The 57,671-nt window shown below is 64.5% G+C and carries 47 protein-coding genes, 2 tRNA genes and 1 pseudogene (1 of these 50 running past the window's edge); 10 read left to right on the top strand and 40 right to left on the bottom strand.

Going from position 1 to position 57,671, the window contains the following annotated elements:
- Positions 1–103 precede the first annotated feature (103 nt).
- Entirely contained in the window at positions 104–382 is a 279-nt protein-coding gene (locus AUJ55_03255) for a hypothetical protein (GenBank protein OIO59446.1), read from the bottom strand.
- A 91-nt stretch (positions 383–473) separates the two neighbouring features.
- Between AUJ55_03255 and AUJ55_03260 the strand changes: the two genes are divergently transcribed.
- Positions 474–791 carry a hypothetical protein gene (locus AUJ55_03260; protein ID OIO59447.1) on the top strand — a complete coding sequence of 106 codons (318 nt, stop codon included), beginning with the start codon at positions 474–476 and terminating at the stop codon, positions 789–791.
- Between the two features lie 320 nt (positions 792–1,111).
- Here the strand turns inward: AUJ55_03260 and AUJ55_03265 are convergent, their stop codons facing one another.
- Together AUJ55_03265 and AUJ55_03270 are read right to left on the bottom strand one after the other, a co-directional pair.
- The gene (locus AUJ55_03265; GenBank protein OIO59448.1) at positions 1,112–2,167 is read right to left on the bottom strand and encodes a hypothetical protein; all 1,056 of its coding nucleotides are present in this window, start codon (positions 2,165–2,167) and stop codon (positions 1,112–1,114) included.
- Between the two features lie 314 nt (positions 2,168–2,481).
- Positions 2,482–3,264 carry a hypothetical protein gene (locus AUJ55_03270; protein ID OIO59449.1) on the bottom strand — a complete coding sequence of 261 codons (783 nt, stop codon included), beginning with the start codon at positions 3,262–3,264 and terminating at the stop codon, positions 2,482–2,484.
- Between the two features lie 145 nt (positions 3,265–3,409).
- Between AUJ55_03270 and AUJ55_03275 the strand changes: the two genes are divergently transcribed.
- The gene (locus AUJ55_03275; GenBank protein OIO59450.1) at positions 3,410–3,667 is read left to right on the top strand and encodes a hypothetical protein; all 258 of its coding nucleotides are present in this window, start codon (positions 3,410–3,412) and stop codon (positions 3,665–3,667) included.
- A 17-nt stretch (positions 3,668–3,684) separates the two neighbouring features.
- Here AUJ55_03275 and AUJ55_03280 read toward each other — a convergent pair whose 3' ends face one another.
- The 25 genes and pseudogenes from AUJ55_03280 to AUJ55_03400 all read right to left on the bottom strand — a co-directional run bounded on the left by AUJ55_03280 (position 3,685) and on the right by AUJ55_03400 (position 37,092).
- Positions 3,685–4,818 (bottom strand): hypothetical protein, encoded by a 1,134-nt coding sequence (locus AUJ55_03280; protein ID OIO59451.1) that lies wholly within the window; start codon positions 4,816–4,818, stop codon positions 3,685–3,687.
- Positions 4,819–5,314: 496 nt separating this feature from the next.
- The gene (locus AUJ55_03285) at positions 5,315–6,472 is read right to left on the bottom strand and encodes a hypothetical protein (protein OIO59452.1); all 1,158 of its coding nucleotides are present in this window, start codon (positions 6,470–6,472) and stop codon (positions 5,315–5,317) included.
- Between the two features lie 46 nt (positions 6,473–6,518).
- Complete coding sequence (locus AUJ55_03290) at positions 6,519–7,592, bottom strand: hypothetical protein (GenBank protein OIO59453.1); 1,074 nt, start codon at positions 7,590–7,592, stop codon at positions 6,519–6,521.
- A 72-nt stretch (positions 7,593–7,664) separates the two neighbouring features.
- Complete coding sequence (locus AUJ55_03295) at positions 7,665–8,828, bottom strand: hypothetical protein (GenBank protein ID OIO59454.1); 1,164 nt, start codon at positions 8,826–8,828, stop codon at positions 7,665–7,667.
- A 5-nt stretch (positions 8,829–8,833) separates the two neighbouring features.
- A complete protein-coding gene (locus AUJ55_03300; protein OIO59455.1) occupies positions 8,834–12,757 on the bottom strand; it encodes a hypothetical protein in 3,924 nt (1,307 codons plus the stop codon).
- The gene (locus tag AUJ55_03305) at positions 12,754–13,608 is read right to left on the bottom strand and encodes a hypothetical protein (protein OIO59456.1); all 855 of its coding nucleotides are present in this window, start codon (positions 13,606–13,608) and stop codon (positions 12,754–12,756) included. Before AUJ55_03305 ends, AUJ55_03300 begins: the two co-directional genes overlap by 4 nt.
- Positions 13,601–14,956 (bottom strand): hypothetical protein, encoded by a 1,356-nt coding sequence (locus AUJ55_03310; GenBank protein OIO59457.1) that lies wholly within the window; start codon positions 14,954–14,956, stop codon positions 13,601–13,603. The genes AUJ55_03305 and AUJ55_03310 overlap by 8 nt, the downstream gene beginning before the upstream one ends.
- Positions 14,953–15,429, bottom strand: coding sequence for a hypothetical protein (locus AUJ55_03315; GenBank protein OIO59458.1), 477 nt, complete (start codon positions 15,427–15,429; stop codon positions 14,953–14,955). Before AUJ55_03315 ends, AUJ55_03310 begins: the two co-directional genes overlap by 4 nt.
- A 239-nt stretch (positions 15,430–15,668) precedes the next feature.
- Complete coding sequence (locus AUJ55_03320; protein OIO59459.1) at positions 15,669–16,049, bottom strand: hypothetical protein; 381 nt, start codon at positions 16,047–16,049, stop codon at positions 15,669–15,671.
- A gap of 3 nt (positions 16,050–16,052) precedes the next feature.
- A pseudogene (locus tag AUJ55_03325) lies at positions 16,053–16,609 on the bottom strand (hypothetical protein).
- Complete coding sequence (locus AUJ55_03330; protein ID OIO59460.1) at positions 16,606–17,685, bottom strand: hypothetical protein; 1,080 nt, start codon at positions 17,683–17,685, stop codon at positions 16,606–16,608. Before AUJ55_03330 ends, AUJ55_03325 begins: the two are co-directional and overlap by 4 nt.
- The gene (locus AUJ55_03335; protein ID OIO59461.1) at positions 17,685–20,303 is read right to left on the bottom strand and encodes a hypothetical protein; all 2,619 of its coding nucleotides are present in this window, start codon (positions 20,301–20,303) and stop codon (positions 17,685–17,687) included. The genes AUJ55_03330 and AUJ55_03335 overlap by 1 nt, the downstream gene beginning before the upstream one ends.
- Before the next feature lie 7 nt (positions 20,304–20,310).
- Positions 20,311–22,956, bottom strand: a complete 2,646-nt coding sequence (locus tag AUJ55_03340) for a hypothetical protein (GenBank protein ID OIO59462.1) — start codon at positions 22,954–22,956, stop codon at positions 20,311–20,313.
- On the bottom strand, positions 22,953–24,056 hold the full coding sequence (locus AUJ55_03345) for a hypothetical protein (GenBank protein ID OIO59463.1): 1,104 nt from the start codon (positions 24,054–24,056) through the stop codon (positions 22,953–22,955). Before AUJ55_03345 ends, AUJ55_03340 begins: the two co-directional genes overlap by 4 nt.
- The gene (locus AUJ55_03350; GenBank protein OIO59464.1) at positions 24,011–25,795 is read right to left on the bottom strand and encodes a hypothetical protein; all 1,785 of its coding nucleotides are present in this window, start codon (positions 25,793–25,795) and stop codon (positions 24,011–24,013) included. Before AUJ55_03350 ends, AUJ55_03345 begins: the two co-directional genes overlap by 46 nt.
- Before the next feature lie 43 nt (positions 25,796–25,838).
- A complete protein-coding gene (locus AUJ55_03355) occupies positions 25,839–26,219 on the bottom strand; it encodes a hypothetical protein (protein OIO59465.1) in 381 nt (126 codons plus the stop codon).
- Between the two features lie 17 nt (positions 26,220–26,236).
- On the bottom strand, positions 26,237–26,818 hold the full coding sequence (locus AUJ55_03360; protein OIO59466.1) for a hypothetical protein: 582 nt from the start codon (positions 26,816–26,818) through the stop codon (positions 26,237–26,239).
- Between the two features lie 61 nt (positions 26,819–26,879).
- On the bottom strand, positions 26,880–28,952 hold the full coding sequence (locus AUJ55_03365) for a type VI secretion system-associated protein (protein OIO59467.1): 2,073 nt from the start codon (positions 28,950–28,952) through the stop codon (positions 26,880–26,882).
- Positions 28,953–29,065: 113 nt separating this feature from the next.
- Positions 29,066–29,314, bottom strand: a complete 249-nt coding sequence (locus AUJ55_03370) for a hypothetical protein (GenBank protein ID OIO59468.1) — start codon at positions 29,312–29,314, stop codon at positions 29,066–29,068.
- Between the two features lie 652 nt (positions 29,315–29,966).
- Positions 29,967–31,109 carry a hypothetical protein gene (locus AUJ55_03375; GenBank protein OIO59469.1) on the bottom strand — a complete coding sequence of 381 codons (1,143 nt, stop codon included), beginning with the start codon at positions 31,107–31,109 and terminating at the stop codon, positions 29,967–29,969.
- A gap of 80 nt (positions 31,110–31,189) precedes the next feature.
- Complete coding sequence (locus tag AUJ55_03380) at positions 31,190–32,182, bottom strand: hypothetical protein (GenBank protein ID OIO59518.1); 993 nt, start codon at positions 32,180–32,182, stop codon at positions 31,190–31,192.
- A gap of 477 nt (positions 32,183–32,659) precedes the next feature.
- Complete coding sequence (locus AUJ55_03385) at positions 32,660–33,895, bottom strand: hypothetical protein (protein OIO59519.1); 1,236 nt, start codon at positions 33,893–33,895, stop codon at positions 32,660–32,662.
- Positions 33,896–33,956: 61 nt separating this feature from the next.
- On the bottom strand, positions 33,957–34,931 hold the full coding sequence (locus tag AUJ55_03390; GenBank protein ID OIO59520.1) for a dihydroorotate dehydrogenase B catalytic subunit: 975 nt from the start codon (positions 34,929–34,931) through the stop codon (positions 33,957–33,959).
- Positions 34,932–34,942: 11 nt separating this feature from the next.
- A complete protein-coding gene (locus AUJ55_03395) occupies positions 34,943–35,788 on the bottom strand; it encodes a hypothetical protein (GenBank protein OIO59470.1) in 846 nt (281 codons plus the stop codon).
- Complete coding sequence (locus AUJ55_03400) at positions 35,785–37,092, bottom strand: hypothetical protein (protein OIO59471.1); 1,308 nt, start codon at positions 37,090–37,092, stop codon at positions 35,785–35,787. Before AUJ55_03400 ends, AUJ55_03395 begins: the two co-directional genes overlap by 4 nt.
- A 301-nt stretch (positions 37,093–37,393) precedes the next feature.
- Between AUJ55_03400 and AUJ55_03405 the strand changes: the two genes are divergently transcribed.
- From AUJ55_03405 to AUJ55_03415, 3 genes are all read left to right on the top strand, one after another.
- Positions 37,394–38,368 (top strand): hypothetical protein, encoded by a 975-nt coding sequence (locus AUJ55_03405; GenBank protein ID OIO59472.1) that lies wholly within the window; start codon positions 37,394–37,396, stop codon positions 38,366–38,368.
- 37 nt (positions 38,369–38,405) lie between these two features.
- Positions 38,406–38,482: transfer RNA gene (locus AUJ55_03410), tRNA-Pro, on the top strand.
- Between the two features lie 37 nt (positions 38,483–38,519).
- Positions 38,520–38,595 (top strand) — tRNA-Lys (locus AUJ55_03415).
- A 139-nt stretch (positions 38,596–38,734) separates the two neighbouring features.
- Here AUJ55_03415 and AUJ55_03420 read toward each other — a convergent pair.
- The 5 genes from AUJ55_03420 to AUJ55_03440 all read right to left on the bottom strand — a co-directional run bounded on the left by AUJ55_03420 (position 38,735) and on the right by AUJ55_03440 (position 43,467).
- Positions 38,735–39,019: a transcriptional regulator gene (locus tag AUJ55_03420; protein ID OIO59473.1), complete on the bottom strand. Its 285-nt coding sequence runs from the start codon at positions 39,017–39,019 to the stop codon at positions 38,735–38,737.
- A gap of 441 nt (positions 39,020–39,460) precedes the next feature.
- Entirely contained in the window at positions 39,461–40,870 is a 1,410-nt protein-coding gene (locus AUJ55_03425; protein OIO59474.1) for a hypothetical protein, read from the bottom strand.
- Positions 40,867–41,700 (bottom strand): hypothetical protein, encoded by an 834-nt coding sequence (locus AUJ55_03430; protein ID OIO59475.1) that lies wholly within the window; start codon positions 41,698–41,700, stop codon positions 40,867–40,869. Before AUJ55_03430 ends, AUJ55_03425 begins: the two co-directional genes overlap by 4 nt.
- 244 nt (positions 41,701–41,944) lie before the next feature.
- A complete protein-coding gene (locus tag AUJ55_03435) occupies positions 41,945–43,207 on the bottom strand; it encodes a hypothetical protein (GenBank protein ID OIO59476.1) in 1,263 nt (420 codons plus the stop codon).
- A complete protein-coding gene (locus AUJ55_03440) occupies positions 43,204–43,467 on the bottom strand; it encodes a transcriptional regulator (protein OIO59477.1) in 264 nt (87 codons plus the stop codon). Before AUJ55_03440 ends, AUJ55_03435 begins: the two co-directional genes overlap by 4 nt.
- A gap of 237 nt (positions 43,468–43,704) precedes the next feature.
- Between AUJ55_03440 and AUJ55_03445 the strand changes: the two genes are divergently transcribed.
- A complete protein-coding gene (locus AUJ55_03445; GenBank protein ID OIO59478.1) occupies positions 43,705–44,514 on the top strand; it encodes a UDP-2,3-diacylglucosamine hydrolase in 810 nt (269 codons plus the stop codon).
- A gap of 628 nt (positions 44,515–45,142) precedes the next feature.
- Here AUJ55_03445 and AUJ55_03450 read toward each other — a convergent pair.
- From AUJ55_03450 to AUJ55_03470, 5 genes are all read right to left on the bottom strand, one after another.
- Positions 45,143–46,336, bottom strand: a complete 1,194-nt coding sequence (locus AUJ55_03450) for a glycosyl transferase family 1 (protein ID OIO59479.1) — start codon at positions 46,334–46,336, stop codon at positions 45,143–45,145.
- Between the two features lie 101 nt (positions 46,337–46,437).
- Complete coding sequence (locus tag AUJ55_03455) at positions 46,438–46,671, bottom strand: hypothetical protein (GenBank protein ID OIO59480.1); 234 nt, start codon at positions 46,669–46,671, stop codon at positions 46,438–46,440.
- Entirely contained in the window at positions 46,665–47,237 is a 573-nt protein-coding gene (locus tag AUJ55_03460; GenBank protein OIO59481.1) for a hypothetical protein, read from the bottom strand. Before AUJ55_03460 ends, AUJ55_03455 begins: the two co-directional genes overlap by 7 nt.
- Positions 47,206–48,666, bottom strand: a complete 1,461-nt coding sequence (locus AUJ55_03465) for a hypothetical protein (protein OIO59521.1) — start codon at positions 48,664–48,666, stop codon at positions 47,206–47,208. Before AUJ55_03465 ends, AUJ55_03460 begins: the two co-directional genes overlap by 32 nt.
- Before the next feature lie 359 nt (positions 48,667–49,025).
- Positions 49,026–50,903, bottom strand: coding sequence for a molecular chaperone HtpG (locus tag AUJ55_03470; protein OIO59482.1), 1,878 nt, complete (start codon positions 50,901–50,903; stop codon positions 49,026–49,028).
- A 148-nt stretch (positions 50,904–51,051) separates the two neighbouring features.
- Between AUJ55_03470 and AUJ55_03475 the strand changes: the two genes are divergently transcribed.
- Positions 51,052–51,561, top strand: a complete 510-nt coding sequence (locus AUJ55_03475; GenBank protein ID OIO59522.1) for a hypothetical protein — start codon at positions 51,052–51,054, stop codon at positions 51,559–51,561.
- 92 nt (positions 51,562–51,653) lie between these two features.
- On the opposite strand, the gene AUJ55_03480 is transcribed toward AUJ55_03475, so the two are convergent.
- Together AUJ55_03480 and AUJ55_03485 are read right to left on the bottom strand one after the other, a co-directional pair.
- Complete coding sequence (locus AUJ55_03480; GenBank protein ID OIO59523.1) at positions 51,654–52,133, bottom strand: hypothetical protein; 480 nt, start codon at positions 52,131–52,133, stop codon at positions 51,654–51,656.
- On the bottom strand, positions 52,130–54,670 hold the full coding sequence (locus AUJ55_03485) for an alpha-glucan phosphorylase (GenBank protein ID OIO59483.1): 2,541 nt from the start codon (positions 54,668–54,670) through the stop codon (positions 52,130–52,132). Before AUJ55_03485 ends, AUJ55_03480 begins: the two co-directional genes overlap by 4 nt.
- 297 nt (positions 54,671–54,967) lie before the next feature.
- On the opposite strand from AUJ55_03485, the gene AUJ55_03490 reads away from it, so the two are divergent.
- From AUJ55_03490 to AUJ55_03500, 3 genes are all read left to right on the top strand, one after another.
- Positions 54,968–55,594, top strand: coding sequence for a hypothetical protein (locus AUJ55_03490; GenBank protein ID OIO59484.1), 627 nt, complete (start codon positions 54,968–54,970; stop codon positions 55,592–55,594).
- Positions 55,595–55,868: 274 nt separating this feature from the next.
- Positions 55,869–57,047 carry an acetylornithine transaminase gene (locus tag AUJ55_03495; protein ID OIO59485.1) on the top strand — a complete coding sequence of 393 codons (1,179 nt, stop codon included), beginning with the start codon at positions 55,869–55,871 and terminating at the stop codon, positions 57,045–57,047.
- A 309-nt stretch (positions 57,048–57,356) separates the two neighbouring features.
- Positions 57,357–57,671, top strand: the 5' portion of a protein-coding gene (locus AUJ55_03500; GenBank protein OIO59486.1) for a hypothetical protein. The gene runs 12 nt beyond the window's last position; only the first 315 of its 327 coding nucleotides appear in the window; its start codon is at positions 57,357–57,359; the stop codon falls past the right edge of the window.

The following is a 57,671-nucleotide window of genomic DNA, read 5'->3' on the forward strand; positions in this document are numbered from 1 at the left end:
CGATTACCCGCCGGCGCACGACTGCATGGATGCAGGAGGTAGAGCAATGCAGGAGCAATTGCCGAGTAGGACGATCTCAAGTCCGACAGACTCCTAGGGCGCCCTATCCGAACCGCCCCTTGAACCGGTTTTTTTGGTTCCACCCCACCGCGCCGTAGTTGTCGACGAAGCAGACCTTGACCTGAGCCTGCCCGATGGAGCCGAAGTAGAGCCAGACGTTGGCCTGTTGTTTGTCGGGGGTGATGAACCATAGGGTGTCGCCCGAGGCGAGCCCCCAACTACCGACCCGACGTACGCACAGGTCGGCCTGGCCAGGCTGGTTGACCAAGGCGATGCATATATGGGCTTCGCCCTGAAGGTAGGTTTGGTAGACACGGGCCATGATGCTCGATTCGTAGGTAGGGATGCCTTCGGTTTTGTAGGAGCGCCGCCCCGGCGCGATGATGTGTGTCGTCGATCTTCCAGGAGCCCCTATGTCCGACCGGCCCCCCGTCAAGCGGCTCGGCCTCCCGACCCGGGACGGCAAAACGCTGAAAATCGTGCAAACCCAAGAGGGGCAACCGCCGATCCTGACCGAGGCCACCCCCCCCGAGTCCTGTGCCGAAGCGCGTCGTCTCAAGGCGACTAGCGCTCAGGGGGTGACACCTTCGCCCCGCGCACAGCCCCTGGCCACCATCAACACCCCTTTGGAGACCCGAACCCGGACCATCCTCTATTACGAGCTCTCCGCCGAGGAACAAGCGACCCTGAATGGCGGCGTTACCCCTTCTCAAAACAAGGGACGCAAATAGGGGGAGCCTCGTCACCCCCCTTCCCGGCTTTCTGCTCCCCCATAAGCGGCCTCATTCAAGGCGCCACGGCGAACCCGGAATCCACCTGCCGACGAGCACCTAAGGAAGCGCTGATTGAATAGCGCTTTCGAGCGACCCAGGGCCGGATCGCCAAAATCGGGAACGTAAGTAGGAGGCGACCCCGTCGCCGAAGCTCTTCCGACGTTGCAAGCCAAGCAAAAACCACGTCGCCTCAGGGCGCCTACTTTTGGTTTTTGCGAAGCGTCGCTGAAAAAGGCAGGATGCCTTTAATCGGCGTTTCCCTAAAAAAACCACACCCCCTATTTCTTACCGCCGCCCCCACCCCCCAGCGACATCGACATCTTCATGCCGCCGCTCCCCCCCTTGGAAAGACTGAGATTGAGCCCGCCGTGTCCGAGCGAGAGCGACATGTTCGTCCCGCCGCCCCCTTGCGATTGGCCCCCCGAACCGTGCTGCGCCAGCGACACACCGAATTTGGCCAGCCCCATGGCCAGCCCCAGCTTGGAGCCCCCCTTCCCCCCTTGATGCATGGAGAGGCTCGATCCTGACCTGCCGCCTCCCTGGTCACCGCCCACCCCCAATGACAGCTTCACCCCCCGACCGCCTCCGAGATCGAGCTGGAAGCCCAGGCCGTTTTTGCCACGCCCCTGCCCTTGGCCGCCGCTGTGCGCTCTGTCGCCATGCGACTGCTGAAAGACAGAGAACTTGAGGTTGCTCCGGCCCATGCCCTCGGTCGAAAAGTGCATGGCGCTGAGTTTGCGGTCCCCCTGAGTGCTTTGTGTCGTCGTCAGACGGAAACCGCTGCTGCCTCCTGGGCCGTGGTGCATTTCGCTCAGTTCGGAGCTGGAGCTGGAGTTGCCGAACGTGTCTTGGAAGGCCTGAAAGCGTTCGACCCGTTTAGAAAAACCATCCGGGCCGCTGTGCAGCTTGCTGGACTCGTGGCTGAAGCGGCTCGTCCCGCTGGCGTGGTCTTGAAAGCCCTGAGAGCGATCGACCTGTTTGGAAAAACCATCCGGGCCGCTGTGCAGATCGCCGGTCTCGTGACTGAAGCCTCTCGTCCCGCTGGCGTGGTCTTGAAAGCCCCGAAACCGCTCCCCCTTGACCTGAACCCCCCCGTCGGGGGTGCTCGTGTGGTCGATCTTCGCCCACTGCGAAAACTGGGGGCCCTTGCCCTTGGGTATGCCGCCCCGGTTGCCCTCGGTGCCCCCGAAGGCATCCAGCCGTGCCAGATCGCCCGATTTACCCAGCGGCACCAGCGCCCGGCTGTCGTTGCCCGAGCGGCGGCTGTGCGACAGCCGGGGGGCGCCGAAGGAGTCGGGGTCGGGTTGGTGTTGGCGGCGGGATTCGTCGTTCATGGCGGGGAGAGCACGGCATGGACCCTACGGCAATCGCCGCTGGATTATGAGTGCAGTCTCCCGGTCGAAGAGGCACGGAGACGCAAAGGTTGGATGGCCGCTAGGAGTCTGTCGGACTTGAGATCGTCCTACTGCGCCGGCGGGTAATCGGTCCAGATTTCCCCGGTTTTTCGTCACATAGCCACCACTATGATCCTTAAAACCGTGAAAATTTGACCTCGATTCCCCACTCGGCTCGCTACGGACGCTCAAGCCCGACAGACTCCTAGCAGGTGCATGGACTCCCTTCCAAGGAGCGTGTTGGCCGATGCGCATCATTTGCGGAACGTTTTGGCTCCGCCACTCAGGGCGAAGGGGGCCAATCTTTTGGTCAGCGGTGAGGCAAATACCTCCCGGAACGAGTGATTCCCAATGTGTTCGAGCGATTGGTGGACGTAAGCGCGACGTTTGGGACTTTTTCCCTGTGAAGCGAACAATCCGCGTGCATGTTCGGACAGCATCACGGTTGTCATTTTGTACGCCCAATTCCGGCCCGCCTGCCCCACCCCGGATGCTTTGAAAAAGCCGAGTCCCGACTTGAGGTCGCCCCTGACGATTTCCTGCATCCCCGTGGCCACCATGCGACGGCGCTGGGCGAGCCTCTGTTGATCCTTGGGATCCAGGCCGTCTCCAATGCGTCGATCCAGACCCCGTGCAAGAGCGGCATAATCGTATACCGCCGATTTTTTCTTCTTCCGACTGTTGTAAACAGCAGCGATGTCGTTGCCGATGTGCAACGAATGGACCCCCGTTTGATTGGGCTCGTAGATCACCTGCCGATTAAGCGTCTGTGCCAGTTTTCTTTTTTCCTTCAGAGAGGGCATCGATCGTGCCTGTTGCGATCCCGAAACGATGCCGGTCAGTTCGGCATTCATGTTGCCAAAGTCGAGAGACTTGAACTTGGAAACCCCCTCCAAGGTACGACTCCCGGGAATGCCCACTCCACCCTTCATATTGAGGTAGGGCTGTTTGTTGCCGAGATCGAATGAGGCTTGGGCTTCGGTTGTAGAGATCGTCTTTTGACTGCGGGTCCGCGATGAAATGGCTTCGATGTCCATCAGATTATTTCCTTGTCGTCAACTTATCAGCGGCAGGAGCGCCTCGGTATGTTTTCACACCACGTCACCAAAGTTTTTTTAGGATTGTTGAAAGAGACGTTTCCCTCTTTTTATAGGGGACAAGCGTGTTGAGATCACCCTCGTAATGATGGTTTTTTTGCTTGTTGTATTTTTTGATCTGATGACCGCGATCCAGGGCGACAACAAATTGTTTTTCGTGTCCAAAATGGACGTCGTGCGTAGGTCCGCCCACATACGTATGCGTCTGATCCTCCCATGTTCGGGTGGGGTGTTGGACGGTATTGATCGGAACATGCTTCTTCCTGTTCAAGGCGGCACCAAACATGGCGGCATAATCCATGGATTTGGCCACAAGATGTTTTGCCGCGGCCGTAGGTTTTAAAATCTGGGGTAGGAAACTCATGACACGATCCTTGATTCATGGTTATACCGGTCGATAAAAACAACCGGCAACTGAAGTACAACTTTTGAACCCATAACCGTTAAAAAATTGTTTAATTCATTTGCGGTTGGTTGTCCCTCCAGGTTCCGTGCCGAACCGTAAAATACCTCGTTGTCATGCGGCGCCTGCGCCCGCACCTCTAACCGTTCGAATCCCGGTTTTTCCAGCATTCGTTGTGAAGCGTGGTTGTGCTCGAAGACCTTGGCGTAGCAGGCGTGCAGCCCGGTGGTTTGCCTCGCCATGTCGAGCAACAGCTCCGTCGCTTGGGTGGCCAGGCCATAACCTCGGAAGTCGGCGCCGAGCCAGTAGAAAACAAACCCCACCCCCCCGTGCTGAATCAGGTTGACCGAGCCGATAAAACCCCAGTCTTCGTGCAGCACCGCAAACGCAAGCTGGTCGCCCAGCGCCTCGTTTTCGGCGATCCAACGGTGCCAGTGGTCGTCGCCCTCGAAGGTCGGCAGGCAGCACAGCTCGGCGATGTCGGGATCGAAGTACTGCCAGGCAAAATCGGGCAGATGGTGGTGGCCCAGCGGCTCCAACCGCAGCGGCCCCGAGGTTTGCTCCAGCACCGGGGCGAAGGGGTGATCGAGAAGGCGCTCTTGCCAAGCGGCCAGGGCTTCACGCAGTGCCCCAGCCGGAGCGAACCCCGGCTCGTTCCAATCGAGACGGCGGCAGAGGATTGATGCCTCTTCGGTTTGCCCCAAATGCCACAACGCCCCGCAACACCCCAACCGTTCGGCGGGATGCAGGGGGCGCAGCGCTTCGAGCCCCTCGGCCGCCGCCAGCAGCAGCGGCCAGTCGCTCCAGCACTGGGCCAGATCGAACAGTTGCTCCCGCTCCCGCCCGTTCATGGCCCAGCCGTACCGCTGCCACCCCTCGCGCAGACCGAGCAACCAGTCGATGCGGTCGCCTCCGGCCAACTCGTCGGCGCGGGCCAGGATTTCGGGCAGATGGTGTTTGATGGCAGCCCCCGACCATTGCTGCTCCGCCAACGCTGCTGCCAACCCCTCCAGGTTCGAGGGCGGGGACGCAAGGGGAAGGGGGCTGGACGATCCGGTTTGTTTGGCATGCATGGTGGTCAGATCCTTCATCGATTTCACCGTTCGACAGCTTGGAGAGGCTCAATGCTTCATCGCTGCTCGCGGAAATTGCTGGGAAGCTCTAGGAGTCTGTCGGACTTGAGATCGTCCTACTGCGCCGGCGGGTAATCGGTCCAAATTTCCCCGGTTTTTCGTCACATAGCGACCACTATGATCCTCAAAACCGTGAAAATTTGACCTCGATTCCCCACTCGGCTCGCTACGGACGCTCAAGCCCGACAGACTCCTAGAAGCCTGTTGGACTATCGGTCCACCACCCCGCCCTCCCCGAAGCGTTATCCCCGCGCAGGCGACGTGGTAGGAGCGCCGCCCTCGGCGCGATTACGTCCCGCCCCCCCCGCAGCGTCCCCATCCCCCCCGCGACCACTGGATCCCCGCCTGCGCGGGGATAACGCTTCGGGGGGGCTTCAGGTCAGGCCTGGACCAACGCAGGAGCCACTGCGCGTAGGAGGTCACCCCGGGGCCGAACCTCAAGTCCGACAGACTCCTAGAGCGTGCTGCGCATGTGGGTCATGAACTCAAGAGATTTCTGGGTGCTCGTGTGCAGATGTTCCTGGGAGCTGCCATGCAGGGTCAGATCCACGCCGGCGGCAATCTCCGGGAAACTATGGGTCTGGGTTGCCGGTTCTGGCGGCGACGAAATTTTTTGGAAGTTTTGTTGGGTGAAATGCTGCGATATCAGGCTGCGAACCCCGGACATCGGCGCTCCCAGGCGCATCCAATTGAAGGTCAATTCTTTGATCGCTTGATGGTGTTGGACCGGATCCATGCTGGGAGCGTCGCCAAGTTTGGCCTGGGTGAAACGGTAGGAGCGCACCACATCCGAGGCCGAACCCGAGGTGCCCATCATGATGGGGAGGCCAGCCTCGTCGCGCATTTGCGTCCCCAGATCTTGGGAGAGGTCGATCCCGTAGCGACTGGTGGTCGCGTGTGAGGGTTTTCCGGTGAGGGGATCGATCGGTCGAGTGGCCTCCATGCGGGGGTTGTCGTGCCCATATTTCGGCGTTTTACCAAGCACATGGTGGCCGACGATCGTGGCTTCGATGCCAAGCCGGGATTGTTCCAAGGTCATCGGTCCCGATTTCCCGTGAACCATCATGTCCACCAACGACGCATAGGAACTTCCGGTGCCCTGGGCGCGGGTTGTGGTCAACTTTGTGACCTGCTCCTCAAGCGTCGTCTGTGCGGTTTGCGCATGCTCCTGACGCAGTGTCTGAGCGTAGTCGGCCATAACGCGGCGTTCTCCATGCACCATGTGGCTGCTCATTTGGAACACGTCGCTGTCCACTCGCCCCAGCTTTTTCCGGGTGTTTTGCAGGATGGCGGTTTCTGTGTCCTGCCATCGTGCGTGGGCGTCGGCGCGGCGAACCAGGGTCTCCTGCGTTCCATGTTGGAGGTTCATGTGGGTCTCGGTCAGGTAACTCTTGACGGAGGGGCTCATTGTGGAAGTCGGCACAATGGCCTTCTCGCCGACCCAATGGCCGCTCACCGGTTTGAGCGTAGGCGGCTGAGAAATGGACGGCTTGGGTTTGGTCCATTGCCTATAACCCAAATACGCCAAGCCGCCGAGGGTTGCCAGACCGGTTATGGCGGTCTTCGGGTGGCTTTTGGCGAAGTTCATCAGGGGAGACAAAAAGCTGCTCATCGTTGCCCTCCAAGACGGCGTGAATGGCACATGTAGACGGCGTAACTCATAACCTGCTCTTGAGCACCGGGTACGCCTGCGGGTTGCCCAGAACCTGTCCCAGTCCATGGGTATTGCGCCCCAGGTTTTCTGGAGCGATGACCGTGAGAGACTCGGTGACCTGTTTGGTGGTGATGGTTTTACCGAAGAGTGTCAAATCGGGAACCGAACGTGTGTGCTGGCGCTGTTGTTGGGTGAGCTCCAACGCCGGTGCGTAGAGGCCGGTTTGGCGGAATTTCACCGCAATCTCGTTGTGAAAATCTGCGTGAGGGGGGGGATTTCCCTGGATGAAGCTCTGGTATTCCTGCGCCTGTCGCCCGAGAGACATTTTGTCCATGTTGGGATCTCCGGATCCCATCGAGGGCTTGCCGTAGCGTTTGGTCTTGCCGCGCAAGGTCATAATGCCGGAGCTCAAGTCCCTGTTGTCGAATAGCACCGGGCGGGTGACCTGCGCACGCATCTGCGAACCCAGTTCGCGCAACGGTTGGGTGGCGTCGCGCTGTTTGGTGCGGCTGTTGAAGGCCTCGAAGCGAACGTAAAACTCCTCGGGCAGCAGTGCGGTGACCATGCCCGGGCCGCTCCCCGACCACAGCGGCACCGGTTGCGACGGATCGGTACTCAGCAAAGTAGCCGGAGCTGCGGCCAAGGGGTCGTGGCTCTGTCCGTTTTTAAAACGTGTCTTTTCTTGCCTGAAGGTCACGGGATCGCGGGTGGTCGCCAGACTCTGAAAACCGCTCGTGTATTGTTTGTTGACATCGTGGCTATTGGTCGCGCCGGGATCCTGTGGCCAGGACCGGTACACCAGCCGACCCTCCTTATGAGCCTTAGACAGGCTGTCCTGAGCGTAAAAATCATTGATGTCCTTCATCAATTGATGCCCGTAGCGCTGCACCGCAGAGTCGCCCAGGTGATGCACATGATCCCGAATCTGGGCGTAGTGCTCCTGAAGGTTTCGCGGCTTTTTTGGCGGTGGACCAAGGTGGAGGGTGCCCGACTTGGTTACCGTGAACGCGGGTTGTTGGGATGCCTTGATCGGCGGCCAAAAAACGTGGTCGGAGCTACCTGAGTTGTCTCTGTCCATTCGTCTGCTCCTCGATATTGATTCAACGGAAACTCCGGGGTCGGGTCTTGGACGCAACGGTTGTCAATACCGTTACCGCGTCTCACTCCCCCCCATCACCTCAAACAAATCGACCTTCCCCTGCCGTTTCACAAACAGCTCCCCATACAGCTCCCGCGCATCCATCTCTCCCCAGGCCACCGCTTGCAGCACCATGTAGGGGGCGGGACTGTGGGGTTCCAGGCTCATCAGGTGGTGGGCGGCGTCGCGCAGTAGGGCGTAGGTCTCCTCCCGGTTGGGCAGGGTGTATTCCTGCTGCGCCCCCTGGGGGTGGGCCCCGGCATGGACCCCCTCATGGGGGTCGGACTCCGCCTCGAAACGGGCCGCCGCGTGCAGCGGTTCCGCGTCGTCGGGGTTTTCGGCCATGGGACCGACCTCGATCTCTTGCGGGTAGGCGCCGCGACGGTTGAGTTCGGCGCCGATCATGCCGTCCACCCCCGCCAGCAGGGTGGCGATCGCCCCCAGGCTCGGGGCCTGATCGCCGCAGAGGCGGTCGAGCAACCCATCGAGGTCGCCCAGCGCCGTCTGCGCCTCGCGCACCGCTTGCAACGTCGCCAAATGGAAGGGGATCGGGGTGATCCCCAGCGCGGTGGTGAATTGCTTGGTGGTCGCCCCCTCGATCTGCTTTTCGACCTTGGCGCCATGCACCGACAGCATTTGCTCGTTGCGCCCGGCTTGTTCCCAATCGGCCCACCCCCACGCCCGCTCCTCCCGCCCCGAGTCGGTCAGGGGGACCAAGCGCAGGGGGGGGAGCAGTTTGTCGTTGAGCCAGCGGAAGATGTTGACGCGGTGCTCCAGGTCGCCGGTGTCGTCGGGGTGCAGCGCCTCCCAGTAGCGCAGGCACAGTCCCCGCATCAGGGTCAAAGCGGCGGCCAACCCCAAAAAACCGGCCCGGTGGATCCCCGCCTCGGCCATCCAGGCGGCCAGTTGCAAATCCTTGCTGCGCCGGGCGATGGCATCCCGGGTCAGCACGGCGACCTTCTCCCAGTCGGCCTTTTTCAGATCCCGCTCCCACGGCCCCTGGGGCAGGGTGGGGTCGTCGGCGCGGCGTGCCTCTTGGATCTCGCGGAAGAGGGGGGAGCCGCGCAGATCCTCGCCGGAGGGGCGCTCCTCCTCGACCGGACGCAGCAGGTCGTCGAGCGACAGCCCGAGGATCTTGGCCAGGTAGGGGGGTGATTGCAGAAGATCGGTATTCATGGCGGTCACCAGGCGAGCGGGGCGCGGATGGGAAAATCGGGCAGGGTCAGGGGGGCAGGTTGGCCGCTGGTTGGATCGGTCCCCAGCAGTTGCAAGGCCAGGAACATCCGTCCCACCTTGGCCCCGTTGTCCCCCTCGGGAAGCTCGACCGGCACCTCAAAGACCAACGCCAGGGTGGTCGGATCGAGCGGATCCACCGGGGGACGGCTGGTTGGGCGGTGCTCGGCGATCAGCCGCAACAACGCCCAGGGACCGTCGACGAAGAAGGTGGCATGGGGGCCGTCGACGCTCAGGCTCGGTTGCGCCGGGTCCTTTTTGGGCAGGATCGAGGAGCGGTCGGCCCAATTAAAATCGAGGGAAACCGGCTGGCCGAATCCCCAGTTCAGATTCCGGACGTCGTTCGGGAAGGTGGCGCTCTCTTGGCCGCTGTGCAGGCGCCAATCGAGCAGCTGGTCGCTGACGTGCCAGGCGGGGGTGCCGTCCTCAAAGGCCCGGAAGGTCGGATGCAGACCGACGCTTTGACTGCCGGGGGTTGCGGCCAGGTTGGCGGCGAAAAAGGCGGCTGCCTTGTCGAGTCGATGCAAGAAGCGTTCGGCCTGCCGCCAGCGCTCGCCCTGCGTCGTCTTAACCTCGTCGAGCAGCCCCTGGCGTTGCTGGGCGTAGTCGAGGAAGAACTGCCGGGTCGCAAGGAGGGGGGCGGGGCGGCTCGGGTCGTCGCCGAAGGGGAAGCGGCCCGCCAGGCTTTGGTTGAAGGCGTGGGCCAGCGCCTGATAGCCGGCGTCGAGCACCGCCTCTTTGCGCGCCTTGCACAGGCTGGCCGTCTGCCGCTCCAGGGTGGCGCGGTGCAGCGAGAACAGGTCGTTGCCGAAGGGGGGGGAGGTATGGTTCTTCAGGTCGGCGGCGCATCCCCCCAGGGTCATCGGTTGCAGTTGTTTGGCGATCCAATCGTCGAGGTGGGCGACCTGGCCGCTGGGCTCTTTGAATTGCACGAAACGGTTGAGCTCGGTGATGGTGTTGCCCCAGTAGGCGGCGGTCTCCCGGTTGCCGAGGTGGGTGTCGTCGATCTGCTGGCTGTTGAGCAAAAAGTTGACGAAGGGGGCGGCGTACCCCCCCAGCACCTGGGCCCGCTGCAACTGCCGGTCGAGCAGCTCCTGGACTTGGGGGGGGCTGCCCAGGTTGGCCAGCAGGGTCTCGGGGGGATCGGCGGTCCCGACCGGATGAAATGGCACCCGGTAGAGGTGGCTGGCGCGGGCCAATGCTTCGATGTTGGCCAGGGTGTCCCCGGCAAAGTCGCGTGCACATTGGGTCAGTTGCGCCGCCTGGGTTTCGAGGCCGTGTTGACCCAGCATGGCGATCAACATGACCAGATCCCCCTTGATCCGACCGAAATCGCCCCCCTGCTGGCGCACCGCCCCCTCCAGCGCCGCCAGGGGGGAGACCGCCACCTCGGTTTGCCAGGCCAGGTCGGCCCCGATTTGCGCCTGGGTGAGCAGTTCGTTGGTCACCCCGGCCAGCCTGCGTTTGGCCAGACGCTCCCCCAGGGTCGGGGGGGCGTCGGGATCGGCAGCGGCGACGGCGAAGGCGTCGTATTCCCGCAGCGCCGCCATCGCCGCCCGCAGCTTGCCCTCGTCCCACCCTTGCAGGGGGACGCGGCAGACCATCTGGTCGGCGGTGTTGCGCTGCATGAAGTTCAGCCCACTTGCCGCCACCAGTTGATCGCGCTCCCGCGCCGCCCCCTCGGCCAGTCGCCATTGCCCGTCGCGCAGGGAGAACAGGGGGGCGTTGGCGGGGCCGGGGATGGCGGCCAGCCGGGTCATGGCCGGTTGAAAACAACGGTCGTTGCCGAACAGGGCGGCCACGTCGTCGAGGGTGGCGGCGGGGTAATCGAACCCCTTGAGGCTCTTGAGCGCCGGTGCCATCCCCTGGGCGATGTCGAGACAGGGGTTGTGTTGGGCGTCGGATCCCAGCCAGCTCGACTCGATCCACCCCATCCAGGCCGAAAAATCGGCGAGGGTGGCCGGATTGTCCCCCTTGGCGTGCCTCATCTGCGTGAGGTCTTCAGCCCCCCGGTCGAGCTGAGCAAAGAGCCCCTGCTGGCTTTGTACCCCCCATGTCAAAAGAGATTGGCTCGCCGTGTCGTGCATCCCCTGGGGGGTCTGAACCGGGGTTTTGTCCTCGACTTCCATCAGCGCCTTGCGGAACAGCCCGTCCGGGTTGTTCACCGAGCTAGGCAGCGGCTCGTCGTAGAGGTAGAGGGACAGCGCTTTGTACATCTCCAGCAGCGGGGCGGGGTCGCTGGCGCTGTAGTCGTAGGCGACGGTCCAGTAGAGCTTGTTGAACCGTTCGAACTCGGTCAGGGCGGTGGCCCGGTTCAGGATCAGTTGCTGCCACCCCTGCGCCACCACGGGGGCGGAAAGCTTCGGATCGGGGGGGGTGGCATCGAGCAGTAGGTTGCGGGCGCGTGCTTCGAGCTGGCAGCGCAGCTCGGGGAAGATCACCTGCCGCAGCGCCTCGTAGGACAGACGGCTAGAGACGGTGTCCTCGTGGCGGCGGTCGAACCAGGAGACCGGGATCGTCGGGTAGCTCATGTGGGCATCGATCTGGGCGATCCGATCCTGCAAGGCGTAGCTCGTCTCGCGTCCGACACAGGCGCCGTGGCTGTGCGGGGCGCCGATTTTGTGGTCCTTGACCATGTCGAGCGCCCCCAGGGTCCGGTCGACCTGACCGACCAGGCGGTTGGCGTCGAAGGCCAGCCAGGTGCAAAGCAGGGCGAACAGGGCGACCGTTCCCAACTGAATACGCCGGATCGCGGTGTGGCGCGACAGGATCCCCTGCCGGGTGGCTCGGGCCAGGTTGGTTTCGGCAAAAACCTTGTTTTCGAGCAGCTCGGGGACGAAAGCGACGTCGCTGCGGGGATCACCCTCCAGCACCCCCGAGCCAGCCACGGCGCCGGTGAAATACAGGCCGCGCATGAAGAAGTTGCTGTGGAAGGCGCTGCCCCGGAAGAGCCCTTCGAGCACCTGACGCAGCGGCGCCCGCAGTGCGGCCATCCGCGACGGAAAGAGGAAGAAGCGGTCGACCTCGACCGGGTCGCCCCCCTCCCGGCCCGCCGCCTGCAACTGCAACCGTTTCAGCCCCTGTCCGACCTGGACGCAGGCCTCGTCGACCCAATCGGGCAGGAAGGTGGCGTCGAGGGAATAGGGGTTGGACCAGCCAAACATCTGCTTGAGGTGGGCCGGATCCATCCGCGACCAGAAGGGACCAAACCCCTCGACGGCGTCGCACTGGGTGACCACCACATAAACCGGAAAGGTGAATTCGAAGCGGCGTTGCAACTCCAGCAATTGACCGTATTGCCGTTCGGCCCAGCGGCGCAGCTCGGCGGGGCTGCCCCCCAGCAGCAGGGGGGCCGGCAGGGCCAGGATCACCCCGTCCAGGGGCCGCTCGGGGCGGCGGTCGAACAGCCCCGCCACCACCCGGTTCCAGGCCAGGCGGGTTTCGGGATCCTGGCTGTCGGGGGCGACCTCCAGCTCCAGGTCGATCAGCAGCCCCTGCTCGTAATAGACGAATTGAGTCCCCGGCAGGGCCAGGGCCGCTTCCTGGGGCGAGAGGGTTTCCCGGCGGCTGGCCCCCCCCGAGGCGGCCAGGGAGCTGCGGCCCGAGCCGGTCGGCCCGAGCAGCACGATCCAGGGGGCGCGGTAGCGCCATTCCCGACGTTGGGCCAGGGTGCGCACCCCCGCCATCAGGCGGGCGAGTTGGCGGGCCAGCCCCTGCAACCACCGCAACAGCAAGGGGGGCTGGGCGGTCGCCCCCCCCGCTGCCCGCTTGGGCGCCTTGGGTTTGAGCAGCCAGCCAATCGCCAAGGCGATCAGCAGCACCCCCGCCGTGAGGCTGGCGACCCCAAAAAGCGAGATGGACGCGAAGTTCATCCCGCCCTCCCCGTGGTGGTCGGAGCGGAGACCTGCCCCAGGGTATTGAAGGGGTTGATGGCGACGAACCAGACCGCCGTCGAGATGGCGACGTAGAGGCTGGCAGCGACCACGGCCCCGAACAGCCAGGGGCGCAGCGGGGCCAGACGCTGCCCGGTCGATTCGCTCAAGGTGTAACGGTAGGCCTGTTCAAAGGGGGGCAGGCTGCCTCGGGCGGTGGCATCGGCGCCGATGAAACGCAGCAGGCGGCGCCGGTAGTCGGCCAGCCCGGTTTTGCCTCGGCTGCCCCGGTATTTGCCTTGAAAACCGAGGTGCAGCGCCATCAGGAAGACGGCGGCCAGCTCCTCGTTCAGGGGGTTGTGGGAGCGGTCGGCCAGCAGGGTGTCGAGCCGGGCAAAGAGGTTTTCCCCCGACTCGTCGCTGTTGAACATGGCCCTCTCGATCAGGTAGTGGGGCCAGTGCAGCGCCCCTTTCCATTCCAAATCGAGGATGAACAGCTCGTCGACCTGGGCCGCCATGACGTAGACGGCGCCGCGATAGGCGGCGATCCGCTCGGCGCTCGACTGCGCCTCGACCTGTTGTTGCTGGCGGCGCAGCAGTCGGATCAGCCGGTCGCTGACCATCGCCGCCAGGTCGTTGCCGTTCTGCACCAGGGTCAACGGTTGCTCCCCCTCTTGCCCCTCTTGCGGCGTCTGCGCCTGCCCATCGGGCGCACCCCTCCCACCCGTCTCCCGACTCAGGAAAAGGGGGAGTTGTCCCGCCGCCTGGGCCTGTTTGATCCGGGCGACCTCTGCGTAGAGGTCGCCGTACCAGGCCAGCAAGGGGCGGTCGCCGGTGAAGGGATCAGCCACGGGGCGCCTCGTTCTGGGTGCGGTAGAGCAGGATCGCGGCAGGGCTGCCGACCCCCGGTCCCTCTATGGTCAAGGTCGAGCCGTCGGTGAACATCCGCACCAGTTTTTCTTTGCCCCCCTCCTCCAGGGTGACGGTGCGGTCGGTGATCGCCAGCAGCAGACCGCTGGCCTGTAGGGCGATCTCCCCCACCTTGGCGGGATCGGGTTTGTCGAGCAGGGCGCCGCGCAGACGGCGGCGGCGCAGCTCGGGCAGCAGGATCTTGTCGCCGATGCGAGTTTGGCTGGCCCAGCGGGCGATCTCCTCCTGGCTTTGCCCCTTTTGCGGGCGCAGCTCGATGACCAGGTCGCCCCCCATCCCCTCGGGGAGCTTGCGCTGAAAGGTCCCCCCCTCGATCCGCTCGAAGGGGAAGATCTCGAAGGTGGTTTTCTGCCGCTCCAGGATCGACCCGACGTGGGCGATCAAGGCGCTGAAGCCGGGGATGCAGTGGTTGTGGTCGTAGGGCAGCGGCTTGGGGGGGATGGGTCGGGTGTCGAGGGCGGCCAGATGCCCCGCCGCCTGAGCCAGCGCCAGATACAGGTCGAAAGGGTGGGCGGCCGGGGTCTCGACCCAGACCTCAAGGGGGGGAAGGGCTGCGGCCAGGGGGGTAAGCAGGGTGCGCCCCCCTTGGGCGCCGCCGCCGTCGCCTCCGGCCAGCTCCTTGAGTTTGTCGCGCAGCGCCACCGTCATGGTCTGCAACCGGCTCGGCAGCCCCTCCTCCCCCAAAAAGGGGCAGGCGTCGGCCCGCAACATGGGGGGATGAAAGGGGGTGAGCTCCAGCTGTTTTTTCTCGTTGCGGCGCACCTCGACCAGGGGAATCGAGACATATTTGGCCGAGGGTTTGCCGTCGAACAGCGCCAGCACCGGGCGCAGGCGGCTCAGGGCGATGGTCGACTGGCCGGTGTTTTCATCCCGCGCCTGGGTGCCGACCGGGATATACCGCCCCGCCTCCCGCCCCTCGCCGGGTTGAGGGACCGCCAGGTAGATGCGGGCGGTGGGCTGTTCATCCCAGGGGTGATCCTTCAGGTCGCAGACCAGGGTTTGTCGTTCGTCGGCGGCGGGGAAGCGGACAGCCAGCCCGTCGGGCATGACGGCGTGCAGCAGATCGACGCGCACCTGCCCCTTGTCGAGCACTCCGGTGTCGATGCCCAGACGCAGCACCCCCCAGAAATAGGGGTGGTTGCGGGCGCTCAGGTGGAGCTGCTGCCGCTGCCAGTACAGGTCGCTCTGTTGCAGGTGCTGGGGGCCGAGCAGCATCCCCTCACTCCACTGCACCGCATCGGATGGGGCGATGTCCCAGGGGGTCGTCATGGTGGGCTCTCCTTCGGGGGAGGCGGAATTTCAAAAGCTTGGGCGCTGACGCGGCTTAGGTTGATCTGGGCGTGCAGCAGCGGGGTCAGGTCGAGGGCAGCCCGACCTTGGGGATCGCGCAGGTTGGGGTAGGCGATCACCTTGTAGGCGCACTGCGACCCCTCGGGCAGCGGCACCGGGTTGATCCAGTCGCCGGGGGGGACTTGCAACGAAACCACCTTGAGGGCGCCGGGATGGCGTCCCATCAGGGTTGGTTTGTTGGCGAACCAGTCCCCGGCGTTGTCGGGCATCGCGGTGATGGCGGCGTCGTCGAAGACGAAGACGATGTCGACCCAGGTGGCCATGCGTTCGTTGGCATCGGGGGCCGCCACCACCCGCAGCCCCATCAGGGCGGTCGGGGGGGGAGAACACCCCGCCAGAACAAGCAGGAGTAGGGTGGATAAGCGCAGCGCATCCACCAGCAGGCGCCCCACGCGGCCCCCAACACCCCACTTCGGCGCGGACGGCCCCGGCGCACCCATCAACCCTTGGCAGAGGGGGTGGCTTTGTGCCCCCGCCGGTAAATCCCCCCCGACCCCCCTTTGGGAAGGGGGGCAGGCGAAGGGGGTTGCTTGTGGGGCGGCGGTGTTGTGTAGGGTGGATAAGCACAGCGCATCCACCAGCAGGCGCTCGTGGACGGGGCTGAACCGCAGCGAATCACTCCACCCTCCCCTCATCGCAGCACCATGGCGCTGAACTGTCCGGGAATCAGGCTCATGCCGACCCCGTCGCTCAGGTCTTGCAGGCAGGGGTCGCAGGTGCTGCGGGTCGGACCGGGTCCGATCATCAGGCAGGTACTGCCGAAAATGCTGACGTCGGGGCCGGTGTTGATCCCCGAGGCGACCCCGAGACCCATCTGATCGCCCAACCCCACCGTCCCCACATCGAGCATGTTCCCCCCCAGCCCCGGACCGATAATGACCTGGAAATTGGTCGGGATATGGGTGATCGAAAAGGCGAAGTTCACCGTGACGATGGGGATGCCGATGTAGGTCACCACCGGTTCCAACGGTTCGATTTGAGTGGTCAGGGTGTTGTTGATCGGTCCCGGCATCGCTTACCCCATGTGGATCTGGTCGGCGTCGACCCTGATGTGCTTGTCGGCGGTGATGACCCCGTGGCGGCTGTGCAGGCGCAGCAGGGTCGCCGCCTCCAGGGCGAACGATCCAAATTTGCTCAGCTTGTCGGCCGCCCGCTCCACCACGGTTTCGAGCACCGTGGTGAAGAGATTGCGGGCCGCCAGATTCAGGGTGCCGGTGGCGGCGGTCAGCTCGGCGTCGCGGCGCGAGTGCAACGCCAGCGATTGACTCGCCTCGATCCGCACCGTGGCCTGGCTCAGGTGCAGCGACTCGGCCCCCGGTACCGTCAGGTGCGCCGTCCCCCCCGCGCTGCGGGTCAGCACCGCCAAGATCCACCCCTCCCCCCCCCCCCCCCCGTTGTCGCCAGCACCCGGTCCCCCGGCTGGGGTTGCAGCAGGCAGCTCGCCGCGAGGGGGAGGCTCCGTCCGTCGTCGAGCACCGCCCGCCCCCCTTGCAGGGCGACCACGCGGGCCTCGACGCCGAGCAGGGCGGGGGCGGGGTGGGGCAGGGGCAGCAGGCGGGGTAGGGCGCTCATGGGTTCAGCTCCATTTCAAGGCTCAAGGCTTCGGCCTGGGCCAGCTTTTTGTGGGTTTTTTCAGCCGTCGCGGTGTGGGCGCCGAGCAGGGCGCGGTTGGGCAGATCGGTGCAATGCAGCTTGGCGCGGCTCAGATTTGCCCCGCCGAAACGACAATCCCGGTCGCCGTGCAGGTGGGACAGATCGGCGTGGCGCAGGTCGGCGGAGCCGAAATCGCTGCCTTGGTGGGAGGAGTGTTTCCAGAAGCTCATGGCCAGTTTCGTCCCGCGCAGATCGACCCCGGCCAGGCGCGCCTTCTGGGCGACCGAGGCGGTCAGGTCGGCGCCGCGCAGGTCGGTGTCGACCAGGTCGGCCTCCAGCAGCAGGGTGTGGGGGGCGTGCAGGTTTTCCATGTGGGTGCGGTGCAACTTGGCCCCCTTGAGGTTGCCCTGGCTCAGGTCGGCGCCGCTCAGGTCGGCGTCGCTCAGGTCGCAATCCATCAGGGTGCAGCGGGGCAGGCTGGCTCCCGCCAGGTTTTGCCCGGCCAGATTGCAGCCGATCCACAGCGACTCCAGCGCCGACAGCCCGGTGAGGTTGCAGGTGGTCAGATCGGCCTGATGAAAAACCGCCTGATGCAGGTAGGCCCCCGAAAAATCGGCCCCCTCGAAGCGGCATTGCAGGGTGGAGACCTTGAACCAGCGGGTTTGCCCCAGAAGGGCGCCGCTCAGGTCGCTGGCGACCCACTGGCACAGGCTGGGGCTGGCGCCGCGCAGGTCGGCGCCGCGCAAATCGCTTTGGGCCACGGTCAATTGCTTGAGGGGGCGGTCGCCGAAGCGGGCGCCGCTCAGGTTGCAGGCGACGAAGGCGGCCCGGTCGAGCTGGCAGCCGGAAAGATCCAGGCCGCTCAGGTCGCACTCGTGCAGCGCCGCCTGCCCCAGGCTCGCCCCGCCGAGGCTGGCGCCGCGCAGATCGCACTTGAGCAGCGCCGCTCCGGCGAAGTCGACGCCGTTCAGGTCGAGCCCGGTCAAAGACCGTTCGTGGATCGGTTTGCCCCGGCGCAGCAGGGTTTGGAGTTCGTCGCAGGTTATGGGGGTCATCAGGCCACCGCCCCGAATGCGGTTTCGACAGCGCCCCTCAGATCGGCGTCGTCGAACAGGGCGTGCCCCCGCTCCAGCCGCACCAGATTGGCCCCGCGCAGGTCGGCCTGGGTGAAGTCGGTCTTGCGGGCCAGCGCCTGGAAGAGGTTGGCCTGGCGCAGGTCGGCGCCGATGAACTTGGCGTTGATCAGGATGCAGTGGGGCAGCGCCCCCTCGACCAGTCGGGCGCCGCTCAGATCGGCGCTGCCCAGATCGCAGCGCAGCAGGCGCACCAACCCCAGCTCGGCCCCGGTTAGATCCGATTCGCGCCACGAGCTGTTGAGCCCGTGGGTGGCGATCCAACTGGAGGCGCTGAGCGCCCCTTTGTTGAGCAGCGTTTTGGTCAGCTTGGCCCCGTCCCAACGACTGCCCTGCCCCTGAACCTCGACCAGGATCACCCGATTCATGTGGGCTTGGCTCAGGTCGGCGCCGCTCAAGTCGGCGCCGTTCAAGATCACCGTGTCGAGTGTTGCCCCCCGCCAGCGGCTGCCGGACGCCTTGAGTTCAAGCAGCGCCCCCTTGGTCATGACGACGCCGTCGAGCACTGCGGCGGTCAGGTTCAGCCGCAGCCCTACCGCCCGGTTCAAGCTGGCTGCGCTCAGGTCGGCGCCGCTCAAATCGGTGTCGACCAGCATCGCCCCGTCGAGCACCGCCCCCGCCAGCACCGCCCCCGCCCCCTTCAAATTGCTCAGGTTGGCCTTGGTCAGGTCGGCGCCGTCGAGCCTCGCCCCGCGCAGATCGGCCCCGGTCAGCGCGGCCTCCACCAGCCTGGCCCCGCGCAGATCGGCGGTTTTCAGGTTGGCCAGCTCCAGGTTGCAGCGGCTCAGGTCGCATCCGCGCAGATCCATGCCGGAGAGATCGACCCCGAGCAGATCGCGCCCCGCCAGCGGTTGATCCAGGCCGATCCAGCGTTCGACCTTGCGGCGCAGATGGGCGGCAACCTCGGGGCCGGGATGGGGACGGGTCGCCTGCACCGCCTGGCGCCGGGCCCGATCCTCCAGCCCCTTGATCTTCTCTTGGGCGGCGTCGAGTTGGGCCTGCCGTTCGGGGTCGAGCCCCTCCAGTTCGGCAACCCCCGCCAGGGGGGAGGGGCGGTCGGGTTCGGCGCGCTCGTCGGCCTCGGCAAGCGCCTTGGCAGGGTCGGCGGGGGGCGGGGGGGCGGCGGCCTGAACCTCGGCCAGGGGGCCGTTTTGTTGCTGCTCTTTGAGCTCGGCCAGCTTTTGTTGGCCGGTCTGGTCGGCTTCGTCGAGAAGGGCGCGGGCCTTGGTCAGCATCGCCCCCAGGTCGACTTCGCCCCGCTCCAGGGCGCCGGCGGGGATCACCCCCAGGGGGTTTGGCTGCGCCTTGGGGGGCTGGTAGTCGACCGGTTTTTCCAGGGGGGACTGAGCCCAGAAATCGGCCTCCATTTCATCGAGCCGCGCTTGGCGCTTGGCCAGGTCCTCGGCCTCGGCCTGCGCCTGGATCGCCTGGCGCAGGGCCTGTTCGGCCGCGGCGACGACAGGGGTGAGGGGGGCGTCGTCGAAGGCGTGCAGGTGGGCGGTTTTCGGGTCGGTGCGGGCCGCTAGGGTGCGGTGGTAGTGGGCCAGGTCGCGGGGCGCGTCATGCAGCGACTCGTACCCCCCCAGCAACGCGGCAATGTCTTCGCCGTCGGGGTCGAGGCAGTCGGTTTGGGCGCGATAGAGGCAGACTCCGAGCTCCAGGTGGGGGATCAGCCACACCGTGTCAAAAACCGCATCGAGCGCCTGGGCCTCTTCGGGCGACTGACCGACCCGCTGCACGAAGATCCGGGGGCGCATGCTCGGCAACATCCCCTCGATCACCGCTTGCGTGGGGTGCAGCCCCTCCAAGCGGTAGGGCTCCCCGCCGGCGAAGAATCCCTCCATCTGCTGATCGATGGGGGCGGCGTTGAAGGCGGCGGTGTCGCGGTTGCGGGGCATGTTGGGGGCGTCGACCGCCAACCATGCGGCGTCGAAGCTGCCGAGCAACGCTTGCCGGGCCGGGTGGGTGATGGGGACCGCAACGAACCCCGCCGCTTCGCTCTTTTGGGTGCGGTGGCGGATCGGATCGTCGGGATTTTCGATGTTGGGCATGGCCCCCTCGCCCGCCCCCCCCAACCGTTTGCCGGTGTAGCCGACCCCGTCGGGATTGCCGAAGTGGTCGGGGCCGCCGAAGGCGCGTGCGGCGGTCAGCGGCATGGCGGTAAAGGGGGTGGGGGCACAGATCTTTTGCCCCCCGGTCGCGGTCGCCCGCCAGGTGCGGTCGCCGATGATTTTTAAGCGTTTCGAAATGGGGCCGACTTGAACCGACACCCCCATCGCGGTCACCGCCTTGCCGCCGGGGGGGTAAGCGATGGAGGCCAGCAGCACCTCGCCGTAGCGCTTGGGATCGAGGGTGTCGAGCGGCTGCTTGGGGGGCAGCGCCTTGAGCGCCTCGGGCCAGCTCTGGTGCACGGCCAAAAAGCGGGGGTTGGGGGCGCCGAGCTTGAAAAAGCCCATGGCGACCGCCACAAAGTGGTGGCTGCCCGCGTGGGTGAAACAGCGGTGCATCATGGCCAGCGACAGGGGTTGGATCAGCCTCATGACGTCCTCATAAGACGATCTTGAGGGCGCCGACCAGGTCGGTGCTCAGGCCGCTGAGGATCGCTTCGAGCTGGGCCACCTTCTCTTGGCACTGCACACCGGAGCCCCAGAGGTTGATGTTGTTGCTCACCCCCGACAGGGTGATCGAGGTGGTGTCGCCCGCCAGGGTAATGTCGGTGCTGGAGCCGATGACGTTGATCCCGGTGCTCGATCCGGTGACGTTGATTCGGGTGGTACTGCCCACCACCCCGATGTCGGTGGAATCGCCGGTGACGCTGATGCTGGTGTTGGCCCCGGTCACCCCGATGTTGGTCGAGACCCCGGTGACGTTGATGCCGGTCGACATGCCGGTGACCCCGATGCTGTCGCTCGCTCCGGTCACCCGCAGTTCGCTGCTTGCCCCGGTGATGGCGGCGCTGTCGCTCATCCCGGTCAGATTGAAGCCGGTGCTGATGCCGGTCAGGCCGAAACTGCTGCTGATGCCGGTCATCTCCATCCGGTTTTGCATGCCGGTCAGGCTCATCCCCTGGCTGATGCCGGTGATGCTACTGCTGGTGCTCATCCCGGTGGCGGAGACCTCGGTGTGCATCCCGGTCACCGAGGTGTTGCTCGACATGCCGGTGATCGAGGTGTTGGTGTTGGTCCCGGTGGTGCTGGTGCTGGTGGAGGTGCCGACGGTGCTGGTGGTGGTGGAGGTACCGGTGGTCGAGGTACGGGTTTCGGTGCCGGTGGTCGAAAGGCTTTCGCTGGTGCCGACCTTGTCTTCCCGGTAGTTGTAGCCGGTGTCGGACCACACCTTGGACTCATCGGCCTCCGAGGTGCTGTAGGTATTCCCGTAGGAATAGCTCTCGCTGAGGATGGCGTGCCGCCCGTTTTCAGAGGTGGAGTAGTTCCACCCCGCCCCCCTGCTGTAGGAGGCATCCTTGAATTTGCCGCTGTCGTAGGCCCCCGAGACCTTGCCCCAGGCGGCGTCGACGTCGCCGGTCGAGACGTTGGAATTCATGCCGTAGCGCAGTGCACGGCTGTCGCCGTACGAGGTGGAATCGTTGTTGCCGACCTGGGTGTTGCTGGTCCAGCCGGGGGGGGTGACCACCTTGCTGCCGAAGCTGTGCAGGATTTGCTGGATTTCGGGCAGCTCCGATTCGTCGCTGCTGCGCCCCACCAACACGATGGCCCCCACCTCGGGGATGGTCTGCATACTCGGGGCGAGTTTGACGAAGGTCGCCGCCCCGCCGCCGTCGGTCGAAAAGCTGACGTAGACCCCCTTGGCGTCGAGGCGGTCGCCGCTACAGGTGTCCTCGAAGGTGTGGCGGGCCAGGTCGAAGTCCCCTTTGTAGTCGTACTCCCAGCGCCCCGATCCTTCGACCGGTTGATGGGCCACCACCTGGGCGAGTAGGGAGCCCTGGTGGGTGTCTTGAATGTCGAAGGGGGTGACCAAGCCGGTCTCTTCGGTCGATTGGAATTGGTTGGAATACTTGCCGTCGAGGCTGGCCTCGTGCTGCACCTGGGTCAGGACGAAACTGCGCCCTTCAAGGCTGGGGCGAACCGGACTGGGGTTGCTCGGGGCGATGAGTGAGCCGGTCAGGGTGAAGGTGTGGCCGACCCGCATTCGGTCGCAGCTGCTCGCCCCGCTGAGCGAGGTGCCCGAGGTCGCCAGGGCGTCGGCGGCGTTGCCGGTGAAGCGGGTGACCTCCTCCTGATTGCAGCCGTATTGAAAAATCTTGTACTGATGGAAGGGCAGATCGTCGTCCCCCTCGGGCTGGGTCGCCTGCACGCTGGCGTATTCGGGGGGGTAGAAGGGGGCCTCCCAGGCGGCATGTTGACGCACGAAACGGCCATGGATCGTCGAGGTGGTCAGGGTCTGTTCGTAGCTGTACTGGGTAATCAAGTCGTCCTGATCGAGACCGAGCGCCTCGATGTTGCTCATGGTGTAACGCAGGGGGCGGTTGTCGGGGTAGACCTTGGCGTAGTGGGGGCGGTTGGCGAAGACCGCCACATGACCGCGCGCCGATTGCAGGAAGTAAAAGTAAAGCTGCGCCTTGCCCATCAAGCGCTGCACGAAGGCCAGATCGCTCTCGCCTGCCTGCAACCAGTCCTGCACCCGCCACACCGCCGGATTGTCGTCCCCCTCCAGGGTGCTCATGTCGTAGGCGACCTTGTGCTGGTCGAGCACCCCGGCAATGGCGTCGCGGATGTTGCATTGGGGGTGGATGCGGTAGTTGTTGCTCAGGCTGAGTTTGAACAGCGCCGCCTTGACCGTGAGGTTGTAGACCCCCGGCTCGGCCATGGCGAAGGAGACGGCGATGCCGTTGAAAAACGACCACTGCGCGCTACCCCCCTGGGCCAGGGCGGTCAGAAAGGGAATGGGGGTCGCGTCGGGATCAAGGGGACGGCGCACCGCGAAGGTGACCGGGCGCCCCATGATCTGGTCGAAATCGATCTGGCGTGTCGCGGCGGGGTCGGTATTGGCATGCAGTTGCAACTGAAACGAAAACGGGGCGTTGACCTGCTCCTGACCCTTGAAGCCGATCAGGCGAAACAGGTTCTGACCCAGCACCGTGCCGTCGGCCAGGGTGATGGCCAGTTGCAGGGCATCGTCGCCGCACGGCGGCTCGCGCAGATCGATGCGGCTGCGTCCGATGACCGCGCTCATGCCGCCTCCTGCCCGGCGAAGGCGGGGATGATAAAGCGCACCTCGCTGGGGGGGTGATCGGGTAGATCGGCCCCATCCCCCAGCCAGGCATCGAGGCCGAGCCGGGGGGATGGCGCCCGTGCCAGCAGCGGGGCGTCGCCCAACCGCGCCTGTGCCCCCAGGTGGGTGGCACGCGGTTGCAGCCGGGCATCCCAGGGCTGGGTTTGCAGCCGGATGTGGCAGTCGAGGGAGCGTCCGGTCAAGAAGTGAAGCAGCGCCTTGAAACCGGCGTGACCCTCCCCCCCCGGCAGCAGCGCCTCGAAGCGCGCCCGGGGCAGGGGGCCGATGCTCAGGCCGATTCCCGCCTGTTCGTCCCAGGCCCGCTGCCCCAAGGGGGTGTCGATCCCGAGCCGGTTGCGGCGCTTGCCGAGGCGGATTTGGTCCTCCTCGGCGATGGCGAACCAGTTGCCCACGTAGGGTTCGAGCGCGACCGGCGCTTGCACGAAGGCGCCCAGCACCCGAATCAAGGCGGTGGGGCTGCGGCGTTGATCGGCCAGCAGGCCGGTCAGAGCCAGCAGGGCGCGGCGGGGCAGCGGTAGGGGGTTGGGCAGGTCGGGATCGCAGCATCCGAGCAGGGCGGCCAGATCCCGCCCCAGGGGGGTCTGCTCCGGGTCGTCGCTGGTGCTCAATCCCGGCTGCTGCCGGGCCTTGATCTCAAAGCGCAGGGTGTTGATGCGGTGGTTGAACAGATCGAGAAAGTCGCCCATCGCCCGGTCGCCCCGGGCCGCCCGATCCCGAGCCCACTCCCCGTAAGGGTCGGGCAGGGGGCCCATGGCCCCCGCGATGCTGTAGTTGGGGGTCGCCAGCGCGACGGGGCCATCCTCGCCCTCGGTTTTCCAGCCACTGACCTCGTGGCCGGGGAAGGCGGCCGACAGCTCCCCCTTGAAACGCAGCGGCGGAATCGGATCGCCGTGCGCACCGGTGGTGTTGGCCGGGTGCCCCTGCCCGGGACGCAACAACAGGCGCACGAGCTGATAGAAATCGAAGCCCGCGTGCCCCCGCTGGAGTTGCCCCCTTAAATCAGAGGCTGGTCGCCGCAACGCACTGGCCATCGTTTCCATACCCCCTCGTGACGATCACTCCTAAGCCCCACCTCGACAAAGGTGTTCAGGTGGGCCAGCAGCGCCAGAAAATGGGTGAGGACCGCCCCAAACAGCAGCGGACTGCCCCCTTCGAACCGTTTTTCGATCACTTGCAACTCAACCGCCAATCCCCGCCTAAAACCTCGCCACGGCTGCTGTTCGATCAGCCGCATCGCCGGAGTCAGGGTCAGCCCCTCCAACCCCTCGATCTGCTTCCACCCCTTTTCTCGGTCCTCTCCGGCGTGCAGACGCAGCATCCGCTTGAGGTTTTCGAGATCGAGGTTTTGCAGGTTCATCCCCAGTTGGGTCACCAGCCGCCAAGGGCGGGCGCCGAGTTGGGTGGGGTGGCGGTGGGGGGTGGGGGTGTCGAGCAGGGTCGCCCCGACCACCGCGCCGGGCCCCTCCAACTTGAAGGTGTCGCCCGCCCGCAGCCATTCGGGCAGGTTGCGGTTGGTGCACAGCGCCCGCCCCCCGATCACCGCGTCGGCGGGCAAATCCAGGTCGAACTGTCGATCCATGAACGAGATGTAGAACTCGCTTCCGGCCACCTGGGGCAGATGGCTCTCCTCCCGGCGCCAGCCGTAGAAGGTGTCCCGCTCCTCCAACCGATCAAACCCCTCCATGGCAAAGAAGGGGACCACCTCGCGGGGACGTCCGCCGGGGCGGGTGGCGGTCAGCCGTTCGAGGGCGTAGATCTCGCAGTAGCGGTGGCGGGCGACGTCGCCGGTCAGCCGGTATTCGTAGCTTTTCTGGTCGAGGATCAGCGGGTCGATCGGTTGGGGGAAGAGGTTGACCAGCGGCACGCAGTTGAGCCGCAGCAGGGAGCGGTTCGCCTTGAAGGTGGCGTTGGTATCGAACAGAAAGAAGAGCTCGAAATCCTCAATCGCCCCCCCCAGGTCGATTCCCTCCAGATCGAAGAAGAGAAACTTGGCCGGGAAGGCGAAATACTCCTGCAACAGCCGGTAGCCGGGGTGGGTAGCGTCCCGCTCCGGCAGCGCCCCCTCGTCCGCCTCGAAGCCGACCCAGCGCAGGGTCTCGGGGGGGAGGAAGGTTGTCTGCGCGCCGATCCGCACCGCGATCCCGCTCAGGTTGACCATCAGCAGGTTGTAAAGGGTGAAGGCCGCAGGGGCGCGGGTGTCGATGTGCAGCCGCAGGGTGGGGGCGCCCAGCGCTTGAATGGGGTCGTTGCTCCCTGGTATGCGGGTCACCTGCACCTGTAGGGTCGAGAAGACCTCGGGATGCCCCAGCAAGAACTCCAGGCTCGCCGCTTTGCGCAGATGGAGCGAAGCGACCTCCAACGGCAGCAGGGTGGTTTGCCAGCAGGTGCGCATTCGGCAGGGGGTGGTGTACCCCTCGCTGCTCTTGGCCTGGGTTTGAAACAGGCGGTGGCGCTCCAGGGTGAAGGGGCCGCCCGGTTTCATCGCCACCTGGGCCACCGCCATCGAGGGGATGGGGGCCTCAAGGTGGGGATACAGGGCGGCGAGCAGGGTGTTGGGCAAGGCGGCCCGGTCGCTTTCGAGTTGGTAATGCAGCCGACCGGTGAGGAAGGCGAACGATTGCAGCAGCAGTTCAACGTGGGGATCGCCCGAGTGGCCATGGCTCATGGCCAGCGCCTGGGCGGTGGCGGGATGGGCGTCGGCGAACTGCCGACCCTCTTGACGCAGCAGTCGCAGCTCTTCGTGGTAAAAGTCTTTGAGTTTGAGCGCTTCGCCGGTCATGACACTCTCCGAAAAACCACTATGCGACGCCCCCGACGCAGCCTTACGGCTGCCCTTCCAGGGGAAATCGGATCTCCTCAACCTCCTGTCCCAGATTGAGTTTGGCCCGCACCACCAAACGGTAGGGGGCGTTGGTAACCCCCCGTTCGACCTCGACCGCCACGTCGCGCAGACGCAGCTCCCAACGGGCGATCAACCGGCTGAGCGCCTGGGTATAGGCGGCCAGCGCCTCCCCTCCGCCGCCGGGGTGCAGGGCGACCGGGCTTTCCAGGCCGAAGCCGAAGAGCCCCTCCTGGCCGTCGAAGGGGGAGCGGGCGCTGGCGACGATCCGCTGCACATTGGCTCGGATCAACGCCAAGGGGTCGTCCCCCTCCCGCTGCCCCCCTCTGGGGTCGCTCAACCGCTCGAAGAGATAACGTTTCATGCGCCCGCCGCACCCGATTAAGAGGTGAAGTCCCCAATGGGCCGGTTGCGCGACACGCTCCAACCCGCCGCCCGCATGCCGGGCGAGGTGGTGTCGGCCGCCTGCACCGAGTACTCCCAGAGGATTTCGGTGAAGTTGAGCTTGAATTGCTCGGTCGGCATGTCGTCGGGGTGGGACTGAAACTGGATTTCGCTGATCAGGGCGTAGCGCAGGTAGAAGGTCATGATGTTGAGGGTCTGATCCCCCGAGTTGCGCATGATGAACAGCTTGGTCGCCGCAGCTTTGGTCCCCGAGGAGTCGAGCGGCTTGGCCCGCAGGCAGTAGTCGTAGAGCCCTACCGAGGTCTTATCGACGTATTTGACGCAGGTGAACTCGGTGATGACCGGCCGTCCCGAGGTTCGGGCCGAGTTGCTCACGTCGGTGGTCACCTGCTGCTTCATCCCCTGGTGGATCGAGACCAGCTCGAAGCAGGGGCGGTCGCCGACCTGCTTGAGGATGTCGTCCTTCCACTCGGCGTCGATGAGGCTGCCGCCGTCCTGCCAGCTGTTGCTCCCTCCGAAGATGGAGTCGTCGCCGGGCTGCAAAAGAATCAGGTCCATGGTTTTTCCCTTTCGTATGTCGCTATCCCGCTACCGCATCGGGCGGGATCGAGTCATCGCATTAGGCCGGAAGATCGGCTACCAGGCGGATCGAGGTGGTCAGCTCCTCAAGCTGGAAGTGGGGCTTGAGGAAGATTGTCGCCTTGTAGGCCCCCGGCTTGCCGGGCACATCGGTGACGCTGATCTTGGCCGCTCGTAGCGGGTAGGAGGCCTTCACATCTTGGGGCGCCTCGTCGTCGAGCAGCACGTACTGGGCGATCCAGCTGTTGAGATAGGACTCGACGTTGCTCCGGGTCATGAAGCTGCCGACCTTCTCGCGCATGATCACCTTGATGTAGTGGGCAAAACGGGACGCCGACAAGATGTAGGGGAGCATCGAGGAGACCTGGGCGTTGGCGTTGGCCAGATCCGAGATGTACTGCTTGGGTTTGTTGGTGGTTTGGCCGCCGAAGAAAACCGCTTGGTTGGTCCCCTTGCAGTGGCACAGCGCCATGAAACCCAGGTCGTTGATCTCTTTCTCGCGCCGGTCGGTGATGGCGACCTGGGTCGGGCAGATCATCGCCACGTCACCCTCGCCGGTTTTGAAGTTGAAGGCGGGCAGCCCCCGAACCAATCCCCCCCCTTCGACGCCGCGAATAGCGGCGGTCCAGCCGTAGAGGGAAAAGGCGGTGGTGACCCGATTGGCCAAAAGGTAGGCGGCGTTGCCCCAAAGGAACTTGGTGCTGTCGGGCTCAAGCGCAGTGTCGGGGGTTCCGGCGGGGGGGAGCGACCATTCGTCGACCGAGCCCACGTCCTCTTCGAAGCGGATCCCCTCGACCGGGTTGGTCTTGTCGCCGTAGGGCAGGCGCAGCAACACATCGGGGAGCACCAGCGAGACGTAGCGGGAATCCTCGCTGTCGCGGAAGCCGCGCCATTCGGTCAGCTCGGTGTTCTCGAAGATCTTGGCCAGGTCGCGGGGCTTGGCCAGCGCCTCGAAATTCCCCAACCCGAACAGCCCCGGCGCCGCTGCGGCGACAAAGGGGGCGTGGCTGGCGGCGGCCACCTCGGCGATTTTGTCGAGCAGGGTGATGTCTTGCGGACTGCTGCCGAAGCGATAGTCGCCCAGCAACATGCTGTAGGGGGCGCCGCCGTAGGTGCCGTATTCGGCCTCGTAGATCTTTTTAAAGACGGCGCTCTGATCGAATTCAACCGCCTTGGTCAGATCCTTGTAGAGATCGTCGCGGCTGATGTTGAGCACCCGCAGCTTGAGCATGGTGCCGGTCTCGGCCCGGGAGATCAGGTAGAACATCCCCCGCCAAGTCGCCTCAAGATCCTTGAACTGCTGGTCGTGCATCACCAGGTTGAGCTGCTTGGCGACCAGGGCGTCGATCTCGGCAGTGCGGGCATCCATGAACTGTCCCGCCGACCAGCCGCGACGCGGATCCTCATCGGGGATGTTGGCGGCGGTGATGTTGGCCAGAACGTCGACCGTCAGCTGACCCAACATCGCCAGGGTCGCGGCGGGGTCGCCACCGATGAGCTCGGCCAAAGTCGCCACCTCGTCGGCGGCGGTCACTCCACGCCAAACCGTGGGATCGTCGCCGGTGAAGGCGGTGGTGAATTTGCCCCGCAACGCATCCCCCTCGGTTCCAATCGTGACCGCCAGGTCGAGCAGCTTGGCCACCGCGTCGGAGACCTCGACCTTGGTTTGCAGGTCGCGGATGCGGCAGCGCCGGTCGTACCAAACCTTGAAGGGATTGACGGCGGGGGTGGCCGGGTTGGTGCCGTCGCCGGGGATCTCACCCCAGTCGGGGCGCGACACCAGCGACAGAGGTTCGAAGTGGGTCAGGTCGCCGAAGGTGAGCAGACCGCTGAGGTTGCCGGTGCCGCCCAGCACATTGGGGACCGGGGCCAGCTTGATGCGCGGTTTGCACGATTTGAGGACGGCGTTGAAGTTGTCCCGGTCGATTTCGACCATCTTGCGATCCTTGACCGGGAGGAGCTCCGAGGCGGAGTCGCCGGACAGATCGGCGAAGATGCCGATGATGAAGGGAAGCTCCTTCTTCTGGAGCGCCCCACCGGTTTCGACGTCGTAGGTGATTTTCACCCGCGGCGGACGGACCCGGGTGAGTTTGTCTTGGACACTTCCCAACATGGTTTTCTCGGCTCCTCTGTGTCATCCCATAGGTCATGCCGAACGATTCGGCCTGGCCCCGGTGGTCGCCGCTCCAAGAAGTACCTTCGCGGCGTGCCTCAGGACGACCCTTTTTAGTGGGTCGTGATTGAGCGGCGGTACATCACCTGACCGCCATTGGTGTTCTGGCAAACGACCTCGCCCTGGGCGACCAGGCGGTCGAGCGCCTGCTGCACCAGATCGAGGGAATCGTTGTAGCGCTGGCGCAACAGCCACCACCGCGCCACCCCTTCCAGGGTTTCGGAGGCGTCGGGCCGCGAGGCCAGGTAACGGCTGATGGCATCGGCGGCGCTGGCAATCTCGTCTCGTTGGATTCGGCTCACGCGGTTTCTCCCTCGTCGGATCCTTTGGGCACCGCCGCCTGCTGTGGCGCTGCCCTGCGTTGATGTCGGCTACGGACGCCGGGCGATCCGGCCAGTCGCGTGCTGCCCGGATCGCCTCGGCCCAGGTACGGTCGAGGGGCGTCGGGAACCCCTATTGCAGGGGGTGTGCCAAGGTTTTTTTGGTTCGTTAAGTATTTGTAAATCAAACGAAAATATTGAATTTGTTGCGGCGATGGGTGGGTCGCGGCGGACCCAGGGGGGGGAGGCCCTTGGCATTACCTGATGAGGGGGTAATGGGCGCAATTGCAGGGGTTTGGCAGAGGATGGGGGGGTGGGTCGCGGATGACCCGGCCGGGGCACGGGGGACCCAGGGGCTTAATCGGGGAATTCGGGGGGGCGGTTCGACGTGGGTCGTCGGCGGGGATGGGGGGATCGGACCCCCCGCGTTGATTCCTGCGCTGGGTAGAGGCGTTTTTTGGAGGGCACGCGCCGTCGCGGTTATTGCGGCGCTTTCAAAACCGGTCGTTGACGTTCCTGGTTTTGGCGGTCCATCCGTGGGTCGCAAGGGTGCGCCGAATCAATCGGCGCTTGTCTCAACACTGCTGGGGGGGTGATGTGCCCCGGTCGAGCCGGGTTCACCCCCCCTGGTCGCTTACCGCCCCACGACCGGAAAAACGATCTCCGGTGCGGGTTTGGCCGCCGGTTGGGGGGCCGGGGCGTTGTAGGGATCGGGGGCGGGGCGGGTGTAGGAGACGACCCCGACGGTCTCGTCGTCGTACAGGTTGACCACCGTGAAACCGAAGTAGGGTCCACCCTCGGGATTCCAATCCCCTTCGAGCTCGCTGCCGCCGTTCCCGGCGATCACCTGAGTGACGTTGTGTTTGGGGCCGATCTTGTCGGTGTAGAGCCACTCGTGGGCGTGGGCGCAGAAGTAGCCCGCGAATTTCGGGGTGTCGCCAAAGAGCTTGAGCAGCGCATCGCCCAAGGTATGGGGGGCGGTGTTGTAGACGATGTCGTGGGGACCGGGGTTGTTGAGCACCAGCGGTTTGTGGGCCAAGACCACGATCCGCTTGATCTTCCGATTCTTCGAGGCTTTGGCGAAATCTCGCTCCACCCAGTGCAGCGGCGCCCAACTCGCCACCGTCTTATCGGCAAGCAGGGGATTGGCCACCGTTGAGAGGGAGTCGGTGTTCAGAACCACGTAGTGCACACCGCTCTTCAGGTCGTCAAAGGAGTAGGTCTGGGTTTGGTTGTTGTCCTCGGCCAGTAGGTCGCGTTGCAGTGCTTTGGGGCCGGAGGGACCGTTGCTGGCTTTGGCCAGATGGTTGGCCGCCAGCCAGGCGACCCAGGCCGAAAGGTTGGCCGAGTCGGGGTATTCGACGTAATTGCCGGGGCTGACCTCTTGCGAGGCGTCGGCCTCGTGGTTGCCCGGCAGGGGGACCAGCTCGATGTGGCTGTCGGCGAAGTGGCTTTGATCCACCAGGGTTTTCCAGGCGTTGAGCTCGGCGGCGGCGGTTTGGCCGTTGTCGGGCTGCATCCCCAGCACCAAATCCCCCACGAAAAAGAAATAGTCGGGCTTCACCGGCAGCGTCTGAATGTCGGCCAGGGTCTGCTGCAACTGCGCCACGTTGGCGGTGCTGGGGGCGGGATCGGTCACCCCGAAACCGACCCGGTTGCAGCCGATGTAGGCAAAGCTGGCCAGCAGCTCGCGCGCATCGGCGGTGAGGGGGGGCATCCAGGCGGACAGGGCGACGCAGGCGAGCAGCAGCGGACGGAAACAGTGGTTGCGCTTCATGACGTGGACTCCTTGATCGATGGTGATGGGCCGTGTTGTTGTGGGTCGTTTCGAGCGGCAGCAGGAGCGATCCACCCGGTTTAATCCTTCCCGAAATTCCCCCGGTCGATCCCGTATTTTTTGAGCAGTTTTCCGAAGGCCCGCCGCTCTTTGCCGGCCAGGCGGGCCGCCTCGGAGACGTTGCCGTCGGTGGTGCGCAGCATCTCTTGCAGGTAGCTGCGCTCGAAGGCCTCCATCGCCTCGCTCTTGGCCTCGTTGAAATTGCGCTGGGCGCTCGACGCCTTGGCGCGGGGGGTGTCCGAGGCGGGGGTCAGGTGGAGGGGGTCCCCCTTGACGGTGGGGATGCAGATGCTGCGTCCGGTCGAGAGCACGAAAATCCGGTGCAGGTAGTTTTCGAGCTCCCGGACGTTGCCGGGCCAGGGGTAGTGGTTCATCCACTCCAGGGTGATGGGGTGCAGCTTTTTTTCGGGGCAGCGGTAGCGCTGGCTGAATTGCCGCAAAAAGTGTTCGGCCAACAGCGCAACGTCGCCGGGGCGCTCGCGCAGCGGCGGAATCTGAATATGCAGGATGTGCAGCCGGTAGTAGAGGTCCTCGCGAAAACGACCCTCGGCAACCAGCACCTCAAGGTCGCGGTTGGTGGCGCTGACCACCCGCACATCGCTGCGCAGGGTGCTGGTGCCTCCCAGGGGACGGTATTCCCGGTCCTGCAAAAAGCGCAGCAGCGCCCCCTGCCCCTTGGGGGTCAGGCTGTCGACCTCGTCCAGAAACAAAGTCCCCCCCGAGGCCTGGGCCACCAAGCCGGGATGGGCCTGCTTGGCGTCGGTGAAGGCCCCCTTTTCGTAACCGAAGAGCTCGGCCAGCAGCAGATCGTCGTTCAAGGCGCAGCAGTTGACCGGAACAAAGGGGCGGTCGCAGCGGGCGCCGGTGTAGTGAATCCCCCGCGCCACCATCTCTTTACCGGTGCCGGTTTCGCCCCGCAGCAGCACCGGGGTGTCGTATCCGGCGAAGGTCGCCACCACCTTGAGCATCCGCCGAATCGGGGGCGAATCGCCCAGGATGTTCAGGCTGAGCATCTCCTGAACGGCGGGGGAGGGGTCATGGGGATGGTCGTCGGTGAGGTGGTCGATCAGGGTGTCGTCGTCGAACGGGGCGACCAATACCCGGTTGCAACGGCGTAGCAGATCGGGGTGTTCGAGGAGGGAGGGGTCGAAGGTGACCAGCAGCTCAAAGGCGTGATCGTTGTGCAGCAGGTCGGCCAAGTGTGGGGTTTGGCCGCGACCGACCAACAGGACTGGGGTACGGCCCGAGGTCGAGGTTGGTGGGCTTCCTGGGGCGTGCAGCGTGGGATCGGGAAGCTGCCAGGAGCGGCATAGCCCCAGCAGATGCTGGATTTCCCGATCATTTGCAATGGCGACTAAAGCGAGCTTCCGATTGCGATCCATGTCGTGTCCTCTGGTGATGAACCAATGGGCGACGGACCTTGAGGGTTGCAGCTTTAAAAATCAAGCCCTTAGAGCAATAAGCTCTTAAACGACCTTATTTATGCTTATTTAACGAGGGTTCGCGGTCCAGGCCGGGAAGGGGTAGACGGTGCCAGCCGTGGCGACCGAGGCGGGCCAGACGGTTTTCCAGGTGCCGTTCTGCACCTGAATCATGATGCTGCTGCCCAGGGTGTTCTGCCCGGCGATGTCGAAGCTGATGCCCGCCCACGGCATGATGAGTTGACTGGCGGGCAGGTTGGTGGCGCTCAGGGCGGCCAAAACCGGGGAGGCGTTGCTGGTTCCGGCCCGGTTGATGGCGTCCAACAGGGTCATGGCGCCGGTGAAGGCGCGGGCCGAGGCGTCGTCCAGATCGCTGCCGGTATTGGCCTTGTACAGGGTGTTGACCGAGGCGGCCAGGGTGTTGCTATGGGTCAGATCGAGGTTCCAGGTGGCGCGGCTAACGATCTTTTCGGCGTTGACTCCCAGGTTGTTCAGAAATAGGGGATCGGTAAATCCGGCGTCCATGCCGACGATCATTTTGGGAACGATGTTGGCGGTTTTGTAGGCCTGAATCAGCCCGATGGCGTCGCTGGTGTACGAGGCCTGCAAGAGGGTGCGCGGCATGGTCAGCGCGATCTGGCTCGCCTGGGTGGTAAAGCTGGTGGCGGTGGCGCTGTAGGGGACCGAGCTTGCCACCGTCAGGTAGGTGGTTAGCGCCGTTGAGGTGGCCAGGGTGTTGATCCCGGTGCCGAAGGTGCCGTTTTCGTAGACGATGGTCAGGCCGTTGTTGGCCGGGCTGATCGGGTGGCCGATGAAGTTCATGTACGAAAAAAACGCGTTGACGAAGGTGGCATCGCTGGGGGTGGTGCGAAAGAAGGTGGTGTAGCCCTGCTGGGTCAAGTCGGGCGCGGTCGAGTCGGGATTAAGGAAGGGGATCCCTCGCCCGTTGGCAATCTGGGCCGCCGTTTTGGTGGCGGCGCTGTGGTAACAACCGATCAAGGCGACTGCGCCGGCATTGATGAGCCGCGCCGCCTCGCTGGCGGCCACGATGGCGTCGCCCTGGGTGTCGCCGAAGATCAACGAAACTTGGGTTCCCCCCAGGTTGGGCAAGCCACTCCCCGACACGGCGGGCAGGTTCAAGGTCGAGGGGGTGTTGATGAGGTCGGCGGCCAGCTGAATGGCCGCTTTTTCGGCCAGGCCGATGGTGGCCGCTGCGCCGGTCAAAGGTAGGAGCACCCCGATGACGACGGTGTTGGCGGTCGAGCCCGCCCCTGCACCGGTTTGGTTCCCACACCCCCCCAACATCAACATCAGGGCTAAGCCCCCCGCCAGCCACAACCTCATCGTCCCTCCCCGTGCATTGTGATTACCGGCAGCAGCTCGCCGCCGGTTTACTCCCAGGCCATTGCAACGTTCCGATCAACTCCTGCCACGCCACCCCCTCGTTTGCCAGCAATCCCTGGATCTCCTGCGGGATACGGGCGACCCCAAGCGGATCGTAAAACAGGGCGGTACCGATCCCCACCGTGGTGCTCCCAGCCACCGCGAATTCAAGAGCGTCTTCGGCAGACGCAATCCCCCCCTGCCCCATGATCGGCACATTCGGCCCCACCGCCTGGCGGACCTGATGCACCTTGAGCAGCGCCACCGGCTTGATGGCGGGGCCGGAGAGCCCCCCCTGGCCGGGGCCGAGGATTGGTTTGCGTTTGCGCCAGTCGAGCGCCATCCCCATCAGGGTGTTGATGACCGACAGCCCGTCGGAGCCCCCCTCGACCGCGACCCGGGCCATGAGTCCGATGTCGGTGACATTGGGGGAAAGCTTGGTAATCAGCGGTTTGCTCGTGGCGCTGCGCACCGCTTGCACCACCGCCCCGAGCACCTCGGGATCGGCCCCGAAGGCGGCCCCCCCCTCCTTGACGTTGGGGCACGAGACGTTGAGTTCGATGGCGTCGATGGGGGAGTTGTCGAAGATCGCGGCGACCTCACGGTATTCCTCGACCGTGGAGCCGGCGATGTTGGAGATCCAGCGTGTCCCCCCTTGCGGCAGGGTGGGGAGGATCCGGTCGACCACGTAGCGGGCGCCTGGGTTTTGCAGCCCGATGGTGTTGAGCATGCCGCCGAGGGTCTCGGCCAGTCGGTGGGGCTTGTTACCCAACCGAGGCTCCAAGGTTGTTCCCTTGAGGACGATGGCGCCGAAGAGATCGTTGGAGAACCCGGCGATGCGGGGGTATTCGTGACCGAAGCCGACGCAGCCCGAGAGCAGCACCACCGGGTTGCGCAGGGCGATTCCGGCGAAGGTGACCGGGATGTCGGTAACGATGGGGGCGCTGCTGGGATTCATGAAGTGATCGCTCACGGGCACCCCTCCCAGTCGATGCTGGCGGCGTCAAAGACCGGGCCGTCGACACAAACCCGCTTCATGGCGGGGCCACGTTCGGTATTCAAGGGGATGACACACCCGGCGCACCCCCCGACTCCGCAGGCCATGTGGGCCTCCATCGAGGCATAGCAGGTTAGCCCGAATTCCTGAGCCACCGACGCCACCGCCCGCATCATCACGGTGGGGCCGCAGGTATACACCGCCGGGCGGTCGGAGCGGGCTGCCAAGTGGGCACGCAGCGGCTCGGTAATCAGCCCGGCATGGACCCCGTCCCCCCCCTTCATGCGCGACAGGCGTGAAGGGATGCCGAGTTCTTCCAGCACGCTCAGGCCTAAAGAGACCGAGACACCGGGGAAATCGAGTTTCGAAAGGTCGGTTTCAAACGAAAACGCCGACTCCTGCCCCATCAGCAGGGTGGTCGCCCCCGCTTGGCCGGTGGCGGCTGCCCGGTGGGCCAGCCCAATCAAGGGGGCAACCCCGATGCCCCCCCCGACCAGTACGGCGGGGCCGACAATGGGGGGGAAGGGGGCGCCGATGGGGCCGAGCAGATTGAGTCGCTCGCCGACTCGGCACTGGCCGAGCCGTTTGGAGCCCTTGCCAACCACCTTGTAGAAAAGCTCTAAGGTTCCGGCGACCGGGTCCGCATCTTGAATCGAGAAAGGGCGGCGCAGGTCGAGGCCGGGAACGCGGATGTGGACGAAATGACCGGGGATGAAATCGCGGGCGATCTCGGGGCAGCGCAGGGTGAGAAACCCGTACCCCTCGGGGGCGGGCTGGGTCTCGATCACCTCGGCCACCGTCTGGCGGATGGCGATCATGCCGCCCCCTCGGCTTCAAAAGGCTCCACCGAGTGTTTGAGTTTGCCCCCCACCCAGGTGGCGACAGCGCGCCCCTTGAGGGTCATGCCGTGGAAGGGGGTATTTTGGGATTTGGAGTGGAGCTGGGCGCGATCCACCATCCAGTCCTCGGCGGGATCGACCAGCACCATGTCGGCGGGGTCGCCCACATCGAGCCGTCCGACATGGGCGGGCAGGTTCATCAACCGGGCCGGTTGATGGGTCATCAAGTCGATGGCCTGGTTCAAATCGAGCGCCCCTTGATCGACCAGGGTGAGCACCGCGCTGAGCATGGTTTCGACCCCAACCACGCCGCGAGCGGCATCCTCCAGAGTGGTGCGTTTGGCGTCGAGTTCGTGGGGGGCGTGGTCGGTCGCAATCGCCTCTAGGGTGCCGTCGCGCAGCCCCTCAAGCAGGGCGTCGCGGTCGGCGGCGGTGCGCAGCGGCGGATACATCTTGGCGTCGGTGTTGTATCCGGCCAGTGCTTCGTCGGTCAGCAGCAGATAGTGGGGGCAGGTTTCCCCCGAGACCTTCACCCCATCGGCTTTGGCGCGGCGGATCATCGTGACCCCCCCAGCGGTGGCGACGTGGGCGATGTGCAACCGGGCGCCGGTCAGGCGGGCAAGCTCGATGTCGCGGGCGATCATCGCATCCTCGGCTGCGTGGGGGATCCCCGGCACCCCGAGGCGGGTGCTCATCCACCCCTCGTTCATACACCCCTTGCCCGATAGGCCGCAGTCCTCTTCGTGCACCACCACCGTGGCGCCGACCCCCTTGGCGTATTCGAGCGCCCGGCGCATCACCCTTGAGGAGGCAATCGGATAGCCGTCGTCGGTGAAACAAACCGCCCCCCCCGCCAGCTCGTCGGCCATTTCGGTCAGCTCTTCACCCTTGAGTCCCCGGGTGATGCCGCCTGCGGGGAAGACCCGGCAGTGGGCGGTGAATTTGGCCCGCTCCAGCAGCCACTCGACCATGGCTCGGGTGTCGATGGCCGGATCGGTGTTGGGCATGGTGACCACCGAGGTCACCCCCCCGGCGACGGCGGAGCGGGTCCCCGAGGCGAGCGTCTCTTTGTATTCCTGCCCCGGCTCGCGGAAGTGAACATGGATGTCGACCAGCCCCGGCAGCAGCCACTTGCCGCTGCCGTCCAGGGTCAGATCGGGGGTAAATCCGGCGGGTATCTCGCCCCGGGCCAGCACGACGCCATCCTCGACCGCCAGGTCGGTGACGCCATCCCAGCCGGTGGCCGGATCGATCAGACGGACCGCTTGAATCAAAAGCCGCATGCGGATTGCCTCGGAGGGTCAAGGGGGCGGGGGCAAGGGGTTGCGTGGTTGGATCATGCCATATTGCTCGCCTTGGTTGAATGGAGGGGGGTTGACCCTTACCATCCGCTCAGAATTCCTAGGGAAGCGCTGTTTTTGCGGTGCTTCCGGCAGCATCGGAGCAGGCTGCCAAAACCGAGCGCATGAGCGACCGGTTTTGCAGGCGCAGCCAAAACGACGTTTTTGGCGAAGCGTCGCCGAACAAGGCAGGAGCCTGGTTCGGCGTTTCCTGGATCCGCCTCGTTTGGAGCCCCTTTTCCCCATGCCGATTCAAGCCCTGCGCGACCTTGTCCGCGACGAGATGAATGCGGTCGACGCCGTCATCCTTGAGCAGATGCGCTCCGACGTGCCGCTCATCCCCCTATTGGGGCAGTACATTGTGCAAGGCGGCGGTAAGCGGTTGCGCCCTCTGCTCTTGGTGGCGATGGCGCGGATGCTGGGTTATCGCGGCGAACGCGATTTGGCGTTGGCGGCGGTGGTCGAGTTCATCCATACCGCAACCTTGCTGCACGACGACGTGGTGGATGAATCGAATCTGCGCCGGGGCCGTGACACCGCCAACGCGGTGTGGGGCAATCAAGCTTCGGTGCTGGTGGGCGATTTTCTCTTCTCACGCGCCTTCGAGATGATGGTGGGCGACGGCGACATCCGGGTCTTGCAGATCCTCTCCACCGCCTCGCGCACCCTGGCCGAGGGGGAGGTGCTCCAGTTGGCCAAGACCGGCGACCTGGAGACCACTGAGGAGGACTACAACGAGGTGATCCGCTGCAAAACCGCCGCCCTGTTCGACGGCGCCGCTCGGGTCGGGGCAGTGGTGGCTGGGGTTGATTCGGCCATCGAAGAGGCGGCCGCCGCTTTTGGCAGCCACATCGGCTATGCCTTCCAGTTGGTGGACGATGCACTTGATTGTGTGGCCAGCGCCGCCGAGATGGGCAAGAGCCCCGGCGACGATATCCGCGACGGCAAGATGACCCTGCCGGTGATCCACGCCTTGCAGTATATGGACGCGGTCGCAGTGGACCGTTTGGGTGAGATCATGACCAAGGAGACCCCGAGCGACGAGGATGTACATTGGGCGCTTTCAGCCGTTGAGTCTTGCGGGGGCGTTGCCTATACTCTCGCCCGCGCCGGGGGGTACGTGGATTTGGCGCTCGAAGCTCTGGTGCAATTGCCGCCCTCGCCCATCAGGGACCAGCTCGAAGAGGTCGCCCGTTTCACGCTGACCCGCCGGTCCTGACTCAGGCTGGATCCCACGCAAAATTCGGTTTTCCTGTCGGGGTGTAGCTCAGCCTGGTAGAGCACTACGTTCGGGACGTAGGAGCCGGAGGTTCAAATCCTCTCACCCCGACCACCATTGTTGTAGGCCGGCTTCTTTAAGTCGGCACCAAGAGCCTATAGCTCAGTCGGTAGAGCATCTGACTTTTAATCAGAGGGTCGCTGGTTCGAATCCAGCTGGGCTCACCAAACAAAAAAGGGGTTACGCCTTCGGGTGTAACCCCTTTTTTGTTTGGGTCACACCAGGGTCACACCGGGGAAGGATTTCGCGGGCAAGAAAAAACCCGCCACGGGGGCGGGTTCTTGTGCCTTCGAAGGTGGGCGTTGGTTAGGCCAAGGCCCGCAACACCGCCTGGGGTTCCCGCTCGATCACGTTGAGCAGAACAAGGGCCGGTCCCGCCGGTTGTCGGTCGCCCCGCTCCCAGTGGCGCAGAGTCGCCACCGAAAACCCGAAACGGGCCGCGAACGCCTCTTGGGTCAGATCCAGCCGCTTGCGTAGGGCGGCCACGTCCACGGGGCGCGGATTGTGAAGAACGCCCCCCACCTCGTTGCCCTGGGCATGGGCAATGGCCTCGGTCAAACCCTGCTTGATGCTTTCGAATGCGTTTGCCATCGGTTTTTCCTCTTTGAGCTTTCAACCAACAGTGGCACCAGATCGGCGAGGGCGTTCCGCTCGGCTTTGGTGAGGTTGGCCTGTTCGTTCTTGCCGAAGAGCGTGAGCAGGTAAAGGGGAATCTCTTCGTTGTAGAAGTAGTAGATCACCCGGACGCCCCCGCTTTTCCCTTTTGCCCCATGTCCCCAGCGTAGTTTTCGAATCCCCCCGACCGGTCCAGTTGGAACGTTCGACGATGCGCAGCCCATCGGGGTCGCCTTGGGCGACGAAGATGCGGATGGTGTAGGGACGGGTCATGGATCCTCCATGGGACGGATTTTCCGCCAAACGGGAGATTGCTCTTAAATAAGAAAGTCTTTGTTGGACGGTGCGTTGCGCCCTGCTTCCACCCCATCGCGCAACCGGGTTGAAAAAAGGAACAGGGCTTTTGGAAGCCACTCCTCAGTCGTCCAACACCTGCCAATACCCCCCCTTGTCGGGACCGACGCGCATCAGGCGGCCCGATTCGCGCAGACTGCGCAGGGCGCGGTGGATGGTCGGCTGCGACTTGCCCAGCCGGGCGGCAAGCTCCGGCACGGTCAGATTCGGGTCGCCGCTCAGCAGCCGGAGCACCGCCTCGGGGGTTTTCCCTGTCGTTTTCCCTGTCGTTTTCCCTGTCGTTTTCCCTGTCGTTTTCCTCGGCAGCGCGAACGTCACCACCACCGCCCCGGCCCGAACCTCCAGACTTGGCGGCTCCAGCCCCGCGTCGCCCATCGCGCGGGCGATCTTCAGAGTGCCGCGGCCCCAGGTTTCGATGATGCCGCGCCGGTAAAAGGCATGGGCGATCATCGGATTCCAAGGGCGCGATTCGTGTTCGCGCAGCAGCGCCTCCGGCGTCAGGCCGAAATGCAGGTCGCCAATGGAGACGATCTCCAGCCGGTCGTCGTAGAGCGCCACGCCGACCGAGCCGCCGCCGATGGCGTAATCGCGATGCACGAAGGCATTGGCCAGCGCCTCGCGCAGCGCCTCCATCGGCAACAGCGGCGTATCCACTCGCTCCATCCGGCCCGGCACGATGCGACCGGCCACGGGCAGCGATTCGATCAAAAAGCGCTCCGCCTTGCGCATCAACGCGAAGGCATTGCCGTGGAACTGCCGGTTATCCAGAAACTCGTCCCGCGTCGCCCCCTTGAAGCGGGCGACCTTCAGCAGCAGTTGCGGGAAGTCCGGCAGCGGCGTCTCCTGCGTGCAAAACAGCACCACCGCCGCCCGCGACAGCCGGTCGCCTTCCACCAGCAAACCCAGCCCGCGCAGGATCTCCAGCGGCTGGCGCGTGCCGGGGTCTTCGATCCGGCCCCGGCGGATGGATTCTTCCAGCGTCAGCTCCAGCTCGCGTGCATCCAGCCGCGCCGCCTCCCAGCCTTCGGCGGGTTGATTTTCCCAGCGCTGCACGGCGTGCAGCTCCTCCTGCAAACGGCGCTGGTACGCCTCGCGCGTCATCGTGCGCGTCGTGTTCAACACCCGTTCGTAGGCCACGCCGCGAAAACTCACCACCCGCGCGCTGTGGGCCACGCTTACCGCCAGCACCTCCAGTCCCGGCGCCACACCCACCCGCTCCACCGTGGGGAAGAGCGGTGGCTCAAAGTGCTGGAACTCCTGCGCCAGCTCCTCCAGGGTGCGATCGACGATTGTTTGCCCCACCACCTTGCCGGCAGGGGTCACCCCGAACAGCACCCGCCCGCCCCGACCGTTGGCCAAGGCGCAAAGGGTGCGGCAGGCCCGATCCTTCTCGGCGGTGGACTTTTTGAGCTCCAGGGTGGCCGATTCGCCTTGGGCTACCCAGGCCGCGATTTGCTCCGGGGTGGTGGTCATGGGGTTTCTCCGGTCCCCTCCAGATAACGGGCGGCGTAGGAGACCAGGGCTGCGGTGACCATCAGCAGCATTTGAGCGCCCAGGCGGTCGAAGTGATTGTTGGCCGAGTGGGCCGGTTTGTTGGCGGCATCCTTGAGCGGGATCAAGGCTTGATCGAGCCAGTCGTAGGTCGTCTTGCCCAATCGGGTTTCCCAATGTTTTTTCAGTTTGGGAATGGTCCTGCCCGATCCGTCCCCCCTCTCGACCTGCTCTTGGAATTGCTCCAAAGCGATGCGGCATTTGGCGGCCGCCTCGTCGTAGAGCCCCTGATGGAACAGCCGTTGTGCCTGTTCCAGGGCGGTGAAGGCGTGTTTCAACCCCTCGTGGGATTGCAACGAAACGGCGGGAAGCTCAAAGGCGATGACCTTGCCGTAGCCAAGTTGCGGAAGCACCTGCTCGCGCCAATGGGTGTCGGGCACGGTATATCGCAGGTCGCCTTTGATGGGCTGAGTGTCGATGAGCCCGATTTGCCCTTGAAAAGGCCCGTCCCAAGGGATCAAACCGAAGGTCTGGGTGGCGATTTCGAGTTTGAGGGTCAGCTCAAGGTTTTTGCCGTTCCTCTGTTCTTCCAGCCATTCCAAACGGCGGGGGTCGAGGGGGATTTCCGGGGACAGATGCAGAGTTTGGTGGTACGGGTGATGGGTCAACGCCCGCTCACGGACCGATAAGGGCAGCACATGCCCGATGGTTTGCCCCTGGACCTGCAACTCCCCGGTCAGGGAGCCAAAGACCACCGTTTGAATGTTTTCGAAGTTTGAAGCGTGGATGTATTCACGAAGCTCAAGGACCACGGCCAGCCTCAACCTGGGGTACAGCGCTCTGCCAACAGGAGGAGCATCGACCCCTTGGATGTACCCCTCCACCTGAAGCGGGCCGTTGAATGGTTGAAGTCGTTCCTTGTTCATTCGACCGCCTTGATCTTCTGATCGCTTCGGGAGATGAGGTAGGGGGCGTCATGGTCGTGGGGTACATAACCCCCCCTTGGTGGGTCGGGTCAACATTGCCGCATGGGGCGCGGACCGCCACCTCTTCGACTCAAGGCTGGGCCGAGGCCAGCAGATCCAGGGTTTTGCGAGCCCTGGATGCGACGATCCCCACGATGTCGGTGATCGCCCGGCTCGGTCCGTATGGCTCGGCAAAGGCCTCGGCCAAGGCGGTCGATTCGGGAACGATCCTGGTCGCCAACGCTTGCAAGGTACCCCGCACCATGCGCGGCTTGACCCCGATGGCTTCGGCCAACCGATCCCAATGCCAGGGCATGATCCAGTCGGGGCGAGCCTCGCCGCCGATCTTCATCGCCATCTTGTCGCTCAACTCGGGGTATACCGCTGTGCTCATCAGGTCGTAGAAGGGGGCCAGGACCACCCCGGTTGGCCGGTACAACAGCGACAGATTCTTGCCGTGGCCGTCGGCGTTGCCGATCAAGAGGTTGAATGCCGTCCATTCCAGCAGCACCTTGAGGTCGGCGATGGGGGTCTGGCTGGCCCTGCGGATCAGGGCGAAGCAGTCGGCCAACCCCGGCCCACCCTCGATTTCGTACTTTTGGTCGGGCAGTACCCCCAACGCCTGGCAAAAATCCTCTTGATGCAATCGCCGCACGACGCCGTCGGGCAGCGTTTCGCGGTCGTACCGGGTCACCAAATAGAGATCGACCTCTTGGCGCAGGATCGCGACCTCGGGAACCGGCAATCCCAAGCGACGGGCCAGGGTCATGCAAAAGGCTTCGTTGGCGACCGAATCGGGAAAATGGGGCAGCGGAGGTTTGAGGATGTGCAGGCTGGGGGTCTGCCCGCCGGGAAGCGAGACGGTTTGGGTGGCGGCATCGAACCGTACCGGCAGCTTGTTTTGCACCCCCGCCAACGAAAGCCGGATGCCCCGTTCGCCCGCCAGCATCGGACGACGGGGGAGCTCGCGAATCAGTGCGTCGAGTTCGGCGGGGCCGAGGGGTCGATCACCGTAGTCGGCCACCTCCTCCACCCCTTCGGGGAGCAAACGCACCGCCCCGGCGCACTCCCCCCCCAACGCCTCCAGCAAAGCGAAATCGTTGCCTTGGGAGATCCCCAGCTTGGCGGCAATAACCTGACGGATCTGGGCTTCGGGGAGCAGGTTGGCGAAGAAGGGCCGGGTGGCGAGGTCGTCGAAAGGGGCTGTTTGCAGCGGCAGCGACAACGACAGGGGATAGGCGCCGGGGTCGGCCAGCCAGTCGGGACTGTAGCGGAAGGTCATCCCGCCGCGCACGATCAGACTCAACCCGCCGACCGGTTGCGATCCCAGAAAAACGATCAGGGAGGTCGTCACGAGGCGCTCCCTCCACCACTCCAACGCCGGGGTTGGAGCGTCAATTCCAGCCCCAGGCAATGCAACACATGGAGCACCTTGCCGGCTTCAACGGTTGGTTTGCCGTTCTCCAGCTCCGAGATGAAGCGCACCCCCACGCCGCACAAAGCGGCAAAGTCGGCCTGGGTGGCCCCCTGCCCCTTGCGATGGGCTCGGATCAATTGGCCGATCTCCGCCATGGAAGAAATGCTCCCGTACGGTAAAGAACCCGACGCTGACATAGAACCCCCCTTGGAATATTCCCGTTCGGGAAACATAGGTGCGGCGCACCATGGGGGCAAGCAATATTTTCCCTAACGGGAAAACAAGAGGGTTCTCAATCCAGAGCAACCTGCGGGCAAGCCCTGTGTACCGGCAGCCCTCGATCATCCTCCCATAACCCCCCCGGTCACGATCCAGCCACACCCATCGGTTTCCATTCCTCTGAATCCAAAAGTTTTCATAGGGAGGAGACCGTTATTTCAGCCCAGCCCAAGCAGCGGTTCCGCACCATCTGGCTCTCCGACGTTCACCTCGGCTTTCGGGGGTGTCGGGCCGATTTTCTGCATGACTTCCTCAAAAAAACCCACGCCGAGACGATCTACCTGGTCGGCGACATCGTCGATCTGTGGGAGATGAAACGGCGGCTTTATTGGCCTCAGCCCCACAACAATGTCATCCGCACCCTGCTCGGCAAGGCCAAGCGGGGGACCAAGATCGTCTACATCCCCGGCAACCACGACGAGTTGCTACGCGACCATGCGGGGCTCGTCTTCGGCAACGTCGAGCTGCGCGAGCAAGCGATCCACACCACCGCCGACGGGCGCAGGTTCTTGATTTTGCACGGCGACGAGTTCGACTCGGTGGTCAAGTGCAGCCCCTGGCTGGCCAAGCTGGGCAACCGCGCCTACGACTGGCTGCTCTACCTCAACCGCTGGTTCAACGTCGCCCGGCGCAAGATGGGTTTTTCGTACTGGTCGCTGTCGGCCTACATCAAGGGGCGGGTGAAAAACGCGGTGCAGTACGTCAGCAGTTTCGAGGGGGCGGTGGCGCGGGCGGCGACGCAGCAGGGGGTCGATGGGGTCATTTGCGGCCACATCCACCGGGCCGAAATCCGCAAGATCGAAGGGATTCTCTACTGCAATCTGGGCGATTGGGTCGAGAGCTGCACCGCGTTGGTGGAACGGCCCGACGGGTATCTGGAGTTGATCCACTGGTCGGACGAAACCATGGCGCTCAAGGGGGAGGAGGGGCCTGCGGTGGCGGTTGAGGTGGAGGTTGCGGCTTGAGGGGCGGAGTCCTCGGGTCGATCCATGCGTTTCCCATCGGGGCATGGGGAGGGGTTGGAGCGGTGCGACCTAGCGCGGGTCGGAGGCGGCCCCGTCGCCGAAGGATGACGCGGGGTTCCTGGCCGCGAACGTCCATACCTAGATGCAACCCTTGGCCCACCGGTTCGCGGACGGGGTCCGCTCCTACGGACAAACCAAGGCTCCACCCGCATCCGGTAGGAGCGCCGCCCTCGGCGCGATCCGTTGGGCGCCAAGCGATCCGCTTGAGGCAACGTCGGTTCGCGGACTTAGGTCCGCTCCTACGGTCAGGGGCCAAGGCTCCACCCGCATCCGGTAGGAGCGCCGCCCTCGGCGCGATCCGTTGGGCGCCAAGCGATCCGCGTGAGGCAACGTCGGTTCGCGGACTTAGGTCCGCTCCTACGGTCAGGGGCCAAGGCTCCACCCGCATCTGGTAGGAGCGCCGCCCTCGGCGCGATCCGTTGGGCGCCAAGCGATCCGCTTGAGGCAATGTCGGTTCGCGGGCTTAGGTCCGCTCCTACGGTCAGGCCAAGGCTCTACATCGTACCTCGGCAACATACAAGGGTGAGCGGGAATGCAGCCGTTCCCACGTTCCACCCCGATCCAAGCCCTACGCCTGCTCCTGCGCCAGCTCCACCACCCCCTCCCGGCGGCGCACGGCGCAGACCTCGCCGTAGAGCTGCGCCATGCGGCTGGCCATCGCCTCGGCGCTCCACTCCTGGGCGAACCGCTTGCCCTCCTCCCCCATGACCTTGCGCAAGGCCGGCTCGCGCAGCAGCCGCTCCACCGCTTCGGCAAAGCCGTGGGGTTGATCGGGGGCAGCCAGGGCGCCGCGGCCTGGCAACACGATGTCGCAGGTTCCCATCACCGCCGTCGAGACCACCGGTACCCCTTGAGCCATCGCCTCCAGCAGCACCAGCCCCTGGGTTTCGGTGCGCGAGGCGAAGACGAACAGGTCGCCCGAGCAGTAACAATCCAGCAGTTCCAGACGATCACGCAGGTATCCCTCGAAGTGGACGTTGTCTTCCAGACCCAGCGCCCGAACCTGGGTTTTCAACGCCGCCAGCGCCGGTCCCTCTCCGGCCAAAATCAACAACACCTCGGGGATGGCGCGGCGCACCTCGGCCAGCATCTCCAGCAAGAAACCGATGTTCTTCTCGAAGGCCATCCGCCCGATGTGGACCAGCACCGGGCGATCCAGGGCGATCCCCCGGCTTTGCCGAAAGCGGGCGCCATCCCCACCCTGCAATTTGTTCAGGTCGATCCCGGTGGGCAGCAGGGTCATGGGGGTGGTGACCCCGTATTGGGTGAGCCGCTTGCGCATGGCTTGGGAGGGAACGACCACGTTGTCCAGGGCATTGCATTGCCGCCGCGACACCACCCGCGCCAGACGGCGCAGCCAGTTTCTGGGCAAAAATTTCAGGTAGTGAAAGAGGTATTCCTCGAAGAAGGTGTGGTAGGTGGCCACGGTGGGGATTCCGAGATGATGAGCCAGTCGCAGCCCCATACGGTGCGCCGCAAACGGGGTGTGGATGTGGATCAGGTCGAAGCGGGCATCCCCCAACCGCGCCGCTACCTGTTTGGCCGAGTGACGCTTGAAGAGGCGATCCTCGGGGTCGAGCCAGACCACCCGGGCGGGGAGGCGGACGATGCCGGTTTCGTCGCCGCTGGGGGCGCCGTAATCGGGGGCGAGCAGGGTGACGTGGTGTCCCTGGCGGCGCAGCTCGGTGGCAAAGGTGAGGATCGAGGTCGAGACCCCGTTGATCCGGGGGTGGAAGACGTCGGTGATCATCAGGATGTTCATGGCTCCGCTCCCTGGCGGTGGTGGGCAGGGAAATGCGGGCGCCATCCTGACGGGGAAACAACACCAGGGGATGACCGCAGTGACGCAGCTGGATGACCAAATTAAGAGGGTAGCGCCTCGGGTCGGGTATCGAACACCACGTAGGGGTTGTAGGGGTCGCTGTCCTCCTCGCGGTGCAGATCGAGAAAATCGAGCCCCTCCCAGAGGTCGAAAAAAGCGGGGGTGTGGTAGAGGACGACGATGCGCCGGGGCTGGGCGGCAAACGAGGCGGCCACCCGGTCGACCACCTTCTTCATGGCGATCGCGTTGAAGGGGTTGAAGAGATAGATCAGCAACGGGCCGTCGGGGAGGGGGGTGCGGGTCGCGTCGGCGCAGAGCAGCTCGACCGGGGTCTGCCGGGGGTAGTCGGGGGGGAGAGCGCCGCCAGGTTGTGTTGGGCAATCTCGACCAGCGAGGGGGCAATCTCGACCCCGACGATCCGCTTGAAACCGAGCGGCAGCGCCAGGATCAGCATCCGTCCCTTACCCGCGCCCAGGTCGAGGAAGGTGGTGGCGCCAAAATCGAGATCGAGGCCGTCGAGCAAAGGGGCCAGGTTGCTCAGGGGGGTCGCCTCGTAGCCGAAGCTGTGGATCCACCCCGCCCCGACCGTGTCGAGTTCGGTGGTTTCAATGATTCCCTCGGTCGTCACCCCGAGCCGCTCGTCGAAATCGAGCCGGGGGGGTGGGGGGGTGGGGATGGTCGTTTCGATCTGGGTCAGCCGCAGCCAAACCAGCCGGGTCAGATAGCGCAGGGTCGGCCAGGCGCCGTAGAGCAAGACCAAGCGGCGCAACTCGCGCAGGCGGCGGCGCCAGCGGGGGGTGGTGGGGATCTCAGGGGGCATTTGCGCCGAACGCTGCGACATAGGCCTCCTCCAGGGCGGCGATCTCGGCGGCGCTCAATTCTTGAAACGTCCCCCGCTTGCTGTTCGAGAGTTTGCCCCCGTTTTGATGCAGCAACTGGATGAACAGCTCCAGCCGCCGGTCGGGCATGTCGACCACCTCTTGCATAGCCCGCCGTGCATTGTCGTACCCCGCCAAAAAGCGCAGCTCTTCGGCAAGGTCCTCCTCTACTGCGTAGGCCACGGTGTCGCACAGGTACTCGGCTTGCCGGGTCAGGTCGGGGTAGCGGTAGTACCCCTCGACCTCTTGCGGGTTGTTGATCGTCAGCCGCGCCTCGTCGTCCAGGGTGGTGCGCAGCAGGGGGGCTAAGGGGGCGGAGTACGCCTCCAGGGCGGCGTCGTAGTCACCCATGCGGCGCAACATGGCGGCCGACACCGGCAGCATCACCCCGGCGGGGGCAACCCCGCCACGCCGTAGAAAATCGTGAATCAAAAAGCGGTGCAGCCGCCCGTTGCCATCCTCGAAGGGGTGGATGAAGACAAAGCCGAAGGCGACCACGGTGGCATGGACGATGGGGTGGATCCCCTGGCCGGTTTGGGCGCAACGCGCCAGCCCCCGCATCAGACTCGGGACCAACTCCGGCGGGGGGCAGACGTAGTGGAGGATTTGGCTTGAGCTGTAACCGGGCCGGGTTTGCCCCACGTAGTTCTGCCAGGAGCGAAACCCCGCTTGGGCGTAGCGGGGATCGACGATGGCCCCTTGCAGGGTTGTCAGGGTCGCCTCTTCCATCAGGGTTTCGAACGGCTCGTCGCCCGCGCTGCGCAGCAATTCGACGAAGCGCTCGGCCCGTTGCGGCGCCGGGGTTTCGTGCTCGATGCCGTAGGAGGAGCGGGTCTCCTTTAAATACAGGTAATCGTTGGCCCGTTGAAACAGGGCGGGGGGGAAATCGGCGATCAAGGATTCGATGCGGGGGCGCGGGTCGCGGGCCATCCGTTCGGCCAGGGCCGAGGTGCGCCGCACGATGGGGCAGTACTCGGGGGTACCGAGCAGGTTGTTGTCGATCTTCCAGCGGGGATCACGCCGCGTGACCCACCCGATATCCACGGGACCAACCACGTAAATCTGGGGGTCGAGCAAAGGAAGGTACCGCCCTCCGATGGTGGCGGCGACCGGCAGCGTTCGTCCCAGCAAAAACTCGTACAAAAAGCCGATTTGGCGTAGGTACTTGCTGTTGGGCTGGCGGTCGATGGCGGCGGCAACCTCGGTGGGGTCCAGCGCCTGAAAAACCTGCTGGAGCACCGCCAAATCAATGCCGTCGTACTTGAGGGCAAAGACCAAATGGGCGATGGGATCGTCGCCCGGCTGGTATTGAGCCGGGTATTCGTCGATGTGTCGTCCGTCGGGCAGGGTTTCGCTTTTCAGGCGGGTGCCCAGGCGGGAGGTGTGGTGCAGGGGCAGGCGGGGCAGGGCGAGGTGTTCTTGCAGCCAGGCGTAGCCAAGGTTGGCCATGGGTAATCCCCTTAGCGCAATCAATCGTTCCAAGGGGCGGCAAGGTGCAATAAAACGTTCTGCCGTGCAACAAAACGTTTCAAAAAACAGATTCATGCAACAAAACGTTGCGACGGAGGTTGGGTGGGCTGTGGGAGCGGACTCCTGTCCGCGAAGCCTTTTGCTGTGAAAGCCAGCGGGGCGGCGGGGGTGGTGGAACTGCGGTTTGGTGGACGTGCTGCGCTTATCCACCCTACTCGGTGGGGTGTTGTTGATCGGACAAGTCCGACAGGTCAGACCCGTCGGACTTGTCCGATTTTAACTCAGCCCGCCAGCATCCGATTCAGCCGCGCCACAAACGCCCCCGGATCGGCCAGTTTGCCCCCCTCGGCGAGCAGCGCCTGATCGAGCAGCAGCCAAGCCAGATCGGCGGCGGTCTCCCCCTCGCTGGATTTGAGCCGCTCCACCACCGGGTGGTGGGGATTGATCTCAAGAATCGGGGCGGTGGTCGGGATGTTCTGCCCCATCTCCTTCATGATCCGCTCCAGCTGTCCGCTCATCCCCCCCTCGGGGGCGACCAAACAGGCGGGGGAGTCGGTCAGGCGGTGGGTGATGCGCACCTTCTCCACCTTTTCGCCCAGAATCTCGCCAATCCTGGCGGTCAGGTCGGCCGCTTGCTCCTCCTCCTGCTTGTGCTGCTCCTTCTCCTCTTCGGTTTCGAGATCGCCCAGGTCGAGATTGCCTTTGGCAACCGAAACCAGCGGCTTGTCGTCGAATTCGGTCAGGTGCTCGACCAGCCACTCGTCGATGCGGTCGGTCAGCAGCAGCACCTCGATCCCCTTCTTGCGGAAGATCTCCAGGTGGGGCGACTTGGCGGCTGCGGCCGGGTTTTCGGCGGTGATGTAATAAATCGCCTTCTGCCCCTCTTTCATGCGTTCGACGTAGTCGGCCAGGGCGACGGTTTGCTCCTCGGTGTGGGCGGTGGAGTTAAAACGCAGCAGCTTGGCGATGCGCTCTTGGTTGGTGCGGTCCTCGATCACCCCCTCTTTGAGCACCACCCCGAAGGTCTTCCAGAAGGTCGCAAAATCCTCCGGCTTGTCTTTGGCCAGATCCTTGAGCAGGTCGAGCACCTTCTTGACCGCCCCCTTCTTGATCGCATCGAGCAGGGGGTTTTGTTGCAAAATCTCACGCGAGACGTTGAGCGGCAGGTCGCTCGAATCGATCACCCCGCGCACGAAACGTAGGTAGCGGGGCATCAGTTCTTCGGTCGCCTCCATGATGAAGACCCGCTTCACAAACAGCTTCACCCCGTGTTTTTGCTCCCGATCCCACAGATCGAAGGGGGCGCGCTTGGGCAGGTAGAGCAGCACCGTGTATTCCTGGCGCCCCTCCAGGGTGGCGTGGATGTGAGCCAGGGGGGGCTCGAAGTCGTGGGCGACGTGCTCGTAAAACGAGTCGTACTCCTCGGGGGTGATCCCCTCTTTGGGCTGGGTCCACAACGCCGAGGCGGCGTTGACCTTCTCCAGTTCGCCGGCGTTGTCGCCATGGGCGATCGGCATTTGAATCGGGAAGGTGATGTGGTCGGAGTATTTGCGGATGGTCGATTTGATCGTCCAGTCCTCAAGGAAGGAATCGAACTCCTCCCCCTGACGCAGATGCAGCACCACCTCGGTCCCCCGCTGGGGTCGCTCGACGGTTTCGAGGGTGAACTGACCGTCTCCTGCCGAGACCCAGCGTACCCCGTGCTCGGGGGTGAGTCCGGCGCGGCGGGTGGTCAGGGTGACCTTGTCGGCGACGATGAAGGCGGAATAAAAGCCGACCCCGAACTGGCCGATCAGATGGGCATCCTTGGCCTGGTCGCCGGTCAGGGCGCTCATGAACTGTTTGGTCCCCGACTTGGCGATGGTACCGACGTTGTCGATCACCTCTTGGCGGCTCATGCCGATACCGTTGTCGCGGATGGTGACGGTGCGGGCATCCTTGTCGGCGGTGACGGTGATCGCCAGGTTCGGGTCGGCCTCGAACAGGGCGTCGTCCGAAAGCCCCTCGAAACGCAGTTTGTCGCAGGCGTCCGAGGCGTTCGAAACCAGCTCGCGCAGGAAGATTTCGCGGTTGGAGTACAGCGAGTGGATCATCAGGTCGAGCAGTTGCTTGACCTCGGCTTGGAACGAGAGGGTTTCGCTGTGGGCGTCGATGCTCATGGGCTTTTTTGCTCCTGGTTGGGGTGAAAAGGGAATTTCAATCGATAAGGCGATGGTCGGAATCGACAAGGGGCGTCGTGGCCCGGACGCGGCCGAGCGCGTCCCTCTGTGCGGTGTTTGTTCTGGGGCGCCATTGTGGGAGGTCAAGATGGGGGATCAACCCCGAATCCGCATCGTGTCGACCGACGAGATCGAAACCTTGAGCCAAAAAGCGGCAGCGTCCGCCAGGAGGCGGGCCAACTTGAATCTCCATCCGACGCTCGAAGATCCGGTGCAGCGTTTCTTCAACGCCCTGCAACCGGGCAGCTACGTGCGCCCCCACCGTCATCTCAACCCCGAGAAGTGGGAATTCTTCCTCTGCCTGAGCGGGCGGATGGTGGTGCTGTGTTTCGACGAAGCAGGGGTGGTGACCGAGCGGATCGAACTCGACGCGGAGGGGGGCAACCGGGGGGTCGAGGTCCCCATCGGGGCCTGGCACACCGTGGCGGCGCTGGAACCGAACACTGTGGTTTTCGAGCTCAAGCAGGGGCCCTACGCGGCGGCCAGCGACAAGGATTTCGCCGCCTGGGCACCCAATGAGGGGGAGGTTGGGGCGGAGCGCTTCGAACGTTGGTATCACACGGCCCAGGTGGGGGAGCGGCCACCTGGCTGCGATTGAGGGGACAAGTGGGTTTAGCCCCAATCCTTCCAAGTCTGTTGTAGGAGCGGCGCCCTCGCCGCGATTGGGGGGGCAAGTGGGTACCTTCAGCCCTACCGACCCAACAACCCCTCCAGCCATTCCCGCGCGTTCTCCCCCACAGGGTTTTCTCCGCTCTCCCTTGGCCCCGCCACATTGAGGCTTTCGGGTCCGATCTGCGCCAGCCAAGCGCGGGCCACCGCGAGTCCCCCTTCGTCCTTTAAATCGACCACCAGGCAAGGCTTGCCCTGTTGGAGGGCCAGCGATCGGGTTAAAGCGCTGCCGCCGCGCAGCGCCCCCAAGGTTAAAATCAAGGTGGCGTCGCTGTCGCGCACGTTCCAGCCGGTACGTTGCCGGTAGCCGGGGGAGGGGGTTTCGGTCAGGGGATAACGGGGGTCGATGGGGCCGTCGACCGCCTTGCGGCCGGCGGGACACCAGCCCCCCACCTCGAATCCGAGGGCCAGCGCCACGTCGAGGGCGGCCCGATCAACCCCGGCCTGACCCCCCGAAACGATGCGGCGGGGTAGAAATCCCCGCCGTGCCGGACCGTTCAGAGCCAAACCATCAGTCCCAACTCGTTGGGATGGGCCAGCAGGGGGTGGTAGGGGCGCATGCGGATTTGGTAGGAGAACAGACCGCAGGTCGGGGCATGGACGGTGGCTTGGAACCGAAAGACGAAACCGGGCTCCCCTTCAAGTTCGGGCACCAGGGGGACGGTGCGGGTCGGTTTGTCGTCGCCGTTCTTAAAGAGCAGGCATTCGACCACCACATCTTTGGGACCGAGTTCGGGCAAAACCGCGTCGACCTCGATTTCAAGTGCTTCGTCGAAGGGTTGAGCCAGGTCGGGGGCGTCGATGCGGTGCAGCGCCACGTGGGGCCAGGCGGCCCGAACGCGCTGCTTCCACTGTGCCCGCTCCTGGGCTTTGGTCAGTCCATCCTCGTGCAGCAACTGCCCCAGCTCAGAGGCGGGGGCGTAAAACTTAGTGGCGTAGTCGAGCACCATGCGGTGGGCGTTGAAGCGGGGCAGGGCGCTGATCATCGCCCGCTTGGCCTTTTTCACCCAACCCTCAGAGAAACCGTGGCCGTTGCGAGCGTAGTAGAGGGGGACGATCTCCTGCTCGAACAGCTCGTAGAGTTCGTCGGCCTCCTCTTCATCGGTGTGGGGGTGGATCGCCCAGCCGTTGTCTCCCTCGTACCCCTCGCCCCACCAGCCATCGAGGATCGAGCAATTGACCACCCCGTTCATCGCCGCCTTCTGCCCCGAGGTTCCCGATGCCTCCAGAGGGAAGCGGGGGTTGTTCAACCAGACGTCGCAGCCGATCAGCAGGTAACGGGCCAGCGCCATGTCGTACCCTTCGAGCAGCAGGATCTTGCCCCGGAAGCGCTCCATCTTGGAGACCTCGTGGATGCGGCGGATCAGATCCTGCCCCAGTCCGTCGGCGGGGTGGGCCTTGCCGGCAAACAGAAAGACCACCGGGCGATGACTCTTTTCATCCACCCCGTTGACCAGCCGGTCGAGCCGGTCCAGATCGCTGAAAAGCAGGGTCGCCCGCTTGTAGGTGGCAAAGCGGCGGGCAAAGCCGACGGTCAGCACGTTGGCGTTGAGCGGATCGAGGTGGTCAAGGTAGGTCTCGGCGTGGGGGGCGCTGCAACCGTTGCGGATGAGCTGCTCCCGCGCCCGCTGACGCAGGTAATGCAGCATGTTCGACTTCAGGCTTTGGTGGATCGACCAGAACAGGTAGTTGGGGATGTCGTCGAGCCGCGACCAATAGCCGGGTTGGGTCAGTTTGCTGACCCAGTCGCCCCCCAAGTAGGTATCGAAGGAGTCGCGCCAGGCCCGGGCGAGCCAGGTTCCCATGTGCACCCCATTGGTGATGTGGTCGATGGGGTTTTCTTCGGGGGTCACCTCGGGCCACAGGTCGGCCTCCATTTGCGAGGCAACCTCCCCGTGAATCTTCGACACCCCGTTATGGAAGTTCGAGCCGCGCAGCCCCAGGGCGGTCATGTTGAAACGGCCCGGCTCGCTCGGCTTGCGCCCCAGTTCAGCAAACTGCTCGGTGTTCAACCCCATTTCATAGCGTATCCAGCCGAGCTTTTCTTCCATCATTTCCATGGGGAAGACGTCGTGTCCCGCTGGGACCGGGGTGTGGGTGGTGAAGACGGTCGAACCGGCGACCGCCTCCCAAGCGGCGGCAAAGTCGATCCCCGCCTTCACCTTTTCGCGCACCCGCTCCAGGATCAAAAAGGCGGGATGCCCCTCGTTGACGTGCCAAGCGGTGGGTTGTTTGCCCAGCGCCCGCAGTACCCGCACCCCGCCGACCCCCAGGCAGATCTCCTGTTGCAAACGGGTGCGCAGATCGCCGCCATAGAGGCGGTGGGTGATGTCGCGGTCTTCGGCGGAGTTGTCGGGATGGTCGGAGTCGATCAGGTAGAGCTCGATGTGGCCGACCTGAGCCTTCCAAACCCAGAGTTTCACCATCCGCAGGCCGATGTTGACCGGGATGCTCAGGGGGGAGCCGTCCTGGTTGACGACCCGGGTGACCGGCAAATCCTCGAATTTGGAGTCGGCGTAGTGGGCGACCTGGTTGCCCTTGCCGTCGATGGTCTGGAAGAAATAACCCTGCCGGTACATCAACCCCACGCCGACGAAGGGCAGATCGAGATCGGAGGCCGATTTGCAGTGGTCCCCCGCCAGAATGCCGAGGCCGCCGGAGTAGATGGGCAGCGATTCGTGGAAGCCGAACTCGGCCGAAAAGTAGGCAACCAGTTGCTCGTCCGGGTCGAGCAGCTCGGCCCCCTCCCCTTTGATTTCGCTGTTCATGTAGGCGTCGAAGGCGGAGATCACCCGTTTGTAGACCTGCATGAAAGCCGGATCGTTGGCCGCCTCTTCAAGCCGCTTCTGGTCGATGCGGCGCAGAAAAACCTTGGGGTTGTGCCCCACCTTGCGCCACAGATTGACGTCGAGTTGCACGAACAGCGAACGGCAACTGGCATCCCAGCTGTACCACAGATTGGAGGCCAGATCGCTCAGGCGGGAGAGTCGTTCGGGAATGCGGGGTTGGAATTCGATGGTGTAACGGGTGGCGGTCATGGGGGGGTCTCTAAAAAACGGTACAAGTGGGTGAATTTATGCTTGTTTTGGCGAAGTCAGGGGATAAATCGGCGCCGATCATACCCCTTTTTTGAGATCTTCCCATGACGGGTGAGAGATAGGTCACTTTTTACGCGGTACAACAGATCCAAGCGTTGACGCAATAGCGCCCCATTCCCCGCTCCGTTCGGATGATGACTTGCCGGGTGCGCACTGGATGCTCCCCCACATTGCCCGCCCGCCCGCAATTCCTTACCTTAGCGCCGGTTTGATCTCCCCCAAAAACCAGGAGTCCTTATGGTGCCCACCACCCACGACCCGATCACCCGCATCCTCCATCTGGGCATGATGGTCTTTGGCCTGACCGCCTTTTTCACCGGCCTGATCGGCGATGAAGAGCATGAGGAGGAGGAGCACGAGCACGGCGGGGCGGTAGCCGATGCCATGCCTGAGGGGGGGGAATCCCTGCTGTTCGAGATCCACGAGATGAGCGGCCTGCTCACCGGGGCGGTGGTGCTCACCCGCATTCTTTGGGGCTTCATCGGCCCCGAGACGCAGCGTTTTTCGTTCTGGTTTCCCCTGGCCAAGGCGCGCCTGCTCGAAACCGCCGAAGACATCGGCAAGCTGCTGCGTCGCATCACCCCCGACCGTCCCTCCCACGGTGGTTTGGCGGGACTGGTGCAGTTTCTCGGTATTGCCACCTTCACCTGGATGGGGATGACGGGGGGGATCCTCTTCACCTTCCTGCCCGAGGGGGCGAGCGAGCCCAAGGGTTGGCTGGAGGTGATCGCCGAGGGGCACGAGGTGGGCGAGCCGCTCATCATGCTCTTTTTGCTGCTTCATGTTGGCGGGGCGATCACGCACCACATCGCTGGCCACCCGATCTGGCATCGGATGTTTCCATTCATCAAGCCCAAGGTCTGAGTGATCGGGGCGCCCCCTTGACGAAGGGCGCCCCCTTCCCATACTCCCGCGCCATGTTCACGAACCTCTCCCTCAAACGAGCCGCAGCCGCTGCCACCCGACGTCGTCGGGCGGTCGATGGATCTGCACGCGAGGTCGTGATCGGATAGGGCAAAACCCCCATCCACCCGCCTTGAAGAAACCGCAGATCCCACCGGGTTTGCGGTTTTTTTGTTGGCGCGGGGGATGGCCTGGATCACCCCGCTGCCATTGTGATCCAGGCCAGGAGGCACCCATGTCCCAACCCTCATCCTCGCCCCGGTTTTCACCCATCATGCCCACCGCTGTGCGGCCCGAGATCGTCTTTGCCAAGGGGGAGGGTTCCTGGCTCTGGGACGAGAGCGGCAAGCGTTACCTTGATTTCATTCAGGGTTGGGCGGTCAACGCCCTGGGCCACTGCCACCCGGCGGTCGTCCAGGCGCTGCAAACCCAGGCGGCAACCCTGCTCAATCCCAGCCCCGGCTTCTACAACCCCGCCATGCTCAAACTCGCCGGACTGCTGACCGACCATTCGGGCTTCGATCACGTCTTTTTCGCCAGCTCGGGGGCCGAAGCCAACGAGGGGGCGATCAAGCTGGCTCGCAAGTGGGGGACGCTGCACAAGGGGGGCGCCCACCGGATCATCACCTTTGAGAGCGGCTTTCATGGCCGGACGCTCGCCACCATGGCAGCCTCGGGCAAACCGGGCTGGGAGCAGCTCTTCACCCCCCACATCCCCGGATTCATCAAGCTCCCTTTCAACGATCTGGCGGCGGTCGAACGGGCGTTGGACGAGTCGGTGGTGGCGGTGATGCTGGAGCCGGTGCAGGGGGAGGGGGGGGTGATTCCGGCGACGGTCGCGTTCATGCAGGGGCTGCGTCGGTTGACCCATGAACGCCATGCCCTGCTCATTGCCGACGAGGTGCAGACCGGCATGGGGCGCTGCGGCGATCTTTTCGCCCATCAAGGCTACGGAGTGCAGCCCGACATCATGACCCTCGGCAAAGGGATCGGCGGCGGGGTGCCGTTGGCGGCATTGCTGGCGACCAAGGCGGTCAGCTGCTTCGCCCCCGGCGATCAGGGGGGGACCTACAGCGGCAACGCCCTGACCTGCGCCGCCGGGGTGGCGGTGCTGCAAACCCTGCTGGCGCCCGGCTTCATGGAGGGGGTGCGGGCCAAGGGGGCGCTGCTGCGGCAAACCCTGGAGGGGGTCTCGGCCAACTTCGGGTTGGGCGCGGTGCGAGGGCGGGGATTGCTGCTGGCTCTCGACACCGGCAACCGCGACGCTCCGGCCATTGTGGCGGCAGCGCGGGAGGCAGGATTGCTGCTCAACGCCCCCCGGCCCAACGCCTTGCGCTTCATGCCGGCGCTGACCGTCAGCGCGGGGGAGATCCGGCTGCTGGGGTCGATGCTGGAAGCGGTGTTGGCAAGATGACCGGCGTTCACACCTTCGGCGTCGTTCCGGGGCTGCGTCGGCGCAACCCGAAATGACGCCCACCAAGTGCCTCTCCATAGGGCACACGGGTTGCGTGGAGGGGGCGTCCGCTCATTTTGGGCGCGTTGCAGGACACATCGCCGCGATGTCTTACCCTCTCAACCGAAAACCCATCGGCCCGGAACGGGCCTCTCATCCTTCTTTCTTCCATGCCGCGGCCGGGATGGTATCGCCAGTGGTACCTTTTCAACCCATCCCGCGCTCGCAATGGAGGCGCTCATTCGCTGCATTTAAACCAGGGAGCACCCCATGAATGCCTGGCTCTACCTCGCCATTGCCATCGTGCTGGAGGTCGGCGGCACCACCGCCATGAAGCTCTCTGAAGGCTTCACCAAGACCACCCCCACCGTGGCGATGGCGATCTGCTATGTCGTCTCCATCGCCGCCCTGGGGCTGGCGCTCAAAAAGATCGAGGTCTCGGTTGCCTATGCCATTTGGGCCGGAGTCGGCACTGCGGTGATCGCCCTGCTCGGGATCCTTTATTTCAAAGAACCAGCAACCCTGGCCAAAGGGGTCTCCATCGCCCTGATCGTCGCCGGGGTGGTGGGGCTGCATCTGCAAGGG

It is taken from the genome of Proteobacteria bacterium CG1_02_64_396 (genome assembly GCA_001872725.1).
Classification (GTDB): Bacteria; Pseudomonadota; MNWR01; order CG1-02-64-396; family CG1-02-64-396; genus CG1-02-64-396.

Coding starts and splice junctions, on each gene's coding strand:
- AUJ55_03460 (OIO59481.1), bottom strand. CDS start 47,237: ATGTCGCAGCGTTCGGCGCAAATGCCCCCTGAGATCCCCACCACCCCC.
- AUJ55_03440 (OIO59477.1), bottom strand. CDS start 43,467: ATGTCAGCGTCGGGTTCTTTACCGTACGGGAGCATTTCTTCCATGGCG.
- AUJ55_03270 (OIO59449.1), bottom strand. CDS start 3,264: ATGGACATCGAAGCCATTTCATCGCGGACCCGCAGTCAAAAGACGATC.
- AUJ55_03385 (OIO59519.1), bottom strand. CDS start 33,895: ATGTTGGGGGGGTGTGGGAACCAAACCGGTGCAGGGGCGGGCTCGACC.
- AUJ55_03485 (OIO59483.1), bottom strand. CDS start 54,670: ATGACCGCCACCCGTTACACCATCGAATTCCAACCCCGCATTCCCGAA.
- AUJ55_03470 (OIO59482.1), bottom strand. CDS start 50,903: ATGAGCATCGACGCCCACAGCGAAACCCTCTCGTTCCAAGCCGAGGTC.
- AUJ55_03345 (OIO59463.1), bottom strand. CDS start 24,056: ATGGAAACGATGGCCAGTGCGTTGCGGCGACCAGCCTCTGATTTAAGG.
- AUJ55_03365 (OIO59467.1), bottom strand. CDS start 28,952: ATGTTGGGAAGTGTCCAAGACAAACTCACCCGGGTCCGTCCGCCGCGG.
- AUJ55_03380 (OIO59518.1), bottom strand. CDS start 32,182: ATGCTCAGCCTGAACATCCTGGGCGATTCGCCCCCGATTCGGCGGATG.
- AUJ55_03390 (OIO59520.1), bottom strand. CDS start 34,931: ATGAATCCCAGCAGCGCCCCCATCGTTACCGACATCCCGGTCACCTTC.
- AUJ55_03340 (OIO59462.1), bottom strand. CDS start 22,956: ATGAGCGCGGTCATCGGACGCAGCCGCATCGATCTGCGCGAGCCGCCG.
- AUJ55_03420 (OIO59473.1), bottom strand. CDS start 39,019: ATGGCAAACGCATTCGAAAGCATCAAGCAGGGTTTGACCGAGGCCATT.
- AUJ55_03375 (OIO59469.1), bottom strand. CDS start 31,109: ATGAAGCGCAACCACTGTTTCCGTCCGCTGCTGCTCGCCTGCGTCGCC.
- AUJ55_03260 (OIO59447.1), top strand. CDS start 474: ATGTCCGACCGGCCCCCCGTCAAGCGGCTCGGCCTCCCGACCCGGGAC.
- AUJ55_03320 (OIO59459.1), bottom strand. CDS start 16,049: ATGCCGGGACCGATCAACAACACCCTGACCACTCAAATCGAACCGTTG.
- AUJ55_03355 (OIO59465.1), bottom strand. CDS start 26,219: ATGAAACGTTATCTCTTCGAGCGGTTGAGCGACCCCAGAGGGGGGCAG.
- AUJ55_03395 (OIO59470.1), bottom strand. CDS start 35,788: ATGATCGCCATCCGCCAGACGGTGGCCGAGGTGATCGAGACCCAGCCC.
- AUJ55_03360 (OIO59466.1), bottom strand. CDS start 26,818: ATGGACCTGATTCTTTTGCAGCCCGGCGACGACTCCATCTTCGGAGGG.
- AUJ55_03450 (OIO59479.1), bottom strand. CDS start 46,336: ATGAACATCCTGATGATCACCGACGTCTTCCACCCCCGGATCAACGGG.
- AUJ55_03310 (OIO59457.1), bottom strand. CDS start 14,956: ATGACGACCCCCTGGGACATCGCCCCATCCGATGCGGTGCAGTGGAGT.
- AUJ55_03425 (OIO59474.1), bottom strand. CDS start 40,870: ATGACCACCACCCCGGAGCAAATCGCGGCCTGGGTAGCCCAAGGCGAA.
- AUJ55_03275 (OIO59450.1), top strand. CDS start 3,410: ATGATGGTTTTTTTGCTTGTTGTATTTTTTGATCTGATGACCGCGATC.
- AUJ55_03295 (OIO59454.1), bottom strand. CDS start 8,828: ATGAATACCGATCTTCTGCAATCACCCCCCTACCTGGCCAAGATCCTC.
- AUJ55_03490 (OIO59484.1), top strand. CDS start 54,968: ATGGTGCCCACCACCCACGACCCGATCACCCGCATCCTCCATCTGGGC.
- AUJ55_03330 (OIO59460.1), bottom strand. CDS start 17,685: ATGACCCCCATAACCTGCGACGAACTCCAAACCCTGCTGCGCCGGGGC.
- AUJ55_03255 (OIO59446.1), bottom strand. CDS start 382: ATGGCCCGTGTCTACCAAACCTACCTTCAGGGCGAAGCCCATATATGC.
- AUJ55_03405 (OIO59472.1), top strand. CDS start 37,394: ATGCCGATTCAAGCCCTGCGCGACCTTGTCCGCGACGAGATGAATGCG.
- AUJ55_03280 (OIO59451.1), bottom strand. CDS start 4,818: ATGAAGGATCTGACCACCATGCATGCCAAACAAACCGGATCGTCCAGC.
- AUJ55_03475 (OIO59522.1), top strand. CDS start 51,052: ATGGGGGATCAACCCCGAATCCGCATCGTGTCGACCGACGAGATCGAA.
- AUJ55_03300 (OIO59455.1), bottom strand. CDS start 12,757: ATGAACTTCGCGTCCATCTCGCTTTTTGGGGTCGCCAGCCTCACGGCG.
- AUJ55_03400 (OIO59471.1), bottom strand. CDS start 37,092: ATGCGGCTTTTGATTCAAGCGGTCCGTCTGATCGATCCGGCCACCGGC.
- AUJ55_03265 (OIO59448.1), bottom strand. CDS start 2,167: ATGAACGACGAATCCCGCCGCCAACACCAACCCGACCCCGACTCCTTC.
- AUJ55_03495 (OIO59485.1), top strand. CDS start 55,869: ATGTCCCAACCCTCATCCTCGCCCCGGTTTTCACCCATCATGCCCACC.
- AUJ55_03335 (OIO59461.1), bottom strand. CDS start 20,303: ATGAGGCTGATCCAACCCCTGTCGCTGGCCATGATGCACCGCTGTTTC.
- AUJ55_03290 (OIO59453.1), bottom strand. CDS start 7,592: ATGGACAGAGACAACTCAGGTAGCTCCGACCACGTTTTTTGGCCGCCG.
- AUJ55_03285 (OIO59452.1), bottom strand. CDS start 6,472: ATGAGCAGCTTTTTGTCTCCCCTGATGAACTTCGCCAAAAGCCACCCG.
- AUJ55_03350 (OIO59464.1), bottom strand. CDS start 25,795: ATGACCGGCGAAGCGCTCAAACTCAAAGACTTTTACCACGAAGAGCTG.